Source organism: Streptomyces marokkonensis (genome assembly GCF_008312835.1).
Lineage (GTDB): Bacteria > Actinomycetota > Actinomycetes > Streptomycetales > Streptomycetaceae > Streptomyces > Streptomyces marokkonensis_A.
Map to the genome: position 1 here is coordinate 56754 of NZ_VSKS01000025.1, position 45973 is coordinate 102726.

General features: G+C 70.6%; 45 protein-coding genes (1 of these 45 running past the window's edge). 42 read left to right on the top strand and 3 right to left on the bottom strand.

The window, feature by feature from the left end:
* From pdxT to relA, 10 genes are all read left to right on the top strand, one after another.
* Nucleotides 1-125, top strand: the 3' end of a protein-coding gene (gene pdxT / locus F1615_RS31255; protein WP_149552412.1) for a pyridoxal 5'-phosphate synthase glutaminase subunit PdxT. Its footprint begins 484 nt before the window's first position; 125 of the gene's 609 nt are visible here — the last part of the coding sequence; its start codon lies off the left edge, out of view; its stop codon occupies nt 123-125.
* Between the two features lie 48 nt (nt 126-173).
* Nucleotides 174-926, top strand: coding sequence for a YebC/PmpR family DNA-binding transcriptional regulator (locus F1615_RS31260; protein WP_149552413.1), 753 nt, complete (start codon nt 174-176; stop codon nt 924-926).
* 110 nt (nt 927-1036) lie between these two features.
* The gene (gene ruvC / locus F1615_RS31265; protein ID WP_149552414.1) at nt 1037-1603 is read left to right on the top strand and encodes a crossover junction endodeoxyribonuclease RuvC; all 567 of its coding nucleotides are present in this window, start codon (nt 1037-1039) and stop codon (nt 1601-1603) included.
* Nucleotides 1600-2205: a Holliday junction branch migration protein RuvA gene (gene ruvA / locus F1615_RS31270; RefSeq protein WP_149552415.1), complete on the top strand. Its 606-nt coding sequence runs from the start codon at nt 1600-1602 to the stop codon at nt 2203-2205. Before ruvC ends, ruvA begins: the two co-directional genes overlap by 4 nt.
* Nucleotides 2206-2246: 41 nt before the next feature.
* Nucleotides 2247-3317: a Holliday junction branch migration DNA helicase RuvB gene (gene ruvB, locus F1615_RS31275; RefSeq protein WP_149552416.1), complete on the top strand. Its 1071-nt coding sequence runs from the start codon at nt 2247-2249 to the stop codon at nt 3315-3317.
* 165 nt (nt 3318-3482) lie between these two features.
* Nucleotides 3483-3971: a preprotein translocase subunit YajC gene (yajC, locus tag F1615_RS31280; RefSeq protein ID WP_149552417.1), complete on the top strand. Its 489-nt coding sequence runs from the start codon at nt 3483-3485 to the stop codon at nt 3969-3971.
* A gap of 131 nt (nt 3972-4102) precedes the next feature.
* Entirely contained in the window at nt 4103-5893 is a 1791-nt protein-coding gene (gene secD, locus F1615_RS31285; protein ID WP_149552418.1) for a protein translocase subunit SecD, read from the top strand.
* 3 nt (nt 5894-5896) lie between these two features.
* On the top strand, nt 5897-7012 hold the full coding sequence (gene secF / locus F1615_RS31290; RefSeq protein ID WP_149552419.1) for a protein translocase subunit SecF: 1116 nt from the start codon (nt 5897-5899) through the stop codon (nt 7010-7012).
* A complete protein-coding gene (locus F1615_RS31295; RefSeq protein WP_149552420.1) occupies nt 7009-7557 on the top strand; it encodes an adenine phosphoribosyltransferase in 549 nt (182 codons plus the stop codon). Before secF ends, F1615_RS31295 begins: the two co-directional genes overlap by 4 nt.
* Before the next feature lie 193 nt (nt 7558-7750).
* Entirely contained in the window at nt 7751-10267 is a 2517-nt protein-coding gene (gene relA / locus F1615_RS31300; RefSeq protein ID WP_149552421.1) for a GTP pyrophosphokinase, read from the top strand.
* A gap of 64 nt (nt 10268-10331) precedes the next feature.
* On the opposite strand, the gene F1615_RS31305 is transcribed toward relA, so the two are convergent.
* On the bottom strand, nt 10332-11561 hold the full coding sequence (locus F1615_RS31305; protein ID WP_149552422.1) for a DUF349 domain-containing protein: 1230 nt from the start codon (nt 11559-11561) through the stop codon (nt 10332-10334).
* 137 nt (nt 11562-11698) lie between these two features.
* Nucleotides 11699-12520, bottom strand: a complete 822-nt coding sequence (locus F1615_RS31310; RefSeq protein ID WP_149552423.1) for a peptidylprolyl isomerase — start codon at nt 12518-12520, stop codon at nt 11699-11701.
* Between the two features lie 183 nt (nt 12521-12703).
* Here F1615_RS31310 and F1615_RS31315 point away from each other — a divergent pair, with 183 nt between their 5' ends.
* From F1615_RS31315 to nusB, 19 genes are all read left to right on the top strand, one after another.
* Complete coding sequence (locus tag F1615_RS31315; RefSeq protein ID WP_149552424.1) at nt 12704-13411, top strand: MBL fold metallo-hydrolase; 708 nt, start codon at nt 12704-12706, stop codon at nt 13409-13411.
* A gap of 12 nt (nt 13412-13423) precedes the next feature.
* Nucleotides 13424-14686 carry a histidine--tRNA ligase gene (gene hisS / locus F1615_RS31320; RefSeq protein WP_149552425.1) on the top strand — a complete coding sequence of 421 codons (1263 nt, stop codon included), beginning with the start codon at nt 13424-13426 and terminating at the stop codon, nt 14684-14686.
* A gap of 256 nt (nt 14687-14942) precedes the next feature.
* Entirely contained in the window at nt 14943-15608 is a 666-nt protein-coding gene (locus tag F1615_RS31325) for a vitamin K epoxide reductase family protein (protein WP_149552426.1), read from the top strand.
* A gap of 43 nt (nt 15609-15651) precedes the next feature.
* Nucleotides 15652-17007, top strand: coding sequence for a replication-associated recombination protein A (locus tag F1615_RS31330; RefSeq protein ID WP_149552427.1), 1356 nt, complete (start codon nt 15652-15654; stop codon nt 17005-17007).
* Between the two features lie 302 nt (nt 17008-17309).
* Nucleotides 17310-17924, top strand: a complete 615-nt coding sequence (rpsD, locus tag F1615_RS31335) for a 30S ribosomal protein S4 (protein ID WP_037936423.1) — start codon at nt 17310-17312, stop codon at nt 17922-17924.
* Between the two features lie 203 nt (nt 17925-18127).
* Nucleotides 18128-18580, top strand: a complete 453-nt coding sequence (locus F1615_RS31340; RefSeq protein WP_208818455.1) for a DUF948 domain-containing protein — start codon at nt 18128-18130, stop codon at nt 18578-18580.
* A gap of 7 nt (nt 18581-18587) precedes the next feature.
* A complete protein-coding gene (locus tag F1615_RS31345; RefSeq protein WP_149552428.1) occupies nt 18588-18959 on the top strand; it encodes a hypothetical protein in 372 nt (123 codons plus the stop codon).
* Nucleotides 18959-21628, top strand: coding sequence for an alanine--tRNA ligase (gene alaS / locus F1615_RS31350; RefSeq protein ID WP_149552429.1), 2670 nt, complete (start codon nt 18959-18961; stop codon nt 21626-21628). The genes F1615_RS31345 and alaS overlap by 1 nt, the downstream gene beginning before the upstream one ends.
* A gap of 35 nt (nt 21629-21663) precedes the next feature.
* Nucleotides 21664-22128, top strand: coding sequence for a Holliday junction resolvase RuvX (gene ruvX / locus F1615_RS31355; RefSeq protein WP_244328921.1), 465 nt, complete (start codon nt 21664-21666; stop codon nt 22126-22128).
* Between the two features lie 128 nt (nt 22129-22256).
* A complete protein-coding gene (mltG, locus tag F1615_RS31365) occupies nt 22257-23906 on the top strand; it encodes an endolytic transglycosylase MltG (protein ID WP_149552431.1) in 1650 nt (549 codons plus the stop codon).
* Nucleotides 23906-24733: a shikimate dehydrogenase gene (locus tag F1615_RS31370; RefSeq protein WP_149552432.1), complete on the top strand. Its 828-nt coding sequence runs from the start codon at nt 23906-23908 to the stop codon at nt 24731-24733. The genes mltG and F1615_RS31370 overlap by 1 nt, the downstream gene beginning before the upstream one ends.
* A 51-nt stretch (nt 24734-24784) precedes the next feature.
* Entirely contained in the window at nt 24785-25126 is a 342-nt protein-coding gene (locus F1615_RS31375; RefSeq protein ID WP_149552433.1) for a hypothetical protein, read from the top strand.
* Nucleotides 25127-25309: 183 nt separating this feature from the next.
* The gene (aroC, locus tag F1615_RS31380; protein ID WP_149552434.1) at nt 25310-26494 is read left to right on the top strand and encodes a chorismate synthase; all 1185 of its coding nucleotides are present in this window, start codon (nt 25310-25312) and stop codon (nt 26492-26494) included.
* On the top strand, nt 26491-27003 hold the full coding sequence (locus F1615_RS31385; RefSeq protein WP_149552435.1) for a shikimate kinase: 513 nt from the start codon (nt 26491-26493) through the stop codon (nt 27001-27003). Before aroC ends, F1615_RS31385 begins: the two co-directional genes overlap by 4 nt.
* Entirely contained in the window at nt 27000-28094 is a 1095-nt protein-coding gene (gene aroB / locus F1615_RS31390; RefSeq protein WP_149552436.1) for a 3-dehydroquinate synthase, read from the top strand. The genes F1615_RS31385 and aroB overlap by 4 nt, the downstream gene beginning before the upstream one ends.
* Before the next feature lie 125 nt (nt 28095-28219).
* A complete protein-coding gene (locus F1615_RS31395) occupies nt 28220-29062 on the top strand; it encodes a Pro-rich N-terminal domain-containing protein (protein ID WP_149552437.1) in 843 nt (280 codons plus the stop codon).
* 103 nt (nt 29063-29165) lie between these two features.
* Nucleotides 29166-30272, top strand: coding sequence for an aminopeptidase P family protein (locus F1615_RS31400; RefSeq protein WP_149552438.1), 1107 nt, complete (start codon nt 29166-29168; stop codon nt 30270-30272).
* Between the two features lie 68 nt (nt 30273-30340).
* A complete protein-coding gene (efp, locus tag F1615_RS31405; RefSeq protein ID WP_006131211.1) occupies nt 30341-30907 on the top strand; it encodes an elongation factor P in 567 nt (188 codons plus the stop codon).
* Between the two features lie 2 nt (nt 30908-30909).
* Nucleotides 30910-31338, top strand: a complete 429-nt coding sequence (gene nusB, locus F1615_RS31410) for a transcription antitermination factor NusB (RefSeq protein WP_149552439.1) — start codon at nt 30910-30912, stop codon at nt 31336-31338.
* A gap of 157 nt (nt 31339-31495) precedes the next feature.
* On the opposite strand, the gene bldD is transcribed toward nusB, so the two are convergent.
* Nucleotides 31496-31999: a transcriptional regulator BldD gene (bldD, locus tag F1615_RS31415; RefSeq protein WP_018570201.1), complete on the bottom strand. Its 504-nt coding sequence runs from the start codon at nt 31997-31999 to the stop codon at nt 31496-31498.
* A gap of 264 nt (nt 32000-32263) precedes the next feature.
* Here bldD and pyrR point away from each other — a divergent pair, with 264 nt between their 5' ends.
* The 13 genes from pyrR to F1615_RS31480 form a co-directional block, all read left to right on the top strand.
* Nucleotides 32264-32839: a bifunctional pyr operon transcriptional regulator/uracil phosphoribosyltransferase PyrR gene (pyrR, locus tag F1615_RS31420; RefSeq protein WP_149552440.1), complete on the top strand. Its 576-nt coding sequence runs from the start codon at nt 32264-32266 to the stop codon at nt 32837-32839.
* A gap of 102 nt (nt 32840-32941) precedes the next feature.
* Nucleotides 32942-33973 (top strand): aspartate carbamoyltransferase catalytic subunit, encoded by a 1032-nt coding sequence (locus tag F1615_RS31425; RefSeq protein WP_149552441.1) that lies wholly within the window; start codon nt 32942-32944, stop codon nt 33971-33973.
* A 5-nt stretch (nt 33974-33978) separates the two neighbouring features.
* On the top strand, nt 33979-35265 hold the full coding sequence (locus F1615_RS31430; protein ID WP_149552442.1) for a dihydroorotase: 1287 nt from the start codon (nt 33979-33981) through the stop codon (nt 35263-35265).
* The gene (locus tag F1615_RS31435; protein WP_149552443.1) at nt 35262-35822 is read left to right on the top strand and encodes a hypothetical protein; all 561 of its coding nucleotides are present in this window, start codon (nt 35262-35264) and stop codon (nt 35820-35822) included. Before F1615_RS31430 ends, F1615_RS31435 begins: the two co-directional genes overlap by 4 nt.
* Nucleotides 35819-36976: a glutamine-hydrolyzing carbamoyl-phosphate synthase small subunit gene (gene carA / locus F1615_RS31440; RefSeq protein WP_149552444.1), complete on the top strand. Its 1158-nt coding sequence runs from the start codon at nt 35819-35821 to the stop codon at nt 36974-36976. Before F1615_RS31435 ends, carA begins: the two co-directional genes overlap by 4 nt.
* On the top strand, nt 36969-40277 hold the full coding sequence (gene carB / locus F1615_RS31445; protein ID WP_149552445.1) for a carbamoyl-phosphate synthase large subunit: 3309 nt from the start codon (nt 36969-36971) through the stop codon (nt 40275-40277). The genes carA and carB overlap by 8 nt, the downstream gene beginning before the upstream one ends.
* 51 nt (nt 40278-40328) lie before the next feature.
* The gene (locus F1615_RS31450; protein WP_149552446.1) at nt 40329-41435 is read left to right on the top strand and encodes a quinone-dependent dihydroorotate dehydrogenase; all 1107 of its coding nucleotides are present in this window, start codon (nt 40329-40331) and stop codon (nt 41433-41435) included.
* On the top strand, nt 41432-42277 hold the full coding sequence (gene pyrF / locus F1615_RS31455; protein WP_167533918.1) for an orotidine-5'-phosphate decarboxylase: 846 nt from the start codon (nt 41432-41434) through the stop codon (nt 42275-42277). Before F1615_RS31450 ends, pyrF begins: the two co-directional genes overlap by 4 nt.
* Before the next feature lie 288 nt (nt 42278-42565).
* Nucleotides 42566-42889 carry an integration host factor gene (locus tag F1615_RS31460; RefSeq protein ID WP_003977346.1) on the top strand — a complete coding sequence of 108 codons (324 nt, stop codon included), beginning with the start codon at nt 42566-42568 and terminating at the stop codon, nt 42887-42889.
* A 37-nt stretch (nt 42890-42926) separates the two neighbouring features.
* Complete coding sequence (gene gmk / locus F1615_RS31465; RefSeq protein WP_149552447.1) at nt 42927-43484, top strand: guanylate kinase; 558 nt, start codon at nt 42927-42929, stop codon at nt 43482-43484.
* A 62-nt stretch (nt 43485-43546) separates the two neighbouring features.
* Nucleotides 43547-43819: a DNA-directed RNA polymerase subunit omega gene (gene rpoZ / locus F1615_RS31470; RefSeq protein ID WP_004933985.1), complete on the top strand. Its 273-nt coding sequence runs from the start codon at nt 43547-43549 to the stop codon at nt 43817-43819.
* Nucleotides 43820-43941: 122 nt separating this feature from the next.
* Nucleotides 43942-45147 carry a bifunctional phosphopantothenoylcysteine decarboxylase/phosphopantothenate--cysteine ligase CoaBC gene (coaBC, locus tag F1615_RS31475; protein ID WP_149552448.1) on the top strand — a complete coding sequence of 402 codons (1206 nt, stop codon included), beginning with the start codon at nt 43942-43944 and terminating at the stop codon, nt 45145-45147.
* 233 nt (nt 45148-45380) lie between these two features.
* Nucleotides 45381-45973, top strand: a 593-nt coding sequence (locus tag F1615_RS31480; RefSeq protein WP_280118914.1) for an S-adenosylmethionine synthetase N-terminal domain-containing protein, incomplete at its 3' end; no start/stop codon positions are given.

Here is a 45973-nt window from a genome sequence, read left to right on the forward strand (position 1 = left end):
TCGTCGCGGTGCGCCAGGGCAATGCCCTCGCCACCTCGTTCCACCCGGAACTGACCGGCGACCACCGCGTCCACGCGCTGTTCGTCGACCTGGTACGGGCGAAGCGGACAGCCGAGTCCTTGTAGGATTCCTGCGTTCGTTGCAGAGATGGGTTACGCGAAGGAGACAGGCAGATGTCCGGCCACTCTAAATGGGCCACGACGAAGCACAAGAAGGCCGTGATCGACGCCAAGCGCGGCAAGCTCTTCGCGAAGCTGATCAAGAACATCGAGGTCGCCGCGCGCATGGGCGGCGTCGACCTGGACGGCAACCCCACGCTCTACGACGCCGTCCAGAAGGCCAAGAAGCAGTCGGTGCCGAACAAGAACATCGACTCCGCCATCAAGCGGGGCGGTGGTCTCGAGGCCGGCGGCGCCGACTACGAGACGATCATGTACGAGGGCTACGGCCCGAACGGTGTCGCGGTGCTCATCGAGTGCCTCACCGACAACCGCAACCGTGCCGCCTCGGACGTGCGCGTCGCGATGACCCGCAACGGCGGTTCCATGGCCGACCCGGGCTCGGTGTCGTACCTGTTCAACCGCAAGGGCGTCGTGATCGTCCCCAAGGGCGAGCTGACCGAGGACGACGTCCTCGCCGCCGTCCTGGACGCGGGTGCCGAGGAGGTCAACGACCTCGGTGAGTCCTTCGAGGTGCTCAGCGAGGCCACCGACCTGGTCGCCGTCCGCACCGCCCTGCAGGACGCCGGGATCGACTACGACTCCGCCGAGGCCAACTTCGTCCCGACCATGCAGGTCGAGCTGGACGAGGAGGGCGCCAAGAAGATCTTCAAGCTCATCGACGCCCTGGAGGACAGCGACGACGTGCAGAACGTCTTCGCCAACTTCGACGTGAGCGACGAGATCATGGAGAAGGTCGACGCGTAACGCGTCCACTGCTCAACGGGCCGGCGGGACACACTCCGTCGGCCCGTCGCTCTGTCAGTGGCACCCGATAGCCTGCACAAACAGGTGATCGAGGAAAGAGGGTGCGGCGCGTGCGCGTACTGGGGGTGGACCCGGGCCTGACCCGGTGCGGTGTCGGCGTCGTGGAGGGCGTTGCCGGGCGGCCGCTCACCATGCGCGGCGTGGGAGTCGTCCGCACACCGGCGGACGCCGACCTCGGGCACCGCCTCGTCGCCGTCGAGCAGGGCATCGAGCGGTGGCTGGACGAGCACCGGCCCGAATTCGTCGCCGTGGAGCGCGTCTTCAGCCAGCACAACGTGCGTACGGTGATGGGCACCGCCCAGGCCAGCGCGGTGGCGATCCTGTGCGCCTCCCGCCGCGGCATCCCCGTCGCCCTGCACACGCCCAGCGAGGTCAAGGCCGCCGTCACCGGCTCCGGCCGCGCGGACAAGGCGCAGGTCGGCGCCATGGTCACCCGGCTGCTGCGGCTCGACGCGCCACCGAAGCCCGCCGACGCCGCCGACGCCCTCGCGCTCGCCATCTGCCACATCTGGCGCGCCCCCGCACAGAACCGGCTCCAGCGGGCCGTCGCCCTGCACGCCTCGAAAGCCCCCGGCGCACCCCGCGCCCCGCACGCATCGAAAGGCCGTACGGCATGATCGCCTTCGTCAGCGGCACGGTCGCCGCCCTCGCTCCCGACGCCGCGGTGGTCGAGGTCGGCGGGGTCGGCATGGCCGTCCAGTGCACGCCCGGCACACTGTCCACGCTCCGCGTCGGCAAGCCCGCGAACCTCGCCACCTCCCTCGTCGTCCGCGAGGACTCCCTGACCCTGTACGGCTTCGCCGACGACGACGAGCGCCAGGTCTTCGAGCTGCTCCAGACCGCCAGCGGCGTCGGCCCCCGGCTGGCCCAGGCGATGCTCGCCGTGCACACCCCCGACGCCCTGCGCAGAGCCGTCTCCACCGGGGACGAGAAGGCGCTGACCGCCGTTCCCGGCATCGGAAAGAAGGGCGCCCAGAAGCTGCTCCTGGAGCTGAAGGACCGCCTCGGCGAGCCGGTCGGCGCGCCCGCCGTCGGCGCACCGGTCACCGCCGGCTGGCGCGACCAGCTGCACGCCGCCCTCATCGGCCTGGGCTACGCGACCCGCGAGGCCGACGAGGCCGTGTCCGCCGTGGCGCCCCGGGCGGAGGCCGCCGGGGGCACCCCGCAGGTGGGGCAGTTGCTGAAGGCCGCCCTGCAGACACTGAACCGTGCCCGATAGCCCGCGCCCCCTGGCCCGTACGAAGAGCTGAGGCATACGCAATGAACTGGGACGACACCACCGACACCCCCGCCGAGGAGCGGCTCGTCGGTGCGTCCGCCGACCGTGAGGACCAGGCCGTCGAGGCCGCCCTGCGCCCCAAGGACCTGGGCGAGTTCATCGGCCAGGAGAAGGTGCGCGAACAGCTCGACCTCGTCCTGCGCGCCGCACGCGCGCGCGGCGCCACCGCCGACCACGTGCTGCTCTCCGGCGCCCCCGGCCTCGGCAAGACCACCCTGTCGATGATCATCGCGGCCGAGATGGAAGCCCCCATCCGCATCACCTCCGGCCCCGCCATCCAGCACGCCGGTGATCTCGCGGCGATCCTCTCCTCCCTCCAGGAGGGAGAGGTCTTTTTCCTCGACGAGATCCACCGGATGTCCCGGCCCGCCGAGGAGATGCTCTACATGGCGATGGAGGACTTCCGCGTCGACGTCATCGTCGGCAAGGGCCCGGGCGCCACCGCCATCCCCCTCGAACTGCCCCCCTTCACCCTGGTCGGCGCCACCACCCGGGCCGGCCTGCTGCCGCCCCCGCTGCGCGACCGCTTCGGCTTCACCGCGCACATGGAGTTCTACGAGCCGGCCGAGCTCGAACGGGTCGTCCACCGCTCGGCGAGCCTGCTCGACGTCGAGATCGAACCGGACGGGGCCGCGGAAATCGCCGGCCGCTCCCGCGGCACGCCCCGCATCGCCAACCGCCTCCTGCGCCGTGTCCGGGACTACGCGCAGGTCAAGGCCGACGGCCTGATCACCAGGGACATCGCCGCGGCTGCCCTCGCCGTCTACGAGGTCGACGCCCGCGGCCTGGACCGGCTGGACCGGGCGGTGCTCGAGGCCCTGCTCAAGCTGTTCGGCGGCGGACCGGTGGGCCTGTCCACGCTCGCTGTCGCGGTGGGGGAGGAGCGTGAGACCGTGGAAGAGGTGGCGGAACCCTTCCTGGTACGGGAGGGACTGCTCGCCCGCACTCCGCGCGGGCGGGTCGCCACCCCGGCGGCGTGGGCGCATCTCGGCCTCGTACCGCCCCGCTCCCAGACCGCCGGAAACGGACAAGGGGACCTGTTCGGGGCGTGACGGCGAGCGCGTTGGCCCGGGCAGGAACCCGGGTGCCATGCTGAGCGTTGTTCCCTTGGTGCGGACTCGCTTAGACTCCGCCGATGCCGCCCTTGTCGGCGGCGCCACATACCCCCAACCATCAGGCCGTTCACCATCGCGGTCGTGTGAAGGAAGTTCCGACCCGTGAGTCTCCTGACCCTCCTCCCGTTCATTGTGCTCATCGGGGCCATGTTCCTGATGACCCGGTCGGCCAAGAAGAAGCAGCAGCAGGCCATCGACATGCGGAACCAGATGCAGCCCGGTTCCGGCGTCCGCACCATCGGGGGCATGTACGCCACGGTCAAGGAGGTCAGCGAGGACACGGTCCTCCTCGACGCCGGCCCGGGTGTGGAGCTGCTGTTCGCCAAGAACTCGATCGGTGCCGTCCTCACGGACGAGGAGTACAACCGCATCGTCCACGGCATCGAGCACGACCTGAAGGCCGACGCCGACGTCGTCCCCGACGACGCCTCGTCCCTCACCGAGACCGACGACTCCTCCGACGCTGCCGCCGCCTCCGACGACACGCCTGTCGACCTCGGCAAGAAGGACGCGGCCGACGCCGACACCGCCGACGGGGCGAAGGCGGACGCACAGTCGAAGAAGTCCGACGGCGACTCCGACGCGAAGTAGTCGTGTCCCGGGGCGCGCGGGTACCGCCCGCGCGCCCCGGGACATGCCCAGCTCGCACGGAATCCCGACACCATGTCATGGCCGCCCGCCCCTGACCCGGCGCGGGACGGCCCGAGAGGGAGTACGAGAAGGTGGCAGCACTCAAAAAGGGACGGAACGCGAGCGCCACGAGTAAGCCGTGGCGCTCGCTCGCTCTGATCCTGATCGCCATCGTGGCGCTCACCGGGGGAATGTTCGTCTCCGGGCACACGACTCCGCGTCTCGGCATCGACCTTGCCGGCGGCACGAGCATCACGCTGGCGGCGGTCCCCGAGGCCGGCCAGGAGTCCGCGATCAACAAGACCAACATGGACACCGCGGTCTCCATCATGGAGCGGCGTGTCAACGGTCTCGGTGTCTCCGAGGCCGAGGTCCAGACGCAGGGCACCCGCAACATCATCGTCAACATTCCCAAGGGCACGAACTCCAGGCAGGCCCGGGAACAGGTCGGCACCACCGCCAAGCTCTACTTCCGTCCCGTGATCGCCACCGAGCTCGCCGGCGGCGGGGCCGCCCCGTCGCCCAGCGCGACCGGCAACGGCTCGGAGCAGGACTCCGGGAAGGACAAGGCGACCGACAAGGCCACGGAGAAGGCGACCGACGGCGCGTCCCCGTCCGCCTCCGGCAGCCCGTCCGCGAGCGCCACCACGCAGGGCCGCGCGGTCACCGGCGCCCTGACGGCCGACGAGACCCCGTCCGGCTCCCCGAGCGCGAAGACCGACGATCAGGCCGCCCCGTCCCCGTCCGCCACCGGCGGCACCTCCGGCGACGACGACAGCAAGCTCCAGGCCCAGTACGCCGCGCTCGACTGCACCAAGGAGAGCGTCCGCGCCAAGGCCGGTGACGGGTCCAAGTCCAGCGACTCGACCGTCGCCTGCGGCCAGAACTCCCAGGGCCAGTGGCAGAAGTACATCCTCGGCCCCGCCGCCGTCGACGGCACGGACGTCGACGAGGCCAAGGCCGTCCTGAACACCCAGACCGGTGCCGGCTGGACCGTCACCATGGACTTCACGGACAAGGGCGCCAAGAAGTTCGCCGACATCACCGGCCAGCTCGCCCAGAAGCAGTCCCCGCAGAACCAGTTCGCCATCGTGCTGGACAACGAGGTCGTCTCCGACCCGTACGTCAGCCAGGCGCTGACCGGCGGCAACGCCGAGATCTCCGGCAACTTCACCCAGCAGTCGGCCCAGGAACTGGCCAACATGCTGTCCTACGGCGCCCTGCCGCTGACCTTCCGCGAGGACAGCGTCACCACGGTGACCGCCGCCCTCGGCGGTGAGCAGCTGAAGGCGGGCCTGATCGCCGGTGCCATCGGCCTCGCCCTGGTCGTCCTCTACCTGCTGTTCTACTACCGGGGCCTGTCCTTCATCGCCATCCTGTCCCTGCTGGTCTCCGCGGCCCTGACCTACGTGATCATGTCGCTGCTCGGCCCGGCCATCGGGTTCGCGCTGAACCTGCCGGCCGTGTGCGGTGCCATCGTCGCCATCGGCATCACCGCGGACTCGTTCATCGTCTTCTTCGAACGGGTCCGGGACGAGATCCGCGAGGGCCGCTCGCTGCGCCCCTCCGTCGAGCGGGCCTGGCCGCGCGCCCGGCGCACCATCCTGGTCTCCGACTTCGTGTCGTTCCTCGCCGCCGCCGTGCTCTTCGTCGTCACCGTCGGCAAGGTCCAGGGCTTCGCGTTCACGCTCGGTCTGACCACCGTGCTCGACGTCGTGGTGGTGTTCCTCTTCACCAAGCCGCTGCTGACGCTGATGGCCCGCCGGAAGTTCTTCGCCAGCGGCCACAAGTGGTCCGGGCTCGACCCGAAGGCGCTGGGTGCCAAACCGCCACTGCGCCGCACCCGTCGTCCCTCCGCCCCCGCCCACCCGAAGGAGGCGTGAGAGATGTCGAAACTCGGCAACCTCGGCGCCCGGCTGCACCATGGCGAGATCGGCTACGACTTCGTCAAGAACCGCAAGATCTGGTACGGCGTCTCCATCCTGATCACCATCACGGCCATCGTCGGCCTGGCGGTGCGGGGCCTGCACATGGGCATCGAGTTCCAGGGCGGAGCGGTCTTCACCACCCCGAAGAACATGAGCGTCTCGGTCGCCACGGCCGAGGAGTACGCGGAGGACGCCTCCGGCCACGACGCCATCGTCCAGAAGCTCGGCGACGGCACCATGCGCATCCAGGTCGCCGGCATCGACACCAAGACCTCGGACAAGATCAAGGACACCCTCGCCGAGGACTTCAAGGTCGACGCCGAGCAGATCAACGCCGAGCTGGTCGGTCCCAGCTGGGGCGAACAGATCGCCAACAAGGCCTGGCAGGGCCTCGGCATCTTCATGATCCTCGTCGTGATCTACCTGGCGATCGCCTTCGAGTGGCGCATGGCGCTCGCCGCGTTCGTCGCGCTGATCCACGACATCACCATCACCGTCGGCATCTACGCCCTCGTCGGCTTCGAGGTCACGCCCGGCACGGTGATCGGTCTGCTCACCATCCTCGGTTACTCGCTGTACGACACGGTCGTCGTCTTCGACAGCCTCAAGGAACAGACCAAGGACATCACCAAACAGACCCGCTGGACGTACAGCGAGATCGCCAACCGCTCCATCAACAGCACCCTGGTCCGCTCCATCAACACCACGGTGGTCGCGCTGCTGCCGGTGGCGGGCCTGCTGTTCATCGGTGGCGGTGTCCTCGGCGCCGGCATGCTGAACGACATCTCGCTGTCGCTGTTCGTCGGCCTCGCGGCCGGTGCGTACTCCTCGATCTTCATCGCCACCCCGCTCGTCGCCGACCTCAAGGAGCTCGAGCCGTCGATGAAGTCGCTGAAGAAGCGGGTCATGGCCAAGCGGGCCCAGGGCGGGGACGCGGACGAGCCGCAGGCGGCCGCGGCCACCGGCGACTACGACGACGAGCCCGAGGACGCCGCGCCCGCGGTCGTCGGTCCGCGCAGCCAGCCCGCCTCCCGCACCCGCGGCCGGGGCCGTCCCTCGGGGAAGCGCCGATGACCGAGCTCACCGACATCTCGGACCTGCTGCTCAGCCGGATCCGGGACGTGGCGGACTACCCGGAGCCGGGGGTGATGTTCAAGGACATCACCCCGCTCCTCGCGGACCCCGCGGCGTTCTCCGCGCTCAGCGACGCCTTCGCCGGCATCGCCCGGAGCACCGGCGCCACCAAGATCGTCGGCTTGGAGGCCCGGGGCTTCATCCTCGGCGCCCCGGTCGCCGTCCGCGCCGGTCTCGGTTTCATCCCCGTACGCAAGGCGGGCAAGCTCCCCGGAGCCACCCTCAGCCAGGCGTACGACCTGGAGTACGGCTCCGCCGAGATCGAGGTGCACGCCGAGGACCTCTGCGCGGACGACCGCGTCCTGGTGGTCGACGACGTCCTCGCCACCGGCGGCACCGCCGAGGCGTCGGTCCAGCTCATCCGCAGGGCGGGCGCCGAGGTGGCGGGTCTCGCCGTGCTGATGGAGCTCGGCTTCCTCGGCGGCCGTGCCCGGCTGGAGCCCGCCCTGGCGGGCGCCCCGCTGGAGGCGCTGCTCACGGTCTGACCGGCCACGGGACAGGCGAACGGTCCTGCACCACACCACGCAGGCGGACCCGGAGGAATCCGGTGTCCGCCTCGTGCGTTTCCGGGGTAGACGGTCCTCACACCGCTCCGAAGGCGATCCGCGGGCGGGGGATCGCTACCATGGGGTCTCCGGAGCCTGACCTGGGGACCCGGATCGCGCACGAGGAGTCCTCTTGCCAGACGAGGCCCAGCACCTGACCGCCGCCAAGCCCGAGTCCGCCTCGGCGGCGAAGCCCGCGCCGAGCGCGCCCCACGCGACGAACGACACGCGTGGGCCGGTCCAGCACGCCCAGTCCGCGCCCGTCGACAAGCCCGAGCAGCCGCGCCCCAAGCCGGGCCCGCCCGCCCCTCTGGCACGCCCCAACACCGGTCAGCCGGCCCGCTCCGGCTCCTCCAACCGCGTCCGCGCCCGCCTCGCCCGGCTCGGCGTCCAGCGCGCCAACCCCTACAACCCGGTGCTGGAGCCGCTGCTGCGGATCGTCCGCGGCAACGACCCCAAGACCGAGAACGCGACGCTGCGTCAGATCGAGCGCGCCTACCAGGTCGCCGAACGCTGGCACCGCGGCCAGAAGCGCAAGAGCGGCGACCCGTACATCACGCACCCGCTCGCCGTCACCACCATCCTCGCCGAGCTGGGCATGGACCCGGCCACGCTGATGGCCGGCCTGCTGCACGACACCGTCGAGGACACCGAGTACGGCCTGGAGGACCTGCGCCGCGACTTCGGCGACGTGGTCGCCCTCCTCGTCGACGGCGTCACCAAGCTGGACAAGGTCAAGTTCGGCGAGGCCGCGCAGGCCGAGACCGTGCGCAAGATGGTCGTCGCGATGGCCAAGGACCCGCGCGTGCTGGTCATCAAGCTCGCCGACCGCCTGCACAACATGCGCACCATGCGCTACCTCAAGCGCGAGAAGCAGGAGAAGAAGGCGCGCGAGACCCTGGAGATCTACGCGCCGCTCGCCCACCGGCTGGGCATGAACACCATCAAGTGGGAGCTGGAGGACCTCGCCTTCGCGATCCTCTACCCCAAGATGTACGACGAGATCGTCCGCCTGGTCGCCGAGCGCGCCCCCAAGCGCGACGAGTACCTCGCCATCGTCACCGACGAAGTGCAGCAGGACCTCAGGGCGGCCCGTATCAAGGCCACCGTCACCGGCCGCCCCAAGCACTACTACAGCGTCTACCAGAAGATGATCGTCCGCGGCCGTGACTTCGCGGAGATCTACGACCTGGTGGGCATCCGCGTCCTCGTGGACACCGTCCGCGACTGCTACGCGGCCCTCGGCACGGTGCACGCGCGATGGAACCCGGTCCCCGGCCGGTTCAAGGACTACATCGCGATGCCCAAGTTCAACATGTACCAGTCGCTGCACACGACGGTCATCGGCCCCGGCGGCAAGCCCGTCGAGCTGCAGATCCGCACCTTCGACATGCACCGCCGCGCGGAGTACGGCATCGCCGCGCACTGGAAGTACAAGCAGGAGGCCGTCGCCGGCGCCTCGAAGGTGCGCACCGACGCCCCCAAGTCGTCCGGCAAGAGCAAGGACGACCACCTCAACGACATGGCCTGGCTGCGCCAGCTCCTGGACTGGCAGAAGGAGACCGAGGACCCCGGCGAGTTCCTGGAGTCGCTGCGCTTCGACCTCTCCCGCAACGAGGTCTTCGTCTTCACCCCCAAGGGTGACGTCATAGCGCTCCCCGCCGGTGCCACTCCCGTGGACTTCGCCTACGCGGTCCACACCGAGGTCGGCCACCGCACCATAGGCGCCCGGGTCAACGGCCGGCTGGTCCCGCTGGAGTCCACCCTCGACAACGGCGACCTGGTCGAGGTCTTCACCTCCAAGGCGGCCGGCGCGGGCCCCTCCCGCGACTGGCTCGGCTTCGTGAAGTCGCCCCGCGCCCGCAACAAGATCCGCGCCTGGTTCTCCAAGGAGCGCCGGGACGAGGCCATCGAGCACGGCAAGGACTCCATCGTCCGCGCGATGCGCAAGCAGAACCTGCCGATCCAGCGCATCCTCACCGGCGACTCACTCGTCACGCTGGCGCACGAGATGCGCTACTCGGACATCTCCGCGCTGTACGCGGCGATCGGCGAGGGCCACGTCTCCGCGCAGAACATCGTGCAGAAGCTCGTCCAGGCCCTCGGCGGCGAGGAGGCGGCCACCGAGGAGATCGACGAGTCGGCCCCGCCGGCCCGCGGACGCAGCCGCAAGCGCCGCTCCAGCGCCGACCCCGGTGTCGTCGTCAAGGGCGTCGATGACGTCTGGGTGAAGCTGGCCCGCTGCTGTACGCCGGTGCCCGGTGACCCGATCATCGGCTTCGTCACCCGCGGCAGCGGCGTCTCCGTGCACCGCAGCGACTGCGTCAACGTCGACTCCCTGTCCCGTGAGCCCGAGCGGATCCTCGACGTCGAGTGGGCACCCACCCAGTCCTCCGTCTTCCTGGTCGCCATCCAGGTCGAGGCCCTGGACCGCTCCCGGCTGCTGTCGGACGTCACCCGCGTCCTGTCCGACCAGCACGTCAACATCCTCTCCGCGGCCGTCCAGACCTCCCGCGACCGGGTCGCCACCTCCCGCTTCACCTTCGAGATGGGCGACCCCAAGCACCTGGGCCACGTCCTGAAGGCCGTACGCGGCGTGGAGGGCGTGTACGACGTCTACCGCGTGACGTCGGCCCGCAACCGCACCTAGCGGCCGCCGGACACACGGAAGAGGGGCTCCCACAGGAAGGGAGCCCCTCTTTCGTGCGGCGAGGTCAGCCGCCGAACTCCTGCAGACCCTTCAGAGCCTGGTCCAGCAGGGCCTGGCGGCCCTCCAGCTCACGCTCGAGCTTCTCCGCCCTGGCGGTGTTGCCCTGCGCCCTGGCCTGCTCGATCTGGCCCTTCAGCTTGTCCACGGCGGCCTGGAGCTGACCGGTCAGCCCCGCGGCACGCGCGCGTGCCTCCGGGTTCGTCCGGCGCCACTCGGCCTCCTCGGCCTCCTGCAGGGCCCGCTCCACGGCGTGCATCCGGCCCTCGACCTTCGGACGGGCGTCCCGCGGCACATGGCCGATGGCCTCCCAGCGCTCGTTGATCGCCCGGAAGGCGGCCCGCGAGGCCTTCAGATCCGTGATCGGAAGGAGCTTCTCGGCCTCCCCGGCCAGCTCCTCCTTCAGCTTGAGGTTCTCCGCCTGCTCCGCGTCACGCTCCGCGAAGACCGAGCTGCGCGCGGCGAAGAAGACGTCCTGAGCGCCGCGGAAGCGGTTCCACAGATCCTCCTCGTGCTCGCGCTGGGCGCGGCCCGCGGCCTTCCACTCCGTCATCAGGTCGCGGTAACGGGCGGCCGTCGGACCCCAGTCCGTCGAGTTCGACAGCGACTCGGCCTCGGCGACCAGCCGTTCCTTGGTCCTGCGGGCCTCCTCGCGCTGCGCGTCCAGCTGCGCGAAGTGCTGCTTGCGCCGCTTGGAGAACGCCGACCGCGCGTGCGAGAACCGGTGCCACAGCTCGTCGTCGGACTTGCGGTCCAGCCGCGGCAGGCCCTTCCAGGTGTCCACCAGGGCCCGCAGCCGCTCACCGGCCGCCCGCCACTGGTCCGACCGGGCCAGCTCCTCGGCCTCGGCGACCAGCGCCTCCTTGGCGTGACGCGCCTCGTCGGACTGCTTGGCCCGCTGTGCCTTGCGCTCCTCGCGCCGCTTGTCCACCAGCTCCACGAGCTTGTCCAGCCGGGCCCTGAGGGCGTCCAGGTCGCCAACCGCGTGATGGGCGTCGACCTGCTCGCGCAGGTGCTCGATCGCGGCCAGCGCGTCCTTGGACGACAGGTCGGTGGTCTTCACTCGCTTCTCGAGGAGGCCGATCTCGACAACCAGGCCCTCGTACTTGCGCTCGAAGTAGGCCAGCGCCTCCTCGGGGGAGCCGGCCTGCCAGGAACCGACGACCCTCTCGCCGTCGGCCGTACGCACGTACACGGTCCCCGTCTCGTCGACGCGGCCCCACGGGTCGCTGCTCACAGCGCCTCCTCCACATGATGCCGTCGAGGGGCCTGCGAGCTCCCCCGGGCATCGTCCACAGTTTCGTCACGGCCAACATAGGCGACCGACGGGATGCCTGTCCGCATCCCGCGCGACCGAAATTCCGCAGTTGGGGGTCAGGATTCGGTGACGGTCGCCTTGTCGATCACGACCGTCGCGTTGGGTGCCCCGTCGCCGGCTCCGGTGTTCTCCCCGGCGTCGGCGATCTTCTTCAGCACCTTCATGCCGGCGTCCGAGACGGTACCGAACGGTGTGTAGTTGGGCGGCAGCTGACTGTCCTGGTAGACCAGGAAGAACTGACTGCCACCACTGTCCTTCTGCCCGGTGTTGGCCATCGCGACCGTGCCCGCCGGGTAGATGTTGTCCTTCAGGACGTCGTCCTTCAGGTTCTCGTCCGGAATCGTGTACCCGGGGCCGCCGGTGCCGGTGCCGGTCGGGTCACCGCACTGCAGCACGTAGATGCCGTTGGTGGTGAGCCGGTGGCACTTGCTGTGGTCGAAGTAGCCCTTGTCCGCCAGGAAGTCGAACGAGTTGACCGTGTGCGGCGCCGCCGACGCCTTCAGCGCCACGTCTATGGCCCCGCAGGTCGTGTCGAGCTTCAGGGTGTACGTCGCCGACTTGTCGATGGACATCGCCGGCTCCTTCTTCCAGGTCTGCTTCTCGACCTCGCCCGCAGCGGGCTTGTCGCACGGGTCCGGGGCCTTGCCCGTCGGTGCGGCGCTGGGCGTGACCTCGGCGTTCGCGTTGGTCTTGTCGTCGTCCTGCTCCAGCGCCCCGGTCGCGTACAGCGCGCCGCTGCCCACGAGGACCACGCCGAGCACGGACGCGATCACCGAGTTGCGGATCCGCGACTTGCGACGCGCTTCGGTGCGCCGCTGCTGCTGCCGCAAGAACTTCTCCCGGGCGAGCTGACGCCGCCGCTGTTCCTGGCTGACCACCGGGTTCTCTCCTCATGCGTCTCGTGTGCCGGCCGGTACGCGTGCGTGCGTGCGGTGAGCCGACCGCCTGCGTGTGCCCCGTACCGTATATGGGTTCGCTGAGGAATCGGCAGCGCCGGTACGCTCTGACCACGGGCGCAGCCCCGTCGCAAGCCTCCCGTATCGACACAACGAAGGACGATCGTGCTCATTGCCGGGTTCCCCGCCGGGGCCTGGGGGACGAACTGTTATCTCGTCGCCCCCGCCGCGGGCGAGGAGTGCGTGATCATCGACCCCGGCCACCAGGCCGCCGACGGCGTCGAGGAGGCGGTCCGCAAGCACCGGCTCAAGCCCGTCGCCGTCGTCCTCACCCACGGTCACATCGACCACGTCGCCTCCGTCGTCCCCGTGTGCGGGGCGCACGACGTACCGGCCTGGATCCACCCCGAGGACCGCTACATGATGAGCGACCCCGAGAAGGGGATCGGCCGCGCCATCGGCATGCCGCTGATGGGCGAGCTGACCGTGGGGGAGCCGGACGACGTCAAGGAGCTCACCGACGGCGCGCGGCTGCGGCTCGCGGGCCTGGAGTTCTCCGTCGCGCACGCGCCGGGCCATACCAAGGGGTCGGTGACCTTCGGCATGCCCGAGGCGGCGGACATCCCGCCGGTCCTCTTCTCGGGCGACCTGCTGTTCGCCGGCTCCATCGGACGCACCGACCTGCCGGGCGGTGACATGGCCGAGATGCTCGACTCGCTGGCCCGCGTGTGCCTGCCGCTCGACGACTCGACCGTGGTGCTGTCCGGCCACGGCCCCCAGACGACCATCGGCCAGGAGCGCGCCACCAACCCGTACCTGCGGCAGGTGGCCGTCGGCCAGGGAGCATCCGAGGCTCCCCGACGAGGAATGTGACGAGAGACTTCCGTGAGCACCTTCAAGGCCCCCAAGGGCACGTACGACCTGATCCCGCCGGACAGCGCCAAGTACCTGGCCGTCCGCGAGGCCATCGCGGCCCCGCTGCGCAACTCCGGTTACGGCTACATCGAGACGCCCGGCTTCGAGAACGTCGAGCTGTTCGCGCGCGGTGTCGGCGAGTCCACCGACATCGTCACCAAGGAGATGTACGCCTTCGAGACCAAGGGCGGCGACCGGCTCGCCCTGCGCCCCGAGGGCACCGCCTCCGTGCTGCGCGCCGCCCTGGAGGCCAACCTGCACAAGGCGGGCAACCTCCCGGTCAAGCTCTGGTACTCCGGCTCGTACTACCGCTACGAGCGCCCCCAGAAGGGCCGCTACCGCCACTTCTCCCAGGTCGGCGCCGAGGCGATCGGCGCGGAGGACCCGGCGCTCGACGCCGAGCTGATCATCCTCGCCGACCAGGCGTACCGCTCGCTGGGCCTGCGCGACTTCCGCATCCTGCTCAACAGCCTGGGTGACAAGGAGTGCCGCCCGGTGTACCGGGCCGCGCTGCAGGACTTCCTGCGCTGCCTGGACCTCGACGAGGACACCCTGCGCCGCGCGGAGATCAACCCGCTGCGCGTGCTGGACGACAAGCGCGAGTCGGTGCAGAAGCAGCTCACCGGCGCGCCCCTGCTGCGCGATTTCCTGTGCGACGCGTGCAAGGCGTACCACGAGGAGGTCCGCGAGCTGATCTCCGCGGCGGGCGTGGCCTTCGAGGACGACCCCAAGCTGGTGCGCGGTCTGGACTACTACACGCGCACCACCTTCGAGTTCGTCCACGACGGCCTGGGCTCGCAGTCCGCGGTGGGCGGCGGCGGCCGCTACGACGGCCTGTCCGAGATGATCGGCGGCCCCGCGCTGCCGTCCGTCGGCTGGGCCCTGGGCGTCGACCGCACGGTGCTGGCCCTGGAGGCGGAGGGCGTCGAGCTCGAACTCCCCGCCACGACCAGTGTGTTCGCCGTCCCGCTCGGCGAGGAGGCCCGCCGGGTGCTGTTCGCGAAGGTCTCCGAGCTGCGCAAGAACGGGGTGGCCGCGGACTTCAGTTACGGCGCCAAGGGTCTCAAGGGCGCCATGAAGAACGCCAACCGCAGCGGCGCCCGCTACACCGTCGTGGCCGGCGAACGCGACCTCGCCGAGGGCGTCGTCCAGCTCAAGGACATGGAGTCCGGCGAACAGACGGCGATCGGCGTCAACGAGATCGTGGCCGAGCTGGAGTCACGGCTCGGCTGACCGGCGTACGGGCGCCGGGTCCCTCCCGGGGCCCGGCGCCTTCGCCGTCAGCCGCGCGGGATGTCGTGGCACCCTGGCGGGGGACGCCGTACGGAACGCACGTACGGCCGCCGGACGGGCGTCGGCCGGAACCGAACGCTCACGGGCGACCAGCGTTACGTTCTTATGCCCGCACAACGGCGGACCCACAGCCCCGTACGGCACAATGGCCCCTGCCCGAAGCAGGTCCCCACCTCCCAGTGACGGAATCGGCGTGATGAGCAAGACGACAGTCAGGGACGTCGACATGGAGCCCGAACCCCCGGCCTCGCCGGAGCGCACCTCCGCGCAGCGCACGGAGGGTGCGAGCCGTGCGTTCGCCCTGCTCCTGGTGATCACGGGCGCGGCCGGTGTGCTCGCCGCGTGGGTGATCACGCTCGACAAGTTCAAACTGCTCGAGGCCAAGGTCAAGGGCGAGACGTTCGTCCCTGGATGCAGCCTCAACCCGGTCGTGTCCTGCGGCAGTGTCATGGAGAGCGACCAGGCCTCCGTCTTCGGGTTCCCCAACCCGATGCTCGGCCTCGTCACCTACGGCATCGTCGTCTGCGTCGGCATGAGCCTGCTCGCCCGGGCCCGCTTCCCGCGCTGGTACTGGCTCACCTTCAACGTGGGCACGCTCTTCGGTGTGGTCTTCTGCGCCTGGCTGATGTTCCAGTCGCTGTACCGGATCAACGCCCTGTGCCTGTGGTGCTGCCTGGCCTGGGTCGCCACGATCATCATGTTCTGGTACGTGACGTCGTTCAACGTCCGCAAGGGCTTCCTGCCCGCACCGGGCTGGCTGAAGAGCTTCTTCGGCGAGTTCACCTGGGTCATGCCGGTCCTGCACATCGGCATCATCGGCATGCTGATCCTGACCCGCTGGTGGGACTTCTGGACCAGCTGACCGCCCGCCCCGGGCTGTCGGTGCGGTGCCTTAGGGTTTCAGCGTGGAGCCCGACCTGTTCACCGCCGCAGCAGAAGAACGCCAGGAGAAGGACCCGACCGGCAGCCCCCTGGCGGTCCGGATGCGCCCGCGCACCCTCGACGAGGTGGTGGGCCAGCAGCACCTGCTGAAGCCGGGTTCCCCCCTGCGCAGACTGGTCGGCGAAGGCGCCTCGGGCCCCGCGGGCCCCTCCTCGGTCATCCTCTGGGGCCCGCCCGGCACCGGCAAGACCACGCTGGCCTACGTCGTCTCCAAGGCCACCAACAAGCGCTTCGTCGAACTGTCGGCGATCACCGCGGGCGTCAAGGAGGTCCGCGCGGTCATCGACGGCGCCCGCCGCGCCTCCGGCGGGTACGGCCAGGAGACCGTCCTCTTCCTCGACGAGATCCACCGCTTCAGCAAGGCCCAGCAGGACTCCCTGCTCCCGGCCGTGGAGAACCGCTGGGTCACCCTGATCGCCGCGACCACCGAGAACCCCTACTTCTCGATCATCTCCCCGCTGCTCTCCCGGTCCCTGCTGCTCACCCTCGAACCGCTCACCGACGACGACGTGCGGGCCCTGCTGAGGCGCGCCCTGACCGACGAGCGGGGCCTCAGGAGCGCCCTCACCCTTCCGGAGGACACCGAGGACCACCTCCTGCGCATCGCAGGCGGCGACGCCCGCCGCGCGCTGACCGCCCTGGAGGCCGCCGCGGGAGCCGCGCTGGACAAGGGCGAGGCGGAGATAGCCCTGGCCACGCTGGAGGAGACGGTCGACCGGGCGGCGGTGAAGTACGACCGCGACGGCGACCAGCACTACGACGTCGCCAGCGCCCTGATCAAGTCCATCCGCGGCTCCGACGTGGACGCCGCCCTGCACTACCTGGCCCGCATGATCGAGGCCGGCGAGGACCCCCGCTTCATCGCCCGCCGGCTGATGATCTCCGCCAGTGAGGACATCGGCCTCGCCGACCCAGGCGCGCTGCCCATCGCGGTCGCCGCCGCCCAGGCCGTGGCCATGATCGGCTTCCCCGAGGCCGCGCTCACCCTCAGCCACGCCACCATCGCTCTCGCCCTCGCCCCGAAGTCCAACGCGGCGACCACCGCGATCGGCGCCGCCCTGGACGACGTGCGCAAGGGGCAGGCCGGACCCGTGCCGTCCCACCTGCGGGACAGCCACTACAAGGGTGCGACGAAGCTCGGGCACGGGAAGGGCTACACCTACCCGCACGACCTGCCCGAGGGCATCGCCGAGCAGCAGTACGCGCCGGACGCCCTGAAGGACCGCGAGTACTACGAGCCCACCCGGCACGGCGCGGAGGCGAGGTACGCGGACGCGGTCGAATGGACCAGGAAGCACCTCGGTCGGAAGCGGTCCTGACCACCCTGTAGACTTGCCCGAAGTGCTGCGTCCCGTGTCCGGCTCCGGTCGGCGCCTCAGGCGGGACATCCAGCCGGATCCTTCGATCCAGGAGCGTCGCGCACCGTCGTAGGTGTCGCGGGCAGCCCACCACCACCCGTCAGTCCCGGGACCGGTCGGTGGGCCGTTCGTGTGCTGCACGTATGTGCCCAGACCAGGGGAGCGGCTGCCCGGCTCGTCCGAAGCGGACCTGCTGGGAATTCCCTGGCTGCGGATGCGACCTCCCGTAACCCTGAGGCAGCCGAAAAGGAAAAGGAAAAGAAGTGGCGAACCAGTCCCGCCCCAAGGTCAAGAAGTCGCGTGCCCTCGGCATCGCGCTGACCCCGAAGGCCGTCAAGTACTTCGAGGCCCGCCCCTACCCGCCGGGTGAGCACGGCCGTGGCCGCAAGCAGAACTCGGACTACAAGGTCCGTCTGCTGGAGAAGCAGCGTCTGCGCGCGCAGTACGACCTCTCCGAGCGCCAGCTGGTCCGCGCCTACGAGCGTGCCTCCAAGGTGCAGGGCAAGACCGGTGAGGCCCTGATCGTGGAGCTGGAGCGGCGCCTCGACGCGCTGGTCCTGCGTTCGGGCATCGCCCGCACGATCTACCAGGCCCGCCAGATGGTCACCCACGGCCACATCCAGGTCAACGGCAAGAAGGTCGACAAGCCCTCCTTCCGTGTCCGCCCGGACGACGTCGTGCAGGTCCGCGACCGCAGCAAGGAGAAGACCCTCTTCACGATCGCCCGTGAAGGCGGCTTCGCCCCCGACGGTGAGATCCCGCGCTACCTCCAGGTGAACCTCAAGGCCCTGGCGTTCCGCCTGGACCGCGAGCCGAACCGCAAGGAGATCCCCGTGATCTGCGACGAGCAGCTCGTCGTCGAGTACTACGCCCGCTGATCCCAGCAGGCACGCGGTATCCCGAGCCCGCCGCCTCCCCGCCCCCTCAGGGCGGACGAGGCGGCGGGCTCGTCTTCGCCCGTACCCTCTCCTCCCGCGACTTCGCCGGTGGCGGACCGTAATCCGGTACGGAGTGACCTCACCGGCGCGATAGGCTCGGGCACACGACTTTCTCGATGTTCAGGCGCGTTTCAAGGGAGCGGGTGCACACAGTGTCCGGTGGCGAGGTGGCCGGAATCCTGGTGGCCGTCTTCTGGGCGATCCTGGTCTCCTTCCTCGCCGTCGCGCTGGCGAGGCTGGCCCAGACGCTCCGGGCGACCACCAGACTCGTGGCGGAGGTGACCGACCAGGCGGTGCCGCTGCTGGCGGACGCCTCCACGGCGGTGCGGTCGGCGCAGACCCAGATCGAACGGGTCGACGCGATCGCCTCCGACGTCCAGGAGGTCACCTCCAACGCCTCGGCGCTGTCGACCACCGTGGCCTCCACCTTCGGCGGCCCCCTGGTGAAGGTCGCCGCCTTCGGCTACGGCGTCCGCCGGGCCGTCAGCGGCCGCAAGGACGACGCCCCGGCCAAGGCGCCGAGGCGTACCGTGATCGTGGGCCGCACCGTCCCGGGCGCGCGGCGGGAAAAGCGGACCCGGGGAAAGAAGGACTGACCCGACGATGTTCCGCCGAACGTTCTGGTTCACCACCGGCGTCGCCACCGGCGTGTGGGCCACCACCAAGGTCAACCGCAAGCTCAAGCAGCTGACGCCCGAGAACCTCGCCGTCACCGCGGCGAACAAGGCGATCGAGGCAGGCGGCCGGCTCAGGGACCGCGCGGTGGACTTCGCCGTCGAGGTCCGCGACAACATGGCCCGGCGCGAGGCCGAACTGGGCGACGCGCTCGGGCTGAACGCCCCCGTCGACCGCGAACTCCCCGCGCCCCGGCGCTACGCCGTCATCGAGAACCGCAACAGCCCCAAGTACGTCGAGGGCCCGGGGCAGAAGCCGACGTACACGACGTACCCGTACAACCGGAATGAGGACCACTGATGGAGTCGGCCGAGATCCGCCGCCGCTGGCTGAGCTTCTTCGAGGAGCGCGGGCACACCGTCGTCCCGTCGGCGTCGCTCATCGCGGACGACCCGACTCTGCTGCTCGTCCCGGCCGGCATGGTGCCCTTCAAGCCCTACTTCCTGGGCGAGGTCAAGCCGCCCTTCGACCGCGCCACCAGCGTGCAGAAGTGCGTGCGCACACCCGACATCGAAGAGGTCGGCAAGACCACCCGCCACGGCACGTTCTTCCAGATGTGCGGCAACTTCTCCTTCGGCGACTACTTCAAGGAAGGCGCCGTCAAGCTCGCCTGGGAGCTGCTCACCAGCCCCCAGGACAAGGGCGGTTACGGTCTCGACCCCGAGCGCCTGTGGATCACCGTCTACCAGGACGACGACGAGGCCGAGCGGATCTGGCACGAGGTCGTCGGCGTGCCCAAGGAGCGCATCCAGCGCCTGGGCAAGAAGGACAACTTCTGGGACATGGGCGTCCCCGGTCCCTGCGGCCCCTGCTCCGAGATCAACTACGACCGCGGCCCCGAGTTCGGCGCCGAGGGCGGCCCCGCCGTCAACGACGAGCGGTACGTGGAGATCTGGAACCTCGTCTTCATGCAGTACGAGCGGGGCGAGGGTCCGGGCAAGGACTACCCGATCCTCGGGGACCTGCCCAGCAAGAACATCGACACCGGTCTCGGTCTCGAGCGGCTCGCCATGATTCTGCAGGGCGTGCGGAACATGTACGAGATCGACACGTCGATGGCCGTCATCGACAAGGCCACCGAGCTGACCGGCGTCCGCTACGGCGACGCCCAGACTTCCGACGTCTCGCTGCGCGTGGTCACCGACCACATGCGCACCTCCGTGATGCTCATCGGCGACGGAGTGACCCCCGGCAACGAGGGCCGCGGCTACGTGCTGCGCCGCATCATGCGCCGCGCCATCCGCAACATGCGCCTGCTCGGCGCCACCGGTCCGGTCGTCAAGGACCTGATCGACGTGGTCATCGGCATGATGGGGCAGCAGTACCCGGAGCTGATCACCGACCGCGAGCGCATCGAGAAGGTCGCCCTCGCCGAGGAGAACGCCTTCCTCAAGACGCTGAAGGCCGGCACCAACATCCTCGACACGGCCGTCAGCGACACCAAGGCCGCGGGCTCCACCGTCCTGCCCGGCGACAAGGCGTTCCTGCTCCACGACACCTGGGGCTTCCCGATCGACCTCACCCTGGAGATGGCCGCCGAGCAGGGCCTCTCCGTGGACGAGGAGGGCTTCCGCCGGCTGATGAAGGAGCAGCGGGAGCGCGCCAAGGCCGACGCCCGGGCCAAGAAGACCGGCCATGCCGACATGGGTGCCTACCGGGAGATCGCCGACCGCGCCGGGGCCACCGACTTCATCGGCTACACCGACACCGAGGGCGAGTCCACCGTCGTCGGCATCCTCGTCGACGGCGTCTCCTCGCCGGCCGCCACGGAGGGCGACGAGGTGGAGATCGTCCTCGACCGCACCCCGTTCTACGCCGAGGGCGGTGGCCAGATCGGGGACACCGGCCGGATCAAGGCCGACTCCGGTGCCGTCATCGAGATCCGCGACTGCCAGAAGCCGGTCCCGGGCGTCTACGTCCACAAGGGCGTCGTCCAGGTCGGTGAGATCACCGTCGGCGCCAAGGCCCACGCCTCCATCGACGACCGCCGCCGCAAGGCCATCGCCCGCGCCCACTCGGCCACCCACCTCACCCACCAGGCCCTGCGCGACGCCCTCGGACCGACGGCCGCCCAGGCCGGCTCCGAGAACCAGCCCGGCCGCTTCCGCTTCGACTTCGGCTCCCCGTCCGCCGTACCGCAGACGGTCATGCTCGACGTCGAGCAGAAGATCAACGAGGTACTCGCCCGCGACCTCGACGTGCGCGCCGACGTGATGGGCATCGACGAGGCCAGGAAGCAGGGCGCCATCGCCGAGTTCGGCGAGAAGTACGGCGAGCGCGTACGCGTGGTGACCATCGGCGACTTCTCCAAGGAGCTGTGCGGCGGCACCCACGTGCACAACACCGCCCAGCTGGGCCTGGTGAAGCTGCTCGGCGAGTCGTCCATCGGCTCCGGTGTCCGCCGTATCGAGGCCCTGGTCGGTGTGGACGCCTACCACTTCCTCGCCCGTGAGCACACGGTGGTCAACCAGCTCACCGAACTGCTCAAGGGCCGCTCGGAGGAGCTGCCGGAGAAGGTCTCCGCCATGCTCGGCAAGCTGAAGGACGCCGAGAAGGAGATCGAGAAGTTCCGCGCCGAGAAGGTGCTCCAGGCCGCCGCCGGTCTCGCCGGGTCCGCCAAGGACATCAAGGGTGTCGCACTGGTCACCGGCCAGGTCCCGGACGGCACCGCCGCCGACGACCTGCGCAAGCTGGTCCTCGACGTGCGCGGCCGCATCCAGGGCGGCCGGGCCGCCGTCGTGGCCCTCTTCGCCGTGAACAACGGCAAGCCGCTGACGGTCATCGCCACCAACGATGCCGCGCGCGAGCGCGGTCTCAAGGCCGGTGACCTGGTGCGCACCGCCGCCAAGACGCTCGGTGGAGGCGGTGGCGGCAAGCCGGACGTCGCCCAGGGCGGTGGACAGAACCCGGCCGCCGTCGGCGAGGCCGTCGAGGCCGTCGAGCGCCTCGTGGCGGACACCGCCAAGTGAGCGGCCAGGTGAACGAGCAGACGGACGGCCCGGTGATGCGCCGCGGCCGCCGTCTCGCGATCGACGTGGGGGACGCCCGCATCGGGGTGGCCTCCTGCGACCCCGACGGGATCCTCGCCACGCCGGTCGAGACCGTCCCCGGCCGGGACGTCCCCGCCGCGCACCGCCGGCTGCGGCAGCTGGTCGAGGAGTACGAGCCGATCGAGGTCGTCGTCGGTCTCCCTCGCTCCCTCAAGGGGGGCGAGGGCCCGGCCGCGGTCAAGGTCCGCGGCTTCGCGGGGGAACTGGCCCGTCTGATCACGCCCGTTCCGGTCCGGCTCGTCGACGAGCGCATGACGACGGTCACGGCGAGTCAGGGACTGCGCGCCTCCGGGGTGAAGTCCAGGAAGGGACGCTCCGTCATCGACCAGGCGGCCGCCGTGATCATCCTCCAGCAGGCACTGGAATCCGAACGGGTGTCAGGCATGCCACCCGGCGAGGGCGTCGAAGTGGTCATCTGATCGCGATACGGTAACGTTCCGCGCGATGCGGGCGGTGTTCGAACAGCCGCCGCACAGAGAGAGGCGGGACGGGAGCCGTGGTCCTCAGGTGGCCGGGGTGACCGCCGCCTCGCGGCTCTAGGGGATCGATGACTGAGTATGGCCGGGGCCCAGGCTCCGAACCGTGGCATCCGGACGACCCGTTGTACGGGGACGGCGGATGGGGAGGACAGCAGGCCCAGGGCCCGCAGTCCCCCTACGGCGGCCAGCCGCAGCACTATCCGCAGCAGCCGCAGACGCAGGCGCAGTACGGCGACTGGGGCACCGGCGAGCAGCACGGGTACGACCCGCAGCAGTACCCGCAGTACACGCCCCAGCAGCAACAGCCGCAGTACGACCAGAACGGCTGGCCCACGGGCTCCTACCCGCAGGACCCCTACGCCGTCGGCCCGACGGACCCGTACGCGCAGCAGGCCGGAACGTACGGCGGGGAGCAGGCCGACTCCTACGGCACCCCCGAGGCCTACCCGCCGCCCGAGCCGCCCGGCCGCCGGCGCGCCGAACCCGAGCCGGAGACCGACTGGGACCCGGGCCCCGACCAGGGCGAGCACGCCTTCTTCGCGGGCGACGACGATGACGACCGTGACGACGAGCCGGCCGACCGGCGCGGACGCGGCGAGCGCCGGGGCGGCGGCGAGCGGCGGGGAGGCAAGGAGAAGAAACGACGCAGCGGCCTGGCCTGTCTCGTGGTGGTCGTGGTCCTCGGCGGCGGACTGGCCGGTGTCGGCTACTTCGGGTACCAGTTCTACCAGGACCGTTTCGGCAGCGCCCCGGACTTCGCGGGGTCCGGCAACGGTGAGCAGGTGACCGTCACGATCCCCAAGGGCTCCGGCGGGTACGCCATCGGCCAGGAGCTCAAGAAGGCGGGCGTGGTCAAGAGCGTCGACGCGTTCGTCGCGGCCCAGGCCTCCAACCCGGAGGGCAAGAACATCCAGGACGGCGTCTACACGCTGCAGAAGGAGATGTCGGCCTCGAGCGCGGTGGAGCTGATGCTCAGCCCCAAGAGCCGCAACAATCTGATCATCGCGGAGGGCTGGCGCAACGCCCGCGTCTACGAGGCCATCGACAAGCGCCTCGAACTCGAGAAGGGCACCACGGCCAAGGTCGCCGAGACCAAGTGGGAGACCCTCGGCCTGCCCGAATGGGCCGTGAACCACGACGACGTCAAGGACCCGCTGGAGGGCTTCCTCTACCCGTCCAGTTACGCCGTCGCCAAGGGCCAGAAGCCCGAGGCCGTGCTGAAACAGATGGTGGCCCGCGCCACCGAGACGTACGGGGAGCTGAACTTCGAGGAGAAGGCCGAGAGCCTGGGTCTCGAGGGGCCGTGGGAACTGGTGACGGTCGCGAGCCTGGTGCAGGCCGAAGGAAAGACCCACGACGACTTCCGCAAGATGTCCGAGGTCGTCTACAACCGTCTCAAGACCACCAACACCGAGACGAACCAGGAACTTCAGTTCGACTCGACCTTCAACTACCTCCTGGGTCAGAGTGAGATCGACATCTCCGAGTCGGAGATCAACAGCAACCCCGACCCCTACAACACGTACACCAACAAGGGCCTGCCGCCCGGCCCGATCGGCAACCCGGGCGAGGAGGCGCTGCAGGCCGCGCTGAACCCGACGAGCGACGGCTGGATGTACTTCGTGGCCACGGACGGCATGAACAAGACCGAGTTCGCCAAGACGATCGAGGAGCACCAGAAGCTCGTCGACAAGTTCAACGCGTCGAGGGGCAACTGATGCCCGCCGCACGCAGGGCCGCCGTACTCGGGTCGCCGATCGCCCACTCGCTCTCCCCGGTACTGCACCGCGCCGCCTACGCCGAGCTGGGCCTGGAGGGCTGGACGTACGACCGCTTCGAGGTCGACGAGAAGGCCCTGCCCGGATTCTTCGACACACTCGGGCCGCAGTGGGCCGGGCTGTCGCTGACCATGCCGCTGAAGCGGGCCGTGATTCCGCTGCTCGACGCGGTCAGCGAGACCGCGGCCTCGGTCGAGGCGGTCAACACCGTCGTCCTCACGCCCGACGGCCGCAGGACCGGCGACAACACCGACATCCCCGGCATGGTCGCCGCCCTGCGCGAGCACGGCATCGACGAGGTGGAGCACGCCGCCGTCCTGGGCGCGGGCGCCACCGCCTCCTCCGCGCTGGCCGCCCTGGCCCGGATCTGCTCGGGCGAAGTCACCGTCCACGTCCGCAGCGAGGCCCGGGCCGCGGAGATGCGCCAGTGGGCCGAGCGGCTCGACGTCACGGTCCGCATCGCCGGCTGGGACGACGCCGAGCAGGCGCTGCGCGCGCCGCTGGTCGTCAGCACCACCCCGGCCGGCGTCACGGACATCCTCGCCCGGGCCGTCCCGGAACGTCCGACGGCCCTCTTCGACGTGCTCTACGACCCGTGGCCGACCGTCCTCGCCGCGCGCTGGTCCGCGTACGGCGGTGCCGTGATCAGCGGGCTCGACCTCCTGGTGCACCAGGCCGTCCTGCAGGTGGAGCAGATGACGGGGCGCTCGCCGGCTCCGCTGGACGCCATGCGAAAAGCGGGAGAACGGGCTCTCGCCGCCCGCTAGGATCCACCTTCGGTTCCGCAGGGGGCGGAACAGGGGAGGGGAACGCGTTCCATGTCCGCAGGCATGCCACTGGCATCGTGGAAGTCCCAGATATTCGAGTCCGTGCTGGGCTTCCTGCCCGACTGGGTGCAGATCACGGTGCTGGCCCTGATCGTGCTCGCCGTCGTCGCGTCCTGGGTCCTCAAGATCAAACGCAGGATCGCACACCGCCGCGCCGCCCGCTCGGGGCAGCCGGTCCACGCGGCGTCCCCGCACGGCCAGGGGAGTGGAGCCGACCATCTGGGCCCGTACGCGCCGCGGCCCACGGCACCGGCCGGCACGCAGCAGCCGAGCGGAGCCGACTTCCTCGGCGCCTACGCGCCGTCGCAGCGCCAGGGCGACGGCCACGCCTGATTCCTCCGCCGCCCGCCCCGTGATCCCGGCCGTCCGCCTGATGGACCGGCGGCCGGATCCCTCGCCCGGACGTGGGAGGATCGGGGGTGGCGGACCGGGGCCGCGCACCCCGTCACGCCACAGCCGTACGCGAAGAGGCGCGTACGCAGGGCATACCGGGGCGCGAAGCACGGAGGAGCACCGTTGAGCAGGTTGCGCTGGCTGACCGCGGGGGAGTCGCACGGTCCCGCACTCGTCGCGACGCTGGAGGGTCTTCCCGCCGGTGTGCCGATCACCACGGACATGGTGGCGGACCACCTCGCGAGGCGGCGGCTGGGCTACGGTCGCGGTGCCCGGATGAAGTTCGAGCGCGACGAGGTCACCTTCCTCGGCGGCGTCCGGCACGGTCTGACCCTCGGTTCCCCGGTCGCGGTCATGGTGGGCAACACCGAGTGGCCCAAGTGGGAGCAGGTCATGGCCGCCGACCCGGTCGACCCCGAGGTGCTGGCCGGCCTGGCGCGCAACGCCCCGCTGACCCGGCCCCGCCCCGGCCACGCCGACCTGGCGGGCATGCAGAAGTACGGCTTCGACGAGGCCCGTCCGGTTTTGGAGCGCGCCTCGGCGCGGGAGACCGCGGCGCGGGTGGCGCTGGGCGCGGTGGCACGGTCGTACCTGAAGGAGACGGCCGGCATCGAGATCGTCAGCCACGTCGTCGAGCTGGCCGCGGCCAAGGCCCCGTACGGGGTGTACCCGGCCCCCGGGGACGTGGAGCGGCTGGACGCGGACCCGGTGCGCTGCCTGGACGCGGACGCGTCGAAGGCGATGGTCGCGGAGATCGACCAGGCGCACAAGGACGGCGACACCCTCGGCGGCGTGGTGGAGGTGCTGGCGTACGGCGTTCCCGTGGGCCTGGGCTCGCATGTGCACTGGGACCGGCGTCTGGACGCCCGGCTCGCGGCCGCGCTGATGGGCATCCAGGCCATCAAGGGCGTCGAGGTCGGCGACGGTTTCGACCTCGCCCGCGTCCCCGGTTCCAAGGCGCACGACGAGATCGTCGTCACCGGCGAGGGGATCAGGCGTGCCTCGGGCCGCTCCGGCGGCACCGAGGGCGGACTGACCACGGGTGAGCTGCTGCGGGTGCGGGCGGCGATGAAGCCGATCGCGACCGTGCCGCGGGCGCTGAAGACGGTGGACGTCGTCACCGGCGAGGAGGCGGCCGCCCACCACCAGCGCTCCGACGTGTGCGCGGTGCCGGCCGCCGGGATCGTCGCAGAGGCGATGGTCGCCCTCGTCCTCGCGGACGCGGTCGCGGAGAAGTTCGGCGGCGACAGCGTCACCGAGACCCGCCGCAACGTGACCTCGTACCTCGACAACCTGGCCATCCGATGAGCCCGGTGCTCGTGCTGGTCGGCCCGATGGGCGTGGGCAAGTCCACCGTCGGGCACCTGCTGGCGGAGCGGCTGGGCGTGGGCTACCGCGACACCGACGACGACATCGTCGCCGCCGAGGGCAGGACCATCGCCGACATCTTCGTCGACGAGGGCGAACCCGCCTTCCGCGCGATCGAGAAGCGCGCGGTGCACTCGGCGGTCACCGGGCACGACGGCGTCCTGGCCCTGGGCGGCGGCGCGGTCCTCGACGCCGACACGCGCGCGCTGCTCGCCGGACAGCGGGTCGTCTACCTCTCGATGGACGTCGAGGAGGCGGTCAGGCGCACCGGCCTGGGCGTCGCCCGCCCGCTGCTCGCCGTGAACCCCCGCAAGCAGTGGCGCGAGCTGATGGAGGCCCGCCGGCACCTGTACGAGGAGGTCGCCACGGCCGTCGTACCGACCGACGGACGGACGCCGGAAGAGGTCGCCGAGGCCGCCCTGGACGCACTGGAGCTGAAGGAAGCATGAGCAACGAGGAAGTGACGCGGATCCACATCGGCGGCACGGCGGGCACCGAGCCCTACGACGTCCTGGTGGGCCGTCAGCTCCTGGGCGAGCTCGGCGGGCTGATCGGCGAGAGGGCCAAGCGGGTCGCGATCGTGCACCCCGAAGCGCTCGCCGAGACCGGCGACGCGCTCCGCGCGGACCTCGCCGGGCAGGGCTACGAGGCGATCGCCGTCCAGGTGCCCAACGCGGAGGAGGCCAAGACCGCCGAGGTCGCCGCCTACTGCTGGAAGGCGCTCGGCCGGTCCGGGTTCACCCGCACCGACGTCATCGTCGGCGTGGGCGGCGGCGCGACCACCGACCTGGCCGGCTTCGTGGCGGCGACCTGGCTGCGGGGCGTCCGCTGGATCGCCGTACCCACCACGGTCCTCGCCATGGTGGACGCGGCCGTCGGCGGCAAGACCGGCATCAACACCGCCGAGGGCAAGAACCTCGTCGGCGCCTTCCACCCGCCCGCCGGCGTCCTGTGCGACCTGGCCGCACTGGACTCCCTCCCGGTCAACGACTACGTCTCCGGGCTGGCGGAGGTCATCAAGGCCGGCTTCATCGCCGACCCGGTGATCCTGGACCTCATCGAGTCCGACCCCGAGGCCGCCCGCACCCCGGCCGGCCCGCACACCGCGGAACTCATCGAGCGCTCGATCCGGGTCAAGGCCGATGTCGTCTCGTCCGACCTGAAGGAGTCGGGCCCGCGCGAGATCCTCAACTACGGCCACACCCTCGGCCACGCCATCGAGAAGAACGAGCGCTACAAGTGGCGCCACGGCGCGGCGGTGTCGGTGGGCATGCACTTCGCCGCCGAACTCGGCCGTCTCGCGGGCCGCCTGGACGACGCCACCGCGGACCGCCACCGCACGATCCTCGCCTCGGTCGGGCTTCCGCTGCACTACCGCTACGACCAGTGGCCCAAGCTGCTGGAGACCATGAAGGTGGACAAGAAGTCCCGCGGCGACCTGCTGCGCTTCATCGTCCTCGACGGTCTCGCCAGGCCCACGGTGTTCGAAGGACCCGACCCGGCCGTCCTGCTCGCCGCGTACGGCGAGGTGGGCGAGTAGAGCGGGCACTCATCACCGCCCCCGGCCGTTCACACAACGACGGCAGGGGGCGGTACCGTTCGGTAGCACGCGGGAAGCCCCCGCTGTCAGCGCCCCATTGCCTGTACGAGACGGAGTGGCACCGGATGCAGCACGCAGTGGGTTCTCCGCTGCCGCCGCCCCATCAGCCGGGGCAGGGACCGGCCGTCGGATGGTCACCGGCCGCACACCACCCGGGCCGGCCCCCGGGACCCGCCTCCGCGCCCGTGCCTCCTCCGGCGCCGGGCCTCCCCGCGCCCGCGCCCCCCGCGGGCCCGCAGCACGCCTCGATGCCCCCGCCGCCGGACACCACCGGCCATGTGCCGCTGCCGCCCGGCGGCCCGGTCGCCATGCCCAGTCCGCCGCAGGCACCCGCGGCACCCGACCCGGCCGGGACGATCATCGCCGTGCTGCTCATCGGCCCGGCGGGCGCCGGCAAGACGAGCGTGGCCAAGCACTGGGCGGACCACCGCCGGGTACCGACCGCCCACATCAGCCTCGACGACGTGCGCGAGTGGGTCCGCTCGGGCTTCGCCGACCCGCAGTCCGGGTGGAACGACCACTCCGAGGCGCAGTACCGCCTGGCCCGCCGCACCTGCGGCTTCGCCGCGCGCAATTTCCTCGCCAACGGCATCTCCTGCATCCTCGACGACGCCGTCTTCCCCGACCGTCCGGTCGTCGGCCTCGGCGGCTGGAAGCGGCACGTGGGTCCCGGCCTGCTGCCGGTCGTCCTCCTGCCGGGGCTGGACATCGTCCTGGAGCGCAACGCGGAGCGCACCGGCAACCGTCGTCTGAGCGACGAGGAGGTCGCCCGCATCCACGGCCGCATGGCCGGCTGGTACGGCTCGGGTCTGCCGATCATCGACAACTCTCAGCTGGACATACCGGAAACAGCCCGCATATTGGACGACGTCCTGGCCCGCTCGATAGCCAGCCCTCCGCAGTGGTGAGCGCGGGCCCGCCCATGTGACCGGGGTGCGCGAGGACGCCGGAGCACCCCCACTCGGCCCCGCTCGACCGGCGACATCCGGCCACCGCTCCTACGCTCGAAGAATGTCAGAGGTCTACGCGATCCGCCGGACGCGGCTACGGGAGTGCTGCAACGCGAGCGGCAGCGCGGCGGCGCTGGTGTCCCGCCCCGCGAACGTGCGCTACCTCGCGGGCGCCGCCCCCGAGGGCGCCGTGCTGCTGCTGGGCGGGACCGAGGACGTCCTGGTGTGCGCGGACCCGCCCGACGACCGGTCACCGCAGAGCCGCCCCGACGAGTCGCTGCGCGTCCACGTGACGCCCGGAATCGGCGGCGACCCCGCCGTCGCGGCCGCCGGCCTCGCCCTCGGCCAGGGCGTCGACTCCCTCGCCGTCGAGGAGCACCACCTCACCGTGACCCGGCACCGCGCGATCCGCTCGGTCGCCCCCCGGCTGCGCCTGGCCGGCATCGCCGGAGCGGTGGAACAGCTCAGGGTGGTCAAGGACGAGGAGGAGATCTCCTGTCTCCGCATCGGCGCGGAGATCGCCGACCAGGCCCTCGGCGAACTCCTGGAATCCATCCTCGTGGGCCGCACCGAACGCCACCTCGCGCTCGAACTGGAGCGCCGCCTCGTCGACCACGGCGCCGACGGCCCCGCCTTCCCCACCTCCGTCGCCACCGGCCCGAACGCCGGCCGCCCCGGCCACCGCCCCACCGACCGCCGCGTCGAGGAGGGCGACTTCCTCTCCGTCTGCCTCGGCGCCACCTACCGCGGCTACCGCTGCGAGATCGGGCGCACCTTCGTCATCGGCACGGCCCCCGCGGACTGGCAGATCGAGCTGTACGACCTCGTCTTCTCGGCCCAGCGCGCCGGACGCGAGTCCCTCGCCCCCGGCGCGGCCTGCCGCGACGTGGACCGCGCGGCACGCCACGTCCTGGACTCCGCGGGGTACGGCGAGGCCCTCCCCGTCCTCACCGGTCACGGTGTCGGACTCGAAATCCGCGAGGACCCTCAATTGACCCCTGCGGCCATGGGTAAACTGGACGCTTGTGTGCCGGTCACCGTCGAACCGGGGGTCCACCTCCCCGGCCGGGGCGGGGTCCGGATCGATGACACGCTCGTCGTGCGCCCCGAGGCGGACGGCGGACCCGAGCTACTCACCATCACGACCAAGGAGCTGCTCGCGCTCTAGCCTTCGCGCTGTGCGCATGCCCGCCCCGGGGTCGTCCACGTCAGTCCAGTCCAGGAGATTCCGCAACCGTGGCTTCCACGAACGACCTCAAGAACGGCATGGTGCTCAAGCTCGAAGGCGGCCAGCTCTGGTCCGTCGTCGAGTTCCAGCACGTCAAGCCCGGCAAGGGCCCGGCCTTCGTGCGCACCAAGCTCAAGAACGTGCTCTCCGGCAAGGTCGTCGACAAGACCTTCAACGCCGGCGTCAAGGTCGAAACGGCCACCGTCGACAAGCGCGACATGCAGTTCTCCTACATGGACGGCGACTACTTCGTCTTCATGGACATGGAGACGTACGACCAGCTCATGGTCGACCGCAAGGCCGTCGGTGACGCCGCCAACTTCCTCGTCGAGGGCTTCACCGCCACGGTCGCCCAGCACGAGGGCGAGGTGCTCTTCGTCGAGCTCCCGGCCGCCGTCGAGCTGACCATCCAGGAGACCGAGCCGGGCGTCCAGGGCGACCGCTCCACCGGCGGCACCAAGCCGGCCACCCTGGAGACCGGCCACCAGATCCAGGTCCCGCTCTTCATCACCACGGGTGAGAAGATCAAGGTCGACACCCGCACCAGCGACTACCTCGGCCGGGTGAACAGCTAACCGTGGCTGCCCGCAACACGGCCCGCAAACGTGCCTTCCAGATCCTCTTCGAGGGCGACCAGCGCGGCACCGAGGTCCTGACGGTCCTCGCCGACTGGATCCGGCACTCCCGGACCGACACCCGGCAGCCGCCGGTGAGCGAGTACACGATGCAGCTCGTCGAGGGCTACGCGGAGCACGCGAAGCGCATCGACGAGCTGATCGCCCAGTACTCGGTCGGCTGGACCCTCGACCGGATGCCGGTCGTCGACCGCAGCATCCTGCGTCTCGGCGCGTACGAGCTGATCTGGGTCGACGAGACCCCGGACGCGGTCGTCCTCGACGAGATGGTGCAGCTGGCGAAGGAGTTCTCCACCGACGAGTCGCCCTCGTTCGTGAACGGCCTGCTGGGACGGCTCAAGGAACTCAAGCCTTCCCTGCGCCGGGAGTAGAGGCGCCCACAGGGGCGCGGGGAACCGCGCGATCGGCTCTCGACGGCCCGCGCCCGGCAGGAGACCGCAGCCGGCTCACGAAAAACCGCCGGGGTGATCGGAACCGACATGGTTCCGATCACCCCGGCGGCACGTTTCTGCGTACCCGCGGAGCGGGTTACGCCTCCTCGTGCGAGGCGACCGCGCGGCGCGCGTCCGCGTCCAGCACGCCCCAGCTGATCAGCTGCTCGGTGAGGACCGAGGGCGACTGGTCGTAGATGACGGCGAGGGTGCGCAGGTCGTCCTGGCGGATGGAGAGCACCTTGCCGTTGTAGTCACCGCGCTGGGACTGGATCGTCGCCGCGTAGCGCTGCAGCGGGCCCGCCTTCTCGGCCGGCACCGTGGCCAGCCGCTCCAGGTCCAGGACCAGCTTCGGCGGCGGCTCGGCGGCGCCGCCCGGGGTCGTACCCGGCAGCAGCTCCTGCACCGGAACTCCGTAGAAGTCCGCCAGCTCCGCGAGGCGCTGCACGGTCACGGCGCGGTCGCCGCGCTCGTACGAACCGACCACGACCGCCTTCCAGCGGCCCTGGGACTTCTCCTCGACACCGTGGAGGGAAAGGCCCTGCTGGGTGCGGATCGCCCGGAGCTTGGCCCCGAGCTGTTTGGCGTATTCGCTGGACATATAGCTCCCCGGCACTGTGTCGACGCGGCTCTGGCTGGTTTCCATGCCGCGCGGCTGGTAACTCACTGTGAGGTTACGCAGCGTTACTCTCATGCGTCAAGCCGAATGGTCCACACCGACTCTTCCGTGGTAGCGAAGATCGGTTACGCCATTGGAGTGATCGGGGGTGTCGCTCCGCGTGGATCGCGGCCTGATAGCCTGAGTGACACAATCCGACGTCCTTTAAGGTCCGTCCCGTGAGGCGGAGAAGGAGGTCCGTTTCGTATGGACAAGCAGGAACCGCAGAATCCGCAGTACGATGCCCGGCCCGTTCTCGAGGGCCCCGACATCGCGCGGGTGCTGACCCGCATCGCCCACGAGATCGTCGAGCGCGCCAAGGGCGCCGACGACGTGGTGCTCCTCGGCATCCCGACCAGAGGCGTCTTCCTCGCCCAGCGGCTCGCCGCCAAGCTCGAGCAGATCACCGAGCGCAAGGTCCCGGTCGGCTCGCTCGACATCACCATGTACCGCGACGACCTGCGCATGCACCCGCCGCGTGCGCTGGCCCGCACCGAGATTCCCGGTGACGGCATCGACGGCCGGCTCGTCGTCCTCGTCGACGACGTGCTCTTCTCCGGCCGCACCATCCGCGCCGCCCTCGACGCGCTGAACGACATCGGGCGCCCCCGCGCGGTGCAGCTCGCCGTCCTCGTCGACCGCGGCCACCGCGAACTGCCCATCCGCGCCGACTACGTCGGCAAGAACCTGCCCACGTCGCTGCGGGAGACGGTCAAGGTCCTGCTCGCCGAGGAGGACGGTCGCGACACCGTGCTGCTCGGCGCCAAGCGGACCGCCCAGTAGCACTTCGCGCGCACGCCGACGGCGTGCGCCGGCTCGGCACGCCCTCGCGCGTACCCGTCTGCCCGATTTCGCCTCATTGAACTGCCTTACGGAGCCTGACAGATGCAGCGTCATCTCATCTCGGCCGCCGACCTCACCCGCGACGACGCCGTCCTCATCCTCGACACCGCCGAGGAGATGGCCCGGGTCGCCGACCGGCCGATCAAGAAACTGCCGACCCTGCGCGGCCGCACGGTCGTGAACCTCTTCTTCGAGGACTCCACGCGCACGCGCATCTCCTTCGAGGCCGCGGAGAAGCGCCTGTCCGCGGACGTCATCAACTTCACCGCCAAGGGCTCCAGCGTGTCCAAGGGCGAGTCCCTCAAGGACACCGCCCAGACCCTGGAGGCCATGGGCGTGGACGCCGTGGTCATCCGTCACGGCGCCTCCGGAGCCCCGTACCGACTGGCCACCTCCGGCTGGATCGACGCCCACGTCATCAACGCGGGCGACGGCACCCACCAGCACCCCACCCAGGCCCTCCTCGACGCGTTCACCATGCGCCGCCGGCTCGTCGGCCGGGACGCCGGGCTCGGACAGGACCTCTCCGGCCGGCGCATCACCATCGTCGGCGACGTCCTGCACAGCCGGGTCGCCCGCTCCAACGTCGACCTGCTGCACACCCTCGGCGCCGAGGTCACCCTCGTCGCCCCGCCGACCCTGCTGCCGGTCGGCGTCGAGACCTGGCCCTGCGAGGTGTCGTACGACCTCGACTCCACGCTGACCAAGTCCGACGCCGTGATGATGCTGCGCGTCCAGCGGGAGCGGATGAACGCCGCGTTCTTCCCCACGGAGCGGGAGTACTCGCGGCGCTACGGCCTCGACGGCGACCGCATGGCGCGCATGCCCGAGCACGCCATCGTGATGCACCCCGGCCCGATGGTCCGGGGCATGGAGATCACCGCCGAGGTCGCGGACTCCGACCGCTGCACCGTGATCGAGCAGGTCACCAACGGCGTCTCCATCCGCATGGCCGTTCTCTACCTGCTGCTGGGCGGAAACGAACCCGCCGTCGCCCACCCGTCGCCCACCACCGCCCTTGCAACGAGGCGCTCCGCGCCCACCTCTGAACTCCGTACCACCGAGGAGAAGTAAGACCCATGAGCAAGATCCTGATCCGTGGTGCGAAGGTGCTCGGCGGCGAGCCGCAGGACGTCCTGGTCGACGGTGAAACGATCACGCAGGTCGGCACCGGGCTGTCCGGCGAGGGCGCCGAGGTCGTCGAGGCCGGCGGCAAGGTGCTGCTGCCGGGCCTGGTGGACCTGCACACGCACCTCCGCGAGCCCGGCCGCGAGGACTCCGAGACCGTGCTGACCGGCACCCGGTCGGCGGCGAGCGGCGGCTACACGGCCGTGTTCGCCATGGCCAACACCTTCCCGGTCGCCGACACCGCCGGCGTCGTCGAGCAGGTCTGGCGGCTCGGCAGGGAGCACGGCTACTGCGACGTGCGGCCCATCGGCGCCGTCACCGTCGGCCTGGAGGGGCGCAAGCTCGCCGAGCTGGGCGCCATGCACGAGTCCGCGGCCGGCGTCACCGTCTTCTCCGACGACGGCAAGTGCGTCCACGACGCCGTGATCATGCGCCGCGCGCTGGAGTACGTGAAGGCCTTCGGCGGGGTCGTCGCCCAGCACGCGCAGGAGCCGCGGCTGACCGAGGGCGCCCAGATGAACGAGGGCGTCGTCTCCGCGGAGCTGGGGCTCGGCGGCTGGCCGGCCGTCGCCGAGGAGTCGGTCATCGCCCGGGACGTGCTGCTCGCCGAGCACGTCGGCTCCCGCGTCCACATCTGCCACCTGTCCACGGCCGGCAGCGTCGAGATCGTGCGCTGGGCCAAGTCCCGCGGCATCGACGTCACCGCCGAGGTCACCCCGCACCACCTCCTCCTCACCGACGAACTGGTGCGGACCTACAACCCGGTCTACAAGGTCAACCCGCCGCTGCGCACCGAGCGCGACGTCATGGCGCTGCGCGAGGCGCTCGCCGACGGCACGATCGACATCGTCGCCACCGACCACGCCCCGCACCCGCACGAGGACAAGGACTGCGAGTGGGCCGCCGCGGCCATGGGCATGGTCGGCCTGGAGACCGCGCTGTCGGTGGTCCAGGAGACGATGGTCGACACGGGCCTGCTGGACTGGGCCGACGTCGCCGACCGCATGTCCTTCAAGCCCGCGCGCATCGGACGGGCGGAGGGTCACGGCCGTCCCGTCTCGGCAGGTGAGCCCGCCAACCTCACCCTCGTCGACACGGCATACCGTGGTCCCGTGGACCCCGCGGGCTTCGCCTCGCGCAGCCGCAACACCCCGTACGAGGGCCGCGAGCTGCCGGGCCGTGTCACGCACACCTGGCTCCGGGGCAAGGCCACGCTCGTCGACGGGAAGCTCACGTGACACCTGTAATCCTGCTGGCCGCCGGGAAGGAATCGGCGGAAGTGACCGACTGGGCCGCCCGGATCGGCTGGGTCGTCGGACTCGCCCTCTTCGTCGCGCTCGTCTACTGGCTGATGCGCGAGGGCTGGAGGTGGCGCGGCACGCTCCAGGGCGACCTGCCCGAGCTGCCCGGCGCGCCGGACGACCCCGGCCCGGCCAGACTGAGCATGAGCGGCCGCTACCACGGCTCCACCACCGCCGGTCAGTGGCTCGACCGCATCGTGGCGCACGGCCTGGGCACCCGCAGCAGGGCCGAGCTGACGCTCACCGACGCGGGACTGGACGTCGTACGGCCCGGCGCGGACGACTTCTTCGTCCCGGCCGGCGCGCTGCGCGGCGCCCGGCTCGACAAGGGCATCGCAGGCAAGGTCCTCACCGAGGGCGGACTGCTGGTCGTCACCTGGGCGCACGGCGACCGGCTGATCGACTCCGGCTTCCGCTCCGACCACGCGGCCGAGCACAACGAGTGGGTCCAGGCCCTCAATCACATGATCAACAAGACGGAAGGCGCACGATGACAACCTCCACCAGGGGAACCGCGAAGGTTCCCGCCGTACTCGTCCTGGAGGACGGCCGGATCTTCCGCGGCCGTGCCTACGGGGCTGTGGGGGAGACCTTCGGCGAAGCGGTGTTCTCCACCGGGATGACCGGCTACCAGGAGACCCTCACCGACCCGTCCTACCACCGCCAGGTCGTCGTGATGACCGCGCCGCACGTGGGCAACACCGGCGTGAACGACGAGGACATGGAGTCCCGCAGGATCTGGGTCTCCGGCTACGTCGTGCGCGACCCCGCGCGCGTGCCCTCCAACTGGCGCTCGACGCGCTCGCTGGACGACGAGCTCGCCGCGCAGGGCGTCGTCGGCATCAGCGGTGTCGACACCCGCGCCCTCACCCGGCACCTGCGCGAGCGCGGCGCCATGCGCGTCGGCATCTTCAGCGGCGACGCGGTGCGCGAGGACGCGGCGCTGCTCGCCCGGGTCCAGGAGGCGCCCGAGATGAAGGGCGCCGACCTGTCCGCCGAGGTCGCCACCACCGAGCCGTACGTCGTCCCGGCGATCGGCGAGAAGAAGTACACGGTCGCCGCCGTGGACCTCGGCATCAAGGGCATGACCCCGCAGCGCATGGCCGAGCGGGGCATCGAGGTGCACGTGCTGCCCGCCACGGCGACCGTGGACGACGTCTACGCCGTCGGCCCGGACGGCGTGTTCTTCTCCAACGGACCCGGCGACCCCGCCACCGCCGACCACGCGGTCTCCGTCATGCAGGCGGTCCTGGAACGCGGCACCCCGCTCTTCGGCATCTGCTTCGGCAACCAGATCCTCGGCCGTGCCCTCGGCTTCGGCACCTACAAGCTGAAGTACGGCCACCGCGGCATCAACCAGCCGGTGCAGGACCGGACGACCGGCAAGGTCGAGGTCACCGCGCACAACCACGGCTTCGCCGTCGACGCCCCGCTGGACAAGGTCTCCGACACCCCCTACGGCCGCGCCGAGGTCTCCCACGTCTGCCTCAACGACAACGTGGTGGAGGGCCTCCGGCTGCTCGACAAGCCGGCCTTCAGCGTCCAGTACCACCCGGAAGCGGCAGCCGGCCCGCACGACGCCGCCTACCTGTTCGACCGCTTCACGTCTTTGATGAGCACAGTCCCGATGGAGGGCCAGCGTGCCTAAGCGCACCGATATCCAGTCCGTCCTGGTCATCGGCTCCGGCCCGATCGTCATCGGCCAGGCCGCCGAGTTCGACTACTCCGGCACCCAGGCGTGCCGCGTCCTCAAGGCCGAGGGCCTGCGGGTCGTCCTGGTCAACTCCAACCCGGCGACGATCATGACCGACCCGGAGATCGCCGACGCCACCTACGTCGAGCCGATCACCCCCGAGTTCGTCGAGAAGATCATCGCCAAGGAGCGGCCCGACGCCCTGCTGCCCACCCTGGGCGGCCAGACCGCGCTCAACACCGCGATCTCGCTGCACGAGAACGGCGTCCTCGACAAGTACGGCGTCGAGCTGATCGGCGCCAACGTCGAGGCGATCCACAAGGGCGAGGACCGCGACCAGTTCAAGGAGGTCGTGGAGGCCGTCCGCGCCAAGATCGGGCACGGCGAGTCCGCCCGCTCGGTCATCTGCCACACCATGGACGACGTCCTCGCCGGCGTCGACGAGCTGGGCGGCTACCCGGTCGTCGTCCGCCCCTCCTTCACCATGGGCGGTGCCGGCTCCGGCTTCGCCCACGACGAGGACGAGCTGCGCCGCATCGCCGGACAGGGCCTCACCCTCTCGCCGACCACCGAGGTGCTCCTGGAGGAGTCCATCCTCGGCTGGAAGGAGTACGAGCTGGAGCTGATGCGCGACAAGCACGACAACGTCGTGGTCGTCTGCTCCATCGAGAACTTCGACCCCATGGGCGTGCACACGGGTGACTCCATCACCGTCGCCCCGGCGATGACGCTCACCGACCGCGAGTACCAGATCCTGCGCGACATCGGCATCGCCGTCATCCGCGAGGTCGGCGTCGACACCGGCGGCTGCAACATCCAGTTCGCGGTGAACCCCGAGGACGGCCGCGTCATCGTCATCGAGATGAACCCGCGCGTGTCGCGTTCCTCGGCGCTCGCCTCCAAGGCGACCGGTTTCCCCATCGCCAAGATCGCAGCCAAGCTCGCCGTCGGCTACACCCTCGACGAGATCCCCAACGACATCACGCAGGAGACCCCGGCCTCCTTCGAGCCGACGCTCGACTACGTGGTCGTGAAGGCACCCCGGTTCGCCTTCGAGAAGTTCCCCTCCGCCGACTCCACGCTGACCACCACCATGAAGTCGGTCGGCGAGGCCATGGCCATCGGCCGCAACTTCACCGAGGCGTTCCAGAAGGCGCTGCGCTCGCTGGAGAAGAAGGGCAGCCAGTTCACCTTCGTCGGCGAGGCGGGCGACAAGACGGAGCTGCTGCGCGAGGCGGTCCGTCCCACCGACGGCCGGATCAACGCGGTCATGGGGGCCATCCGGGCGGGCGCCACCCCGGAGGAGGTCTTCGACGCCACGAAGATCGACCCCTGGTTCGTCGACCAGCTCTTCCTCATCAAGGAAGTCGCCGACGACCTCGCCGCCGCCCCCGAGCTGACCCGCGAGCTGCTCGCCGAGGCCAAGCGGCACGGCTTCTCCGACCAGCAGATCGGTGAGATCCGCGGCCTGCGCGAGGACGTCGTCCGTGAGGTCCGGCACGCGCTGGGCATCCGCCCGGTCTACAAGACCGTCGACACCTGCGCCGCCGAGTTCGCCGCGAGGACGCCGTACTTCTACTCCTCCTACGACGAGGAGACCGAGGTCGCGCCCCGCGAGAAGCCCGCGGTGATCATCCTGGGTTCCGGCCCGAACCGCATCGGCCAGGGCATCGAGTTCGACTACTCCTGCGTCCACGCCTCCTTCGCCCTCAGCGACGCCGGCTACGAGACCGTGATGGTCAACTGCAACCCGGAGACCGTCTCCACCGACTACGACACCTCCGACCGGCTGTACTTCGAGCCGCTCACCCTGGAGGACGTCCTGGAGATCGTCCACGCCGAGCGGCAGGCGGGACCGGTCGCGGGCGTCGTCGTCCAGCTCGGCGGCCAGACCCCGCTGGGCCTGTCGCAGGCGCTGAAGGACAACGGCGTGCCGATCGTCGGCACCTCCCCGGAGGCCATCCACGCCGCCGAGGACCGCGGCGCCTTCGGCCGGGTCCTCAAGGAGGCCGGCCTGCCGGCCCCCAAGCACGGCACCGCCACCACCTTCGCCGAGGCCAAGGCCATCGCCGACGAGATCGGCTACCCGGTCCTCGTCCGCCCGTCCTACGTGCTCGGCGGCCGCGGCATGGAGATCGTCTACGACGAGACCCGGCTGGAGTCCTACATCGCCGAGTCGACCGAGATCAGCCCCTCCCGGCCGGTGCTCGTCGACCGCTTCCTCGACGACGCCATAGAGATCGACGTCGACGCGCTGTACGACGGCGAGGAGCTCTACCTCGGCGGCGTCATGGAGCACATCGAGGAGGCCGGCATCCACTCCGGCGACTCGGCGTGCGCCCTGCCCCCGATCACCCTCGGCGGCTTCGACATCAAGCGGCTGCGCGCCTCCACGGAGGCCATCGCACGCGGCGTCGGGGTGCGCGGCCTGATCAACATCCAGTTCGCGCTGGCCGGGGACATCCTCTACGTCCTGGAGGCCAACCCGCGCGCCTCGCGCACCGTGCCCTTCACCTCGAAGGCGACCGCGGTGCCGCTGGCGAAGGCCGCCGCGCGGATCTCGCTCGGCGCGACCATCGCCGAGCTGCGCGCCGAGGGCCTGCTCCCGGCGAAGGGCGACGGCGGGGAACTGCCGCTGGACGCGCCGATCTCCGTCAAGGAGGCCGTGATGCCGTGGTCCCGTTTCCGGGACATCCACGGCCGCGGCGTCGACACCGTGCTCGGCCCCGAGATGCGTTCCACCGGCGAGGTCATGGGCATCGACTCGGTCTTCGGCACGGCGTACGCCAAGTCGCAGTCCGGCGCCTACGGCCCGCTGCCGACCAAGGGACGCGCGTTCATCTCGGTCGCCAACCGCGACAAGCGCTCGATGATCTTCCCGGCGCGGGAGCTGGTGGCGCACGGCTTCGAGCTGCTGGCCACCTCCGGCACCGCCGAGGTCCTCAAGCGCAACGGCATCAACGCCACGGTGGTGCGCAAGCAGTCCGAGGGCACAGGACCGAACGGCGAGAAGACCATCGTCCAGCTGATCCACGACGGGGAGGTCGACCTCATCGTCAACACCCCGTACGGCACCGGCGGCCGCCTCGACGGCTACGACATCCGCACGGCCGCCGTGGCCCGGTCCGTGCCCTGCCTGACGACCGTCCAGGCGCTCGCCGCCGCCGTCCAGGGCATCGACGCGCTCAACCGCGGGGACGTGGGCGTGCGCTCCCTCCAGGAACACGCGGAACATCTGACCGCGGCCCGCGACTAGCAGCCCCCAGGGGGACACCGGAAACGGTGTCCCCCTCTCCATGAGGACACCATGTACAAGATTCTCTTCACTCTGCTCTTCCAGCGGATGGACCCGGAGCAGGCCCACCACATGGCCTTCCGCTGGATCCGTCTGGTCGCGCGGGTCCCCGTGCTGCGGACCCTCGCCGCCGCCGTGCTCGCCCCCCGCCACAAGGAACTGCGCACCGAGGCCCTCGGGCTGCGCCTGCACAGCCCCTTCGGTCTCGCCGCGGGCTTCGACAAGAACGCCGTCGGCATCGACGGCATGGCGATGCTCGGCTTCGACCACGTCGAGATCGGCACCGTCACGGGGGAGCCGCAGCCCGGCAACCCCAGGAAGCGGCTGTTCCGCCTTGTCGCGGACCGGGCGCTGATCAACCGCATGGGCTTCAACAACGAGGGCTCGCTCGCCGTCGCGGCGCGCCTGGCCTCCCGCACGCCCGTCTTCAAGGCCGTGGTCGGCGTCAACATCGGCAAGACCAAGGCCGTCCCGGAGTCCGAGGCCGTCGCCGACTACGTGAAGTCCGCCGAGCGGCTCGCACCGTACGCCGACTACCTGGTCGTCAACGTCTCCTCGCCGAACACGCCCGGACTGCGCGACCTGCAGGCCGTGGACCACCTGCGCCCGCTGCTCGCCGCCGTCCGCGAGGCCGCCGGCCGCGCGGTCCCGGCCCGCCGGGTGCCCCTGCTGGTGAAGATCGCCCCCGACCTCGCCGACGAGGACGTCGACGCCGTCGCCGACCTCGCCGTGGAACTCGGCCTGGACGGCATCATCGCCACCAACACCACCATCGCCCGCGAGGGACTCGGCCTGAGGTCCGCTCCCGCCGTCGTCCAGGAGACCGGCGGCCTGTCCGGAGCCCCCCTGAAGGCACGCTCCCTCGACGTGCTGCGCCGCCTCTACGCGCGCGTGGGCGACCGCATCACCCTGGTCGGCGTCGGCGGCATCGAGAACGCCGAGGACGCCTGGCAGCGCATCCTGGCCGGTGCCACGCTGGTCCAGGGCTACAGCGCGTTCATCTACGAGGGCCCCTTCTGGGGCCGCGCCATGCACAAGGGGCTCGCCGCGCGGCTGCGCACCAGCCCCTACGCCACGCTCGCCGACGCGGTGGGCGCCGACGTGAGGACGACGGCATGACTGGTCTGGCACCCTTCGGCGCGCGCCTGCGCCGCGCGATGGACGAGCGGGGCCCGCTGTGCGTGGGCATCGACCCGCACGCCTCCCTGCTCGCCGAGTGGGGCCTGAGCGACGACGTGAGGGGTCTGGAGCGGTTCAGCCGGACCGTCGTCGAGGCGGTCGCCGGCCGGGTCGCCGTGCTCAAGCCGCAGAGCGCCTTCTTCGAGCGCTTCGGCTCGCGGGGCATCGCCGTACTGGAGCGGACGGTCCAGGAGGCACGGGCGGCCGGGGCGCTGGTCGTCATGGACGCCAAGCGCGGTGACATCGGCTCCACCATGGCCGCCTACGCCGAGTCGTTCCTGCACGAGGACGCCCCCCTGTTCTCCGACGCGCTCACCGTCTCGCCGTACCTCGGTTACGGCTCGCTGAGCCCGGCCGTCGCGCTGGCCCGGGAGACCGGCACCGGACTGTTCGTGCTGGCGCTCACCTCCAACCCGGAGGGCGGCGAGGTGCAGCACGCGGTCCGCGCCGACGGACGCACCGTCGGGGCGACCATGCTCGGGCACCTGGCCCTGGAGAACGCCGGCGAGGAGCCGCTCGGGTCCTTCGGCGCGGTGGTGGGTGCCACGCTCGGCGACCTGTCCTCGTACGACCTGGACATGGGCGGTCCGATCCTGGCGCCCGGCATCGGTGCGCAGGGGGCCACGGCGGCCGACCTGCCCGCGGTGTTCGGCAGGGCGGTGCGCAACGTGGTGCCGAACGTCAGCCGGGGTGTGTTGCGCCACGGTCCCGACGTGGTCGCTCTGCGTGACGCCGCGGACCGGTTCGCGGAGGACGTCCGGACCGCGGTGACGGCCGCCTGAGTCCTCCGGCGGTCAAATCCGAGGTCGCCGGGCTCTGGATACAACCTCAAATCCGGGGGATTATGTCCTTAATGTCCGGCCTGGCGGAGGCTGACCAGGACTTTTCCGCTGTTCTCGCTGACTCCGGCGCGGTTGGCCGCTAGTCTCCGACGAGTGGGGGTACCTCCCACGCCCTTCAGGTAGTGGGGGAGAACGGGCAGGCGTGTTGCTCGTGGCTCCCCAGGTGTGGGGCGACTAGGTTCCTCACCGGTCCGTATCCGACAGTTCGACATCCGAGGTGACGTAGGCGTGGCTCTTCCGCCCCTTACCCCTGAACAGCGCGCAGCCGCGCTCGAAAAGGCCGCCGCGGCTCGCCGGGAGCGGGCCGAGGTCAAGAATCGACTCAAGCACTCCGGCGCCTCCCTTCACGAGGTCATCAAGCAGGGCCAGGAGAACGACGTCATCGGCAAGATGAAGGTCTCCGCCCTGCTCGAGTCCCTGCCGGGCGTGGGCAAGGTCCGCGCCAAGCAGATCATGGAGCGACTGGGCATCTCCGAGAGCCGCCGCGTGCGGGGTCTCGGTTCCAACCAGATCGCCTCCCTGGAGCGTGAGTTCGGCAGCACCGGCTCCTGAGTTCCGGACAGCCCGGGACTACTGGAATAATCGCTGCATGAGTGAACGACCGCGGCTGACCGTGCTCTCCGGCCCCTCCGGGGTCGGCAAGAGCACGGTCGTCGCTCATATGCGCAAGGAACACCCCCAGGTCTGGCTGTCGGTGTCGGCGACGACCCGGGCGCCCCGCCCCGGTGAGCAGCACGGGGTCCACTACTTCTTCGTCACCGACGAGGAGATGGACAAGCTGATCGCCAACGGCGAGCTGCTGGAGTGGGCCGAGTTCGCCGGCAACCGCTACGGCACGCCCCGCGCGGCGGTGCTGGAGCACCTGGAGGCGGGTGTGCCCGTACTGCTGGAGATCGACCTCCAGGGCGCGCGGCAGGTCCGCGAGTCCATGGCCGAGGCGCAGCTGGTGTTCCTGGCTCCTCCCTCCTGGGAGGAACTCGTGCGCAGGCTCACCGGCCGGGGCACCGAGTCGGCCGAGGTCATCGAGCGCCGGCTCGGGGCCGCGAAGACCGAGCTGGCGGCGGAGCCGGAGTTCGACACCACCCTGGTCAACACCTCCGTCCAGGACGTCGCCCGCGAGCTGCTAGCCTTGATGAACGTCGTGTGATCGTGGGCAGTCGTCCACCGGTCGCGTCGGCTGAATCTTTCCCATCCATCGGAAGGTAGAGCGTGTCCTCTTCCATCTCCGCGCCCGAGGGCATCATCAACCCGCCGATCGACGAGCTCCTCGAGGCCACGGACTCGAAGTACAGCCTCGTGATCTACGCGGCCAAGCGGGCCCGCCAGATCAACGCGTACTACTCGCAGCTCGGCGAGGGTCTGCTCGAGTACGTCGGTCCCCTCGTCGACACCCACGTCCACGAGAAGCCGCTCTCGATCGCCCTGCGCGAGATCAACGCGGGACTGCTGACCTCCGAGGCCGTCGAAGGCCCCGGCCAGTAACCGGTCAGTACGTCGTATCAGCAGTTCGCAGCTGACTTTTCCACAGGCCCGGCAGTACGTCTGCCGGGCCTGTGGTGTCTCATGGGGTTGGTCGCAGGTTTCCGAGGTTCCGGGGAGAGACGGTGGACAAGCCGAAGGTCGTTCTGGGGGTCAGCGGTGGCATCGCCGCGTACAAGGCCTGTGAGCTGCTCAGGCGGCTGACGGAGTCGGGGCACGACGTGCGGGTCGTTCCCACCGCCTCGGCCCTGCACTTCGTCGGCGCCGCCACCTGGTCCGCCCTCTCCGGCCACCCGGTCTCCACCGAGGTCTGGGACGACGTCCACGAGGTGCCGCACGTCCGCATCGGGCAGCACGCCGACCTGGTGGTCGTCGCCCCGGCCACGGCGGACACGCTGGCCAGGGCGGCCCACGGCCTGGCCGACGACCTCCTCACCAACACCCTGCTCACCGCCCGCTGCCCGGTCGTCTTCGCCCCCGCCATGCACACGGAGATGTGGGAGCACCCGGCCACCCAGGAGAACGTGGCGACGCTGCGCGCCCGCGGCGCCGTCGTCATCGAGCCGGCCGTCGGACGCCTCACCGGCGCCGACACGGGCAAGGGCCGGCTGCCCGACCCGGGCGAGATCTTCGAGGTCTGCCGCCGGGTGCTGGCCCGCGGCGTCACCGAGCCCGACCTGCGGGGCCGGCATGTCGTCGTCAGCGCCGGAGGCACGCGCGAGCCCCTCGACCCCGTCCGCTTCCTCGGCAACCGCTCCTCCGGCAAGCAGGGGTACGCCCTCGCCCGCACCGCCGCCGCCCGGGGTGCCCGCGTCACGCTGATCTCGGCCAACGCCGCGCTGCCCGACCCGGCCGGTGTGGACGTCGTCGCCGTCGGGACCGCCGTGGAACTCCGCGAGGCCGTCCTGCGCGCCGCCGCCGACGCGGACGCCGTCGTCATGGCGGCGGCCGTGGCCGACTTCCGCCCGGCGGCCTACGCTGCCGGGAAGATCAAGAAGAAGGACGACCAGGAACCCGAGCCCGTCACCCTGGTACGGAATCCGGACATCCTCGCGGAGATCGCGGGCGACCGGGTGCGGTCCGGACAGGTGATCGTCGGCTTCGCCGCCGAGACCGACGACGTGCTCGCCAACGGCCGCGCCAAGCTGAAGCGCAAGGGCTGCGACCTGCTGGTGGTGAACGAGGTGGGAGAGCGCAAGACCTTTGGTTCCGAGGAGAACGAGGCCGTGGTGCTGGGTGCCGACGGCAGTGAAACCCCCGTCGCCCACGGCCCCAAGGAGGCCCTGGCCGACACCGTGTGGGACCTGGTTTCCGAACGCCTCGGTGAGTGACTGATTCACTGCCGGTCCCCCCGAACCGCGTCCGCCGGGGGTGTGGCGCCTCTGGCAAACCTCGCCCGGCCCGTGGAGAATGCCCGTGCCGCAGGTCACAGCGCTCTCGCGAGACGAGACAGGGGGACCCGTGGCGAAGCGCGACCGATAAACTGTTCCACTGACGGCGTCGGGTGCAGCCCCCGCCGTTCGCCAATGATCAGCCAGCAGCCGCTGCAACCCCAGGGAGCATTGTGTCCCGTCGTCTGTTCACCTCGGAGTCCGTGACCGAGGGTCACCCCGACAAGATCGCTGACCAGATCAGCGACACCATCCTCGACGCGCTGCTCCGCGAGGACCCGGGCTCCCGGGTCGCCGTCGAGACCCTGATCACCACCGGCCTGGTGCACGTGGCCGGCGAGGTCACCACCAAGACGTACGCGGACATCGCGACGCTGGTGCGCAACAAGATCCTGGAGATCGGCTACGACTCCTCGAAGAAGGGCTTCGACGGCGCCTCCTGCGGCGTGTCGGTGTCGATCGGCGCGCAGTCCCCGGACATCGCGCAGGGCGTCGACGCCGCCTACGAGGCCCGCGTCGAGGGCGACGACGACGAGCTGGACCGTCAGGGCGCGGGTGACCAGGGCCTGATGTTCGGTTACGCGACGGACGAGACGCCGACGCTGATGCCGCTGCCGGTGTTCCTCGCCCACCGGCTGTCCAAGCGACTGTCCGACGTGCGCAAGAACGGGACGATCCCCTACCTGCGCCCCGACGGCAAGACCCAGGTCACCATCGAGTACGACGGCGACAAGGCGGTCCGGCTGGACACCGTGGTGGTCTCCTC

Excerpts from the sequence above, each read along its gene's own strand:
- F1615_RS31260 (WP_149552413.1), top strand. The coding sequence starts at position 174 with ATGTCCGGCCACTCTAAATGGGCCACGACGAAGCACAAGAAGGCCGTG.
- ruvA (WP_149552415.1), top strand. The coding sequence starts at position 1,600 with ATGATCGCCTTCGTCAGCGGCACGGTCGCCGCCCTCGCTCCCGACGCC.
- ruvB (WP_149552416.1), top strand. The coding sequence starts at position 2,247 with ATGAACTGGGACGACACCACCGACACCCCCGCCGAGGAGCGGCTCGTC.
- secF (WP_149552419.1), top strand. The coding sequence starts at position 5,897 with ATGTCGAAACTCGGCAACCTCGGCGCCCGGCTGCACCATGGCGAGATC.
- F1615_RS31295 (WP_149552420.1), top strand. The coding sequence starts at position 7,009 with ATGACCGAGCTCACCGACATCTCGGACCTGCTGCTCAGCCGGATCCGG.
- F1615_RS31325 (WP_149552426.1), top strand. The coding sequence starts at position 14,943 with ATGAGCAAGACGACAGTCAGGGACGTCGACATGGAGCCCGAACCCCCG.
- F1615_RS31345 (WP_149552428.1), top strand. The coding sequence starts at position 18,588 with ATGTTCCGCCGAACGTTCTGGTTCACCACCGGCGTCGCCACCGGCGTG.
- alaS (WP_149552429.1), top strand. The coding sequence starts at position 18,959 with ATGGAGTCGGCCGAGATCCGCCGCCGCTGGCTGAGCTTCTTCGAGGAG.
- ruvX (WP_244328921.1), top strand. The coding sequence starts at position 21,664 with ATGCGCCGCGGCCGCCGTCTCGCGATCGACGTGGGGGACGCCCGCATC.
- mltG (WP_149552431.1), top strand. The coding sequence starts at position 22,257 with ATGACTGAGTATGGCCGGGGCCCAGGCTCCGAACCGTGGCATCCGGAC.
- F1615_RS31370 (WP_149552432.1), top strand. The coding sequence starts at position 23,906 with ATGCCCGCCGCACGCAGGGCCGCCGTACTCGGGTCGCCGATCGCCCAC.
- F1615_RS31375 (WP_149552433.1), top strand. The coding sequence starts at position 24,785 with ATGTCCGCAGGCATGCCACTGGCATCGTGGAAGTCCCAGATATTCGAG.
- F1615_RS31385 (WP_149552435.1), top strand. The coding sequence starts at position 26,491 with ATGAGCCCGGTGCTCGTGCTGGTCGGCCCGATGGGCGTGGGCAAGTCC.
- aroB (WP_149552436.1), top strand. The coding sequence starts at position 27,000 with ATGAGCAACGAGGAAGTGACGCGGATCCACATCGGCGGCACGGCGGGC.
- F1615_RS31395 (WP_149552437.1), top strand. The coding sequence starts at position 28,220 with ATGCAGCACGCAGTGGGTTCTCCGCTGCCGCCGCCCCATCAGCCGGGG.
- F1615_RS31400 (WP_149552438.1), top strand. The coding sequence starts at position 29,166 with ATGTCAGAGGTCTACGCGATCCGCCGGACGCGGCTACGGGAGTGCTGC.
- bldD (WP_018570201.1), bottom strand. The coding sequence starts at position 31,999 with ATGTCCAGCGAATACGCCAAACAGCTCGGGGCCAAGCTCCGGGCGATC.
- pyrR (WP_149552440.1), top strand. The coding sequence starts at position 32,264 with ATGGACAAGCAGGAACCGCAGAATCCGCAGTACGATGCCCGGCCCGTT.
- F1615_RS31425 (WP_149552441.1), top strand. The coding sequence starts at position 32,942 with ATGCAGCGTCATCTCATCTCGGCCGCCGACCTCACCCGCGACGACGCC.
- F1615_RS31430 (WP_149552442.1), top strand. The coding sequence starts at position 33,979 with ATGAGCAAGATCCTGATCCGTGGTGCGAAGGTGCTCGGCGGCGAGCCG.
- carA (WP_149552444.1), top strand. The coding sequence starts at position 35,819 with ATGACAACCTCCACCAGGGGAACCGCGAAGGTTCCCGCCGTACTCGTC.
- F1615_RS31450 (WP_149552446.1), top strand. The coding sequence starts at position 40,329 with ATGTACAAGATTCTCTTCACTCTGCTCTTCCAGCGGATGGACCCGGAG.
- pyrF (WP_167533918.1), top strand. The coding sequence starts at position 41,432 with ATGACTGGTCTGGCACCCTTCGGCGCGCGCCTGCGCCGCGCGATGGAC.
- gmk (WP_149552447.1), top strand. The coding sequence starts at position 42,927 with ATGAGTGAACGACCGCGGCTGACCGTGCTCTCCGGCCCCTCCGGGGTC.